This is a genomic window from Bradyrhizobium sp. SZCCT0231, from assembly GCF_018130245.1.
GTDB classification, from domain to species: domain Bacteria; phylum Pseudomonadota; class Alphaproteobacteria; order Rhizobiales; family Xanthobacteraceae; genus Bradyrhizobium; species Bradyrhizobium japonicum_F.
This window is the reverse complement of record NZ_JAFCKP010000023.1, coordinates 1-56,798: the sequence shown is the minus strand read 5'-3', so window position 1 is coordinate 56,798 and position 56,798 is coordinate 1. Positions and strand designations below refer to the sequence as shown.

The 56,798-nt window shown below is 65.2% G+C and carries 52 protein-coding genes and 1 pseudogene (1 of these 53 running past the window's edge); 26 read left to right on the top strand and 27 right to left on the bottom strand.

The window, feature by feature from the left end; translation table 11 throughout:
• Nucleotides 1-1,292, bottom strand: partial view of an FAD-dependent oxidoreductase gene (locus JQ566_RS31700; RefSeq protein WP_212379709.1) — the 5' portion only. Its footprint begins 337 nt before the window's first position; 1,292 of the gene's 1,629 nt are visible here — the first part of the coding sequence; its start codon is at nt 1,290-1,292; its stop codon lies off the left edge, out of view.
• A 110-nt stretch (nt 1,293-1,402) separates the two neighbouring features.
• Here JQ566_RS31700 and JQ566_RS31695 point away from each other — a divergent pair, with 110 nt between their 5' ends.
• From JQ566_RS31695 to JQ566_RS31685, 3 genes and pseudogenes are all read left to right on the top strand, one after another.
• The gene (locus JQ566_RS31695) at nt 1,403-1,945 is read left to right on the top strand and encodes a MarR family winged helix-turn-helix transcriptional regulator (protein WP_212379707.1); all 543 of its coding nucleotides are present in this window, start codon (nt 1,403-1,405) and stop codon (nt 1,943-1,945) included.
• Between the two features lie 85 nt (nt 1,946-2,030).
• The gene (locus JQ566_RS31690; RefSeq protein ID WP_212379746.1) at nt 2,031-2,750 is read left to right on the top strand and encodes a class I SAM-dependent methyltransferase; all 720 of its coding nucleotides are present in this window, start codon (nt 2,031-2,033) and stop codon (nt 2,748-2,750) included.
• Nucleotides 2,751-2,787: 37 nt separating this feature from the next.
• Nucleotides 2,788-2,952 (top strand): annotated as a pseudogene (locus JQ566_RS31685) (MarR family winged helix-turn-helix transcriptional regulator); the annotation flags it as partial.
• 90 nt (nt 2,953-3,042) lie between these two features.
• Here the strand turns inward: JQ566_RS31685 and JQ566_RS31680 are convergent.
• Complete coding sequence (locus JQ566_RS31680) at nt 3,043-3,801, bottom strand: hypothetical protein (RefSeq protein ID WP_212379705.1); 759 nt, start codon at nt 3,799-3,801, stop codon at nt 3,043-3,045.
• Nucleotides 3,802-4,058: 257 nt separating this feature from the next.
• Nucleotides 4,059-4,865, bottom strand: a complete 807-nt coding sequence (locus tag JQ566_RS31675; RefSeq protein WP_212379703.1) for an N-acyl homoserine lactonase family protein — start codon at nt 4,863-4,865, stop codon at nt 4,059-4,061.
• Between the two features lie 364 nt (nt 4,866-5,229).
• On the opposite strand from JQ566_RS31675, the gene JQ566_RS31670 reads away from it, so the two are divergent.
• The 6 genes from JQ566_RS31670 (at nt 5,230) to JQ566_RS31650 (ending at nt 12,435) form a co-directional block, all read left to right on the top strand.
• Nucleotides 5,230-6,777: a caspase family protein gene (locus tag JQ566_RS31670; protein WP_212379701.1), complete on the top strand. Its 1,548-nt coding sequence runs from the start codon at nt 5,230-5,232 to the stop codon at nt 6,775-6,777.
• A 144-nt stretch (nt 6,778-6,921) separates the two neighbouring features.
• Complete coding sequence (locus JQ566_RS31665; RefSeq protein WP_212379699.1) at nt 6,922-7,593, top strand: OmpA family protein; 672 nt, start codon at nt 6,922-6,924, stop codon at nt 7,591-7,593.
• Between the two features lie 158 nt (nt 7,594-7,751).
• A complete protein-coding gene (locus tag JQ566_RS31660; RefSeq protein ID WP_212379697.1) occupies nt 7,752-8,681 on the top strand; it encodes an RND family efflux transporter in 930 nt (309 codons plus the stop codon).
• Nucleotides 8,681-11,830, top strand: a complete 3,150-nt coding sequence (locus JQ566_RS31655; RefSeq protein WP_212379695.1) for an efflux RND transporter permease subunit — start codon at nt 8,681-8,683, stop codon at nt 11,828-11,830. Before JQ566_RS31660 ends, JQ566_RS31655 begins: the two co-directional genes overlap by 1 nt.
• A 30-nt stretch (nt 11,831-11,860) precedes the next feature.
• Nucleotides 11,861-12,199, top strand: a complete 339-nt coding sequence (locus JQ566_RS35060) for a DUF6883 domain-containing protein (protein ID WP_434057847.1) — start codon at nt 11,861-11,863, stop codon at nt 12,197-12,199.
• The gene (locus JQ566_RS31650; RefSeq protein ID WP_212379693.1) at nt 12,142-12,435 is read left to right on the top strand and encodes a DUF4926 domain-containing protein; all 294 of its coding nucleotides are present in this window, start codon (nt 12,142-12,144) and stop codon (nt 12,433-12,435) included. The genes JQ566_RS35060 and JQ566_RS31650 overlap by 58 nt, the downstream gene beginning before the upstream one ends.
• Before the next feature lie 8 nt (nt 12,436-12,443).
• On the opposite strand, the gene JQ566_RS31645 is transcribed toward JQ566_RS31650, so the two are convergent.
• Entirely contained in the window at nt 12,444-13,118 is a 675-nt protein-coding gene (locus tag JQ566_RS31645) for a Crp/Fnr family transcriptional regulator (protein ID WP_212379691.1), read from the bottom strand.
• Nucleotides 13,119-13,353: 235 nt separating this feature from the next.
• Here JQ566_RS31645 and JQ566_RS31640 point away from each other — a divergent pair, with 235 nt between their 5' ends.
• The 3 genes from JQ566_RS31640 (at nt 13,354) to JQ566_RS31630 (ending at nt 19,188) form a co-directional block, all read left to right on the top strand.
• Nucleotides 13,354-15,405 carry an AsmA family protein gene (locus JQ566_RS31640; protein ID WP_212379689.1) on the top strand — a complete coding sequence of 684 codons (2,052 nt, stop codon included), beginning with the start codon at nt 13,354-13,356 and terminating at the stop codon, nt 15,403-15,405.
• A gap of 241 nt (nt 15,406-15,646) precedes the next feature.
• Nucleotides 15,647-18,094: an adenylate/guanylate cyclase domain-containing protein gene (locus tag JQ566_RS31635; protein ID WP_212379687.1), complete on the top strand. Its 2,448-nt coding sequence runs from the start codon at nt 15,647-15,649 to the stop codon at nt 18,092-18,094.
• 266 nt (nt 18,095-18,360) lie between these two features.
• On the top strand, nt 18,361-19,188 hold the full coding sequence (locus JQ566_RS31630; RefSeq protein ID WP_249139918.1) for a hypothetical protein: 828 nt from the start codon (nt 18,361-18,363) through the stop codon (nt 19,186-19,188).
• 80 nt (nt 19,189-19,268) lie between these two features.
• Here JQ566_RS31630 and JQ566_RS31625 read toward each other — a convergent pair whose 3' ends face one another.
• The 4 genes from JQ566_RS31625 to JQ566_RS31610 all read right to left on the bottom strand — a co-directional run bounded on the left by JQ566_RS31625 (nt 19,269) and on the right by JQ566_RS31610 (nt 22,510).
• A complete protein-coding gene (locus JQ566_RS31625) occupies nt 19,269-19,673 on the bottom strand; it encodes a PIN domain-containing protein (protein ID WP_212379683.1) in 405 nt (134 codons plus the stop codon).
• The gene (locus JQ566_RS31620) at nt 19,670-19,900 is read right to left on the bottom strand and encodes an AbrB/MazE/SpoVT family DNA-binding domain-containing protein (protein ID WP_212379681.1); all 231 of its coding nucleotides are present in this window, start codon (nt 19,898-19,900) and stop codon (nt 19,670-19,672) included. The genes JQ566_RS31625 and JQ566_RS31620 overlap by 4 nt, the downstream gene beginning before the upstream one ends.
• A 74-nt stretch (nt 19,901-19,974) precedes the next feature.
• Entirely contained in the window at nt 19,975-21,267 is a 1,293-nt protein-coding gene (locus JQ566_RS31615; RefSeq protein WP_212379744.1) for a Spy/CpxP family protein refolding chaperone, read from the bottom strand.
• A gap of 169 nt (nt 21,268-21,436) precedes the next feature.
• On the bottom strand, nt 21,437-22,510 hold the full coding sequence (locus JQ566_RS31610) for a LysM peptidoglycan-binding domain-containing protein (protein WP_212379679.1): 1,074 nt from the start codon (nt 22,508-22,510) through the stop codon (nt 21,437-21,439).
• Between the two features lie 180 nt (nt 22,511-22,690).
• Here JQ566_RS31610 and JQ566_RS31605 point away from each other — a divergent pair, with 180 nt between their 5' ends.
• A complete protein-coding gene (locus JQ566_RS31605; RefSeq protein WP_212379677.1) occupies nt 22,691-23,383 on the top strand; it encodes a hypothetical protein in 693 nt (230 codons plus the stop codon).
• A 299-nt stretch (nt 23,384-23,682) separates the two neighbouring features.
• Here the strand turns inward: JQ566_RS31605 and JQ566_RS31600 are convergent, their stop codons facing one another.
• The gene (locus tag JQ566_RS31600) at nt 23,683-24,351 is read right to left on the bottom strand and encodes a hydrolase (RefSeq protein WP_212379675.1); all 669 of its coding nucleotides are present in this window, start codon (nt 24,349-24,351) and stop codon (nt 23,683-23,685) included.
• Between the two features lie 128 nt (nt 24,352-24,479).
• On the opposite strand from JQ566_RS31600, the gene JQ566_RS31595 reads away from it, so the two are divergent.
• Together JQ566_RS31595 and JQ566_RS31590 are read left to right on the top strand one after the other, a co-directional pair.
• Nucleotides 24,480-25,361 carry a LysR family transcriptional regulator gene (locus JQ566_RS31595; RefSeq protein WP_212379673.1) on the top strand — a complete coding sequence of 294 codons (882 nt, stop codon included), beginning with the start codon at nt 24,480-24,482 and terminating at the stop codon, nt 25,359-25,361.
• Between the two features lie 368 nt (nt 25,362-25,729).
• Nucleotides 25,730-26,089: a hypothetical protein gene (locus JQ566_RS31590; protein WP_212379671.1), complete on the top strand. Its 360-nt coding sequence runs from the start codon at nt 25,730-25,732 to the stop codon at nt 26,087-26,089.
• 30 nt (nt 26,090-26,119) lie between these two features.
• On the opposite strand, the gene JQ566_RS34910 is transcribed toward JQ566_RS31590, so the two are convergent.
• Nucleotides 26,120-26,242, bottom strand: a complete 123-nt coding sequence (locus JQ566_RS34910) for a hypothetical protein (RefSeq protein ID WP_256375944.1) — start codon at nt 26,240-26,242, stop codon at nt 26,120-26,122.
• A gap of 333 nt (nt 26,243-26,575) precedes the next feature.
• Between JQ566_RS34910 and JQ566_RS31585 the strand changes: the two genes are divergently transcribed.
• The 3 genes from JQ566_RS31585 to JQ566_RS31575 all read left to right on the top strand — a co-directional run bounded on the left by JQ566_RS31585 (nt 26,576) and on the right by JQ566_RS31575 (nt 29,046).
• Complete coding sequence (locus tag JQ566_RS31585; RefSeq protein ID WP_212379669.1) at nt 26,576-27,718, top strand: lactonase family protein; 1,143 nt, start codon at nt 26,576-26,578, stop codon at nt 27,716-27,718.
• A 72-nt stretch (nt 27,719-27,790) separates the two neighbouring features.
• Complete coding sequence (locus JQ566_RS31580; RefSeq protein WP_212379667.1) at nt 27,791-27,961, top strand: hypothetical protein; 171 nt, start codon at nt 27,791-27,793, stop codon at nt 27,959-27,961.
• 191 nt (nt 27,962-28,152) lie between these two features.
• The gene (locus tag JQ566_RS31575; RefSeq protein ID WP_212379665.1) at nt 28,153-29,046 is read left to right on the top strand and encodes an efflux RND transporter periplasmic adaptor subunit; all 894 of its coding nucleotides are present in this window, start codon (nt 28,153-28,155) and stop codon (nt 29,044-29,046) included.
• 39 nt (nt 29,047-29,085) lie between these two features.
• Here the strand turns inward: JQ566_RS31575 and JQ566_RS31570 are convergent, their stop codons facing one another.
• From JQ566_RS31570 to JQ566_RS31530, 9 genes are all read right to left on the bottom strand, one after another.
• Nucleotides 29,086-30,267 carry an IS4 family transposase gene (locus JQ566_RS31570; protein ID WP_283814390.1) on the bottom strand — a complete coding sequence of 394 codons (1,182 nt, stop codon included), beginning with the start codon at nt 30,265-30,267 and terminating at the stop codon, nt 29,086-29,088.
• A 259-nt stretch (nt 30,268-30,526) separates the two neighbouring features.
• A complete protein-coding gene (locus JQ566_RS31565) occupies nt 30,527-31,696 on the bottom strand; it encodes a Gfo/Idh/MocA family oxidoreductase (RefSeq protein WP_212379661.1) in 1,170 nt (389 codons plus the stop codon).
• A 43-nt stretch (nt 31,697-31,739) separates the two neighbouring features.
• A complete protein-coding gene (locus JQ566_RS31560; protein ID WP_036037541.1) occupies nt 31,740-32,054 on the bottom strand; it encodes a septal ring lytic transglycosylase RlpA family protein in 315 nt (104 codons plus the stop codon).
• Between the two features lie 104 nt (nt 32,055-32,158).
• Entirely contained in the window at nt 32,159-33,004 is an 846-nt protein-coding gene (locus tag JQ566_RS31555; RefSeq protein ID WP_212379659.1) for a CmcJ/NvfI family oxidoreductase, read from the bottom strand.
• A 384-nt stretch (nt 33,005-33,388) separates the two neighbouring features.
• Nucleotides 33,389-34,489: an LLM class flavin-dependent oxidoreductase gene (locus JQ566_RS31550; RefSeq protein WP_212379658.1), complete on the bottom strand. Its 1,101-nt coding sequence runs from the start codon at nt 34,487-34,489 to the stop codon at nt 33,389-33,391.
• Nucleotides 34,490-34,509: 20 nt separating this feature from the next.
• Nucleotides 34,510-35,682 (bottom strand): acyl-CoA dehydrogenase family protein, encoded by a 1,173-nt coding sequence (locus JQ566_RS31545; RefSeq protein ID WP_212379656.1) that lies wholly within the window; start codon nt 35,680-35,682, stop codon nt 34,510-34,512.
• Nucleotides 35,676-36,473, bottom strand: coding sequence for an ABC transporter ATP-binding protein (locus tag JQ566_RS31540; protein ID WP_212379654.1), 798 nt, complete (start codon nt 36,471-36,473; stop codon nt 35,676-35,678). The genes JQ566_RS31545 and JQ566_RS31540 overlap by 7 nt, the downstream gene beginning before the upstream one ends.
• Nucleotides 36,467-37,489 carry an ABC transporter permease gene (locus JQ566_RS31535; RefSeq protein ID WP_212379652.1) on the bottom strand — a complete coding sequence of 341 codons (1,023 nt, stop codon included), beginning with the start codon at nt 37,487-37,489 and terminating at the stop codon, nt 36,467-36,469. The genes JQ566_RS31540 and JQ566_RS31535 overlap by 7 nt, the downstream gene beginning before the upstream one ends.
• A complete protein-coding gene (locus tag JQ566_RS31530; protein WP_212379650.1) occupies nt 37,467-38,570 on the bottom strand; it encodes an ABC transporter substrate-binding protein in 1,104 nt (367 codons plus the stop codon). Before JQ566_RS31530 ends, JQ566_RS31535 begins: the two co-directional genes overlap by 23 nt.
• Nucleotides 38,571-39,045: 475 nt before the next feature.
• On the opposite strand from JQ566_RS31530, the gene JQ566_RS31525 reads away from it, so the two are divergent.
• On the top strand, nt 39,046-40,026 hold the full coding sequence (locus JQ566_RS31525) for an ABC transporter substrate-binding protein (protein ID WP_212379648.1): 981 nt from the start codon (nt 39,046-39,048) through the stop codon (nt 40,024-40,026).
• 123 nt (nt 40,027-40,149) lie between these two features.
• On the opposite strand, the gene JQ566_RS31520 is transcribed toward JQ566_RS31525, so the two are convergent.
• Nucleotides 40,150-40,587 carry a hypothetical protein gene (locus tag JQ566_RS31520; RefSeq protein WP_212379646.1) on the bottom strand — a complete coding sequence of 146 codons (438 nt, stop codon included), beginning with the start codon at nt 40,585-40,587 and terminating at the stop codon, nt 40,150-40,152.
• Between the two features lie 363 nt (nt 40,588-40,950).
• Between JQ566_RS31520 and glgC the strand changes: the two genes are divergently transcribed.
• The 3 genes from glgC (at nt 40,951) to JQ566_RS31505 (ending at nt 44,054) form a co-directional block, all read left to right on the top strand.
• Complete coding sequence (glgC, locus tag JQ566_RS31515) at nt 40,951-42,213, top strand: glucose-1-phosphate adenylyltransferase (protein ID WP_212379644.1); 1,263 nt, start codon at nt 40,951-40,953, stop codon at nt 42,211-42,213.
• Nucleotides 42,210-43,667 (top strand): glycogen synthase GlgA, encoded by a 1,458-nt coding sequence (gene glgA / locus JQ566_RS31510; RefSeq protein WP_212379642.1) that lies wholly within the window; start codon nt 42,210-42,212, stop codon nt 43,665-43,667. Before glgC ends, glgA begins: the two co-directional genes overlap by 4 nt.
• A gap of 126 nt (nt 43,668-43,793) precedes the next feature.
• The gene (locus JQ566_RS31505) at nt 43,794-44,054 is read left to right on the top strand and encodes a SemiSWEET transporter (protein WP_025037992.1); all 261 of its coding nucleotides are present in this window, start codon (nt 43,794-43,796) and stop codon (nt 44,052-44,054) included.
• A 41-nt stretch (nt 44,055-44,095) separates the two neighbouring features.
• Here the strand turns inward: JQ566_RS31505 and JQ566_RS31500 are convergent, their stop codons facing one another.
• Nucleotides 44,096-44,890, bottom strand: a complete 795-nt coding sequence (locus tag JQ566_RS31500; RefSeq protein ID WP_212379640.1) for a DODA-type extradiol aromatic ring-opening family dioxygenase — start codon at nt 44,888-44,890, stop codon at nt 44,096-44,098.
• Between the two features lie 156 nt (nt 44,891-45,046).
• On the opposite strand from JQ566_RS31500, the gene JQ566_RS31495 reads away from it, so the two are divergent.
• On the top strand, nt 45,047-45,226 hold the full coding sequence (locus JQ566_RS31495; RefSeq protein WP_027572935.1) for a hypothetical protein: 180 nt from the start codon (nt 45,047-45,049) through the stop codon (nt 45,224-45,226).
• 7 nt (nt 45,227-45,233) lie between these two features.
• Here JQ566_RS31495 and JQ566_RS31490 read toward each other — a convergent pair whose 3' ends face one another.
• Complete coding sequence (locus tag JQ566_RS31490; protein WP_212379638.1) at nt 45,234-46,703, bottom strand: carboxylesterase/lipase family protein; 1,470 nt, start codon at nt 46,701-46,703, stop codon at nt 45,234-45,236.
• Nucleotides 46,704-46,778: 75 nt separating this feature from the next.
• On the bottom strand, nt 46,779-46,988 hold the full coding sequence (locus JQ566_RS31485) for a hypothetical protein (protein WP_212379636.1): 210 nt from the start codon (nt 46,986-46,988) through the stop codon (nt 46,779-46,781).
• Nucleotides 46,989-47,216: 228 nt separating this feature from the next.
• Here JQ566_RS31485 and JQ566_RS31480 point away from each other — a divergent pair, with 228 nt between their 5' ends.
• The 3 genes from JQ566_RS31480 to JQ566_RS31470 all read left to right on the top strand — a co-directional run bounded on the left by JQ566_RS31480 (nt 47,217) and on the right by JQ566_RS31470 (nt 50,700).
• Nucleotides 47,217-49,904, top strand: coding sequence for a flavin-containing monooxygenase (locus JQ566_RS31480; protein WP_212379634.1), 2,688 nt, complete (start codon nt 47,217-47,219; stop codon nt 49,902-49,904).
• Between the two features lie 134 nt (nt 49,905-50,038).
• Nucleotides 50,039-50,311, top strand: coding sequence for a hypothetical protein (locus JQ566_RS31475; protein ID WP_212379632.1), 273 nt, complete (start codon nt 50,039-50,041; stop codon nt 50,309-50,311).
• Between the two features lie 83 nt (nt 50,312-50,394).
• Nucleotides 50,395-50,700 (top strand): hypothetical protein, encoded by a 306-nt coding sequence (locus JQ566_RS31470; protein WP_212379631.1) that lies wholly within the window; start codon nt 50,395-50,397, stop codon nt 50,698-50,700.
• A gap of 65 nt (nt 50,701-50,765) precedes the next feature.
• Here JQ566_RS31470 and JQ566_RS31465 read toward each other — a convergent pair whose 3' ends face one another.
• The 4 genes from JQ566_RS31465 to JQ566_RS31450 form a co-directional block, all read right to left on the bottom strand.
• Complete coding sequence (locus JQ566_RS31465) at nt 50,766-50,921, bottom strand: hypothetical protein (protein WP_164934324.1); 156 nt, start codon at nt 50,919-50,921, stop codon at nt 50,766-50,768.
• Between the two features lie 103 nt (nt 50,922-51,024).
• Complete coding sequence (locus tag JQ566_RS31460; protein ID WP_212379629.1) at nt 51,025-51,543, bottom strand: septal ring lytic transglycosylase RlpA family protein; 519 nt, start codon at nt 51,541-51,543, stop codon at nt 51,025-51,027.
• Nucleotides 51,544-51,778: 235 nt separating this feature from the next.
• Nucleotides 51,779-53,431, bottom strand: a complete 1,653-nt coding sequence (locus JQ566_RS31455; RefSeq protein ID WP_349643370.1) for an NAD-dependent malic enzyme — start codon at nt 53,429-53,431, stop codon at nt 51,779-51,781.
• A gap of 315 nt (nt 53,432-53,746) precedes the next feature.
• Complete coding sequence (locus tag JQ566_RS31450; protein WP_212379626.1) at nt 53,747-56,077, bottom strand: mechanosensitive ion channel domain-containing protein; 2,331 nt, start codon at nt 56,075-56,077, stop codon at nt 53,747-53,749.
• Nucleotides 56,078-56,798 lie beyond the last annotated feature (721 nt).

Here is a 56,798-nt window from a genome sequence, read left to right as displayed (position 1 = left end):
CCACCGTGCCACGTATCCGCATCGAGCGAGGACAGCGGCGAGTCGTAGCTGCAAGGCACCGACAGCCGGCCGCCATTGACCATGCGCTTGCCGAACTCCGTCTCCTTGGCCAGCGACAGCACCGCCTTGCGCAGCCGCGCCTCCTGATGCGAGTTCGGCGCCATGAAATCGGTCGAGCGCGTCGATTCGCGGATGTTCTCGTCGGCCGCTGCGCTGCGCTCGATGTGATAGCTTTCGAGCAGGCTCGCGGGCGATCTGCCGCGCAGCACGCGATCGAGCTTCCAGGACAGATTCTCCGCGTCTTCGAGCCCGGAATTGGCGCCGCGCGCGCCAAAAGGCGAAACCTGATGCGCGGAATCGCCGGCAAAGATCACGCGACCATGGATGAAGCGGTCCATCCGCCGGCACTGGAATTTGTACAGCGAGATCCACTCGAACTCGAACTTGTCGTGGCCCAGCATGCGCGCGATCCGCGGCCGCACGTTTTCCGGCTTCTTCTCGACGACCGGATCGGCGTAACGGTTGAGCTGGAGATCGATGCGCCAGACATCGTCGGGCTGCCGGTGCAAGAGCGCCGAACGCCCGGCATGGAACGGCGGATCGAACCAGAACCAGCGCTCGGTCGGAAACTCCGCGGTCATCTTGACGTCCGCGATCAGGAACTGGTCCTCGAACACCTGGCCCGCAAATTCCGCACCAACCATCTGCCGCAGCGAGGATCGCGCGCCGTCGCAGGCGATGACATATTGCGCATTGAGGCGATAGGCGCCCTCCGGCGTTTCGATCGTCAGCACGGCGGAATCGTTGCGCCGCTCCAGCGCCGTCACCTTGTTGCGCCAGCGCAGGTCGATCCCGGGCAGCTCGTCGATGCGATCGACCAGATAGGCCTCAGCGTAATACTGCTGGAGATTGATGAAAGCCGGCCGCTTGTGACCGTCTTCCGGCAGGAGATTGAACTGGTAGAGCTGCGACTCGCCGTGAAAGATGCGGCCGACACTCCACACCACACCCTTCTCGACCATGCGGTCGCCGACGCCGAGCCGGTCCCAATATTCCAGCGACCGCTTCGAGAAGCAGATCGCGCGCGAGCCCTCGCCGATGCGGTCGGCATCGTCCAGCAGCACGACGCGCTGGCCGCGCTGGGCAAGGTCGATCGCCAGCGACAGCCCGACCGGACCCGCGCCGACAATCACGACCGGATGCGCCGCGGGGCTCGGCCCGGGGCGGTCCTGATCCGGATGACGGCGATAGCCGAACTGGGTTTTGGCCTGATGCGTATTGGCCGGCGCCATACACTAACCTCGGCTCTGGTCAGAAGAGGACCGATCTGCTATATAGTCTCACGTGCAACTATTTTGGACCGGAGCCGGCCGGCCGTCAACTGGAATTCGGAGCGCTCTCCTTGGCGAGGACATCCAGCGACATCGCGCTGAAGACACGGCAGGCCGACCAGGCCTCAGCGCGGCCGAAGGCGCGGCTCGATCTGTTCAAGTTCGTTCCGTTCCGCCTCAACCGGCTGGCGGCGGAGGTGAGTTCCGCGCTCGCGGTGGAATATCAGGAACGGCATGGCCTCGACATTCCGGCCTGGCGCGTCATCGCCACACTCGGCTTCCGCGTTGATGCCTGTAGCGCGCAGTACATCGCGCAATGCACCCGCACGCACAAATCCACCATCAGCCGCGCGGTGACCACGCTGCTCAACGAGGACCTGATCGAGCGGGTCGAGAACGAAGCCGACCGCCGCGAATTCCGCCTGCAGCTGACGGAAAAGGGCCGCGCTCTCTATGAAGAGCTGTTCCCGCAATTGCTGCGGCGCGAGGACGAGATCCTCGCCTGCCTCTCCGCGCAGGAGCGCAAGCAGCTCTCAGTGCTCCTCGGCAAGATCGAGCAGAGTCTCGATCTGATCCAGACCAGCAAAGAGGCGGATGCGAAGCAGGCGTATTAGGAACTCATAGAGCCGCGGACGTCGGCTTTTGGGGGTCCGGTTGAGGAAGCTTGGTAGGGCCGTGACGGCACTGGCTTATATAGCGATGCTCCTTGTGGCGCTTACCGCAACTCGCGCCTACGCCGCTGACATAGGTCATCTGGCTCCCCCTGGAGTCGCTGCAAACGAGTTTCCCTCACCGCAGCGACCTGTTGCACGGATCGTCAGCCCACGCCGCGCCGCCGAAGAGCACCGCGATGCCCTCAATGAGGCCGGTCAAATCGCACGTATTCTCGAGCTGAAACCAGGCATGACAGTCGGCGACATTGGAGCAGGCGGTGGCTACCACACGGTCAGGCTCTCGCGCCTCGTCGGACCCGCCGGCTCTGTCGTTGCCCAGGACGTCACGCGGGATTACCTCATGGAACTCGCCAGGCGAACAGAACTTCTGAAGTTGACGAACGTGCAATTCGCGCTCGGCGAACCACACGACCCGCGTCTGCCCGCTTCCTCGCTGGATGCCGCAATCCTTGTGCATATGTATCACGAGATAGCCCAGCCCTATGCCTTCCTCTACAATCTCGCGCCCGCCTTGAAGCAGGGTGCGCGGGTCGGAATTGTCGATCTCGAGCTTCCGACGTCGAAGCACGGCACGCCAATTGCGCTCTTGCGCTGCGAATTGACTGCCGTCGGCTATCGCGAGGTCGCCACATATAAGCTCGCAGGGGACGGAGGATACCTGGCGGTATTCTCTCCTCCGGAGCTAGCGGCTCCAAAATCTCCCCGCGATATCGTTGCTTGTGGGGATCCTGCCGGTGCTCATTGACATCGCGCCCGCCGCCCGTCTCAACCCATCCTACGAACTCTACGAGGAGCTGTTCCCGCAATTGCTGCGGCGCGAGGACGAGATCCTGGCCTGCCTCTCGGCGCAGGAGCGCAAGCAGCTCTCGGCCCTGCTCGGCAAGATCGAGCGGAGCCTTGACCTGATCCAGACCAGCGAAGAGGCCGACGCCAAGCAGGCGTATTAGGGCGCGGGCTAGCAAACGGGCTGCGCTCAAGCGCTGAAGCGTGTGGCGACGAACGAGACCACAGAGCGCGCGGCCCTCAACGCTGTTCAATCAATTCACGCCATCATTCCGCGGCTCGTCGTCGATGGCTCGATCGGAGACCCGAGCCTGGACGTCACTGTCTTCCGGCGTGATCGAGACACTCGCCGCGCCGGTTTCCTCCTTCGCTGATATCGACGGTGATGGGGGTCGATCTTCGGCGCGGTTGCCGCGGAAACGGCGATGTAGTTTCTCACCCTGGTCGAAAATGATGTTGAGCAGCCATCCTGCGATCGGTCGCGCGATTGCACGAAACGGCCTGGCAATGATGAAACCGCCTTTGACATTCTCGATCGGGAAAGCCAATGCGTTGACCAGAGTGTCGGCGGTGACGTACCGATAATTTTCTGCCAGATGCTCGCTGTTCATCAGCATCTGGATGGCAGGCTTGTCGTTCTCACCGTCGACCAGGATCATCGATGAAAATTTGTCGTCCGAGCCGGTCAGTGCATTGGCCTCAGCCGTTGTGATGGGATGCAGGCGCACCACGCCAGCTTCAGTTTGCTGGCGGTAGTGCACGGCCAACGTAAGCTCGCCCATCTGCACAGCGGCGAGCAGCGTACTGAGATAATCGGCATTAGGCTCAGGCCTCTCGAAACTGACGCCCGGGACCATTTCGACGATATCGAGAATGCGGCCTAGATCAGCGGCAGCCGCGGCGCGGCCGGCGAGACTCGCGGCCAGGTCGGCAATTGCCCTGGAAGCTTTCGAGAAATGCCCGCTGGCGCCTTTCATGGCGTCGGCAGCAAGGTTTTTGAGTTTTGAAAGCACGCCGAACACCTTTGTGAATGTCAGGCACAACCTAGAAATGACGGATGAATACGTCAATCGGCTTGCACGATCGCGCATCCCGGGCCGATGCTTTACATCGCCCCGAGCGACGAAAGTCGCTACCCTCACTTGCCGAAACCTACTTCGCCGCCGTCACCACGAGGGACGGACCAGGTCAGGCACGGCCGCGACGGCGCGGAGTCGGCGTGAGGCCGGGAAGGCGGGTGACCACATTTGTCTCCAAAGTGACGATATCGTCATTTCGCAAACGACCGCGACGGCGGCAGATGCAGCGCCCAGGCGTCGACCTTGTCGCTGGCGCGCGGATAGATCTCCGTCACGATCGGATCATGCCCGGGAATGAACCTGTCAGGATGACCGGCGAGACGCTCGATCGTCTCCCAGCCCTGCGCCATGTCGCCGACATTGTAGACGATTGGGAACGGGCTCTTGCGCTGCAGATTGGCGTAGTAATGCGCGGCATCGGATGCCAGCACCACCGGGCCGCGCGCGGTCTCGACCTTCACCACTTGCAAGCCATCCGAATGGCCGCCGACACGGTGCACGGTGACGCCGGGAGCAACTTCGCCGTCGCCGGAATAGAAGGTGACGCGCTCGCCATAGACGTGGCGCACCATCTGCGTGACGTGCTCGACCGAGAACGGATGTCGCAACAGTCCGTTACACATGCAGCGCCCGGTCGCGTAAGCCATCTCGCGCTCCTGGAGGTGGAAGCGCGCACTCGGGAAGCGGTCGAGATTGCCGGCGTGGTCGTAGTGCAGATGCGTCACGATGACGTCGCGAATGGCTGTTGCCGCGACGCCGAAGCGCTCCAGCGCATCGACTGGATTGAGCGTCAGCTTGCGCGCCCGCGCGCTCGCCTCCTCGGCATTGAAGCCGGTGTCGACCAGGATGTCGCGGCCGTGCCCTCGAATCAGCCAGGCGAAATAATCGAGGTCCTGCGCCGCACTGTCATGCGGATCGGGCAGGAGGAAGTTCATGCTGGGGGTGCGCGGCGACATCGTCGCGTAGCGCAAGGCGTAGATTTCGTAGACGTTTCCCATGGTGTTGCTTTTCTGAGTTGGATCTTGTGGGACGATCGAGCAACACCAAGCCATCGCCGGCAGGAAAGGTCAAACGTGGGGCGGCGCGGCGGAGGCGGGGCTGCAATGTGAGACCAATCACATCTTCACCGCGATGGTTGCCCTAACGTGCCGCCGATAGGATCGAGGTACCGAGGACTGTCATGACAAACCCGTCTATTCCGCTCGCGGCACGCCCCCTACGTTGCAGGTCCATCGTCACGATAATGCCGAATCTCCAAGCGGTTGACGCCCCCCGTCCCCGGTTTGATAATGCAGGAAGCGTAAGTTAAGGTCGCCGCGGCGCAAGCTGGAACGGCGCCTTTTTGGCTGGACCGCGCTGATTATGAAAATTCGCTTCTTTTTTCTTCTCTCCTTGCTCGTCTCGCTTGTCCCGACTGCACCATCGCTTGCGGCCGGTGACCGCTTTGCGCTGGTCATCGGCAACGCCAAATATCCGGACGCGGATGCTCCGTTGAAGGAACCGATCAACGATGCGCGCGACATCGCCGACGAGCTCAGGCGGGACGGCTTTTCGGTCGAGGTCGGCGAGAACCTGACCGGCGACGGCATGCGCCGCGCCTTCGACAAGCTCTACGGCAAGATCAAGCCGGGATCGGTGGCGCTGGTGTTCTTCAGCGGTTTCGGCATCCAGTCGGCGCGCCAGAGCTACTTGCTGCCGGTCGATGCGCAGATCTGGACGGAATCCGACGTGCGCCGCGACGGTTTCAGCCTCGAGACAGTGCTCGGCGAGCTCAACACCCGCGGCGCCGGCGTCAAGATCGCGCTGGTCGACGCCTCCAGGCGCAACCCGTTCGAGCGTCGGTTCCGCAGCTTCTCAGCGGGACTGACCCCGGTTATCGCGCCCAACGGCACCCTGGTGATGTATTCGGCGGCGCTGGCTTCGGTGGTCTCGGACGCCGGCGGCGAGCACAGCCTGTTCGTGCAGGAACTGCTGAAGGAGATCCGCGTCCCCGACCTGATGGCCGAGGAGACGCTGAACCGCACCAAGATGGGCGTCACCCGTGCCTCGCGCGGCGAGCAGGTGCCGTGGATTTCCTCGTCATTGGCCGAAGATTTCTCGTTCATTCCGGGCGCCGGCGGATCGCGTCCGGCAACGACGCCGCCGCCTGCGCCTCCCGCTGCGCCGGCCGTCGTCGCCAACAACCCGCCGCCCGCACCACCCGCGCCGCCGACACCGCCTCCGCCACCGAAGCCGGCCGACACGGCTGCTGCGGCACCCGCTCCTGCTGCTCCACCTGCCCCTGCGCCTGCACCGGCCCCCACACCGAAGCCGCAGGTCGAGGCCGCGCTGCCCCCGCCACCACCGCAGGTGAAACCGATTGATCCCACTCCCGCGCCGAGCACGGACAGCGGGCCGAGCGCCGCCGTCCTGGCTGACGATCCCACGATCAAGAGCCTGACCGCCAAGATTGCCGCCAACCCGGACGACGTGAACGCGCTGTACCGGCGCGGCCAGGTCTATGCCAGCAAGGGCGCCTACAACCTCGCCATCAAGGATTTTGACGACACCCTCCGGATCAATTCGAAGGATGTCGAGGCGCTGAACAACCGCTGCTGGACCCGCACCGTGGTCGGCGACCTCCAGGGCGCGCTGAAGGATTGCAACGAGGCGCTGCGGCTGCGGCCGAACTTCGTCGATGCGCTCGACAGCCGCGGCCTCGTCAACCTCAAGTCGGGCGCGGTGAAGAATGCCATCGCCGATTTCGATGCGGCCCTGAAGATCAACCCACGCCTGACCTCCTCGCTCTATGGACGCGGCCTTGCCAAGCAACGCAACGGCTCGGCCCAGGAAGGAGCGCTGGACATCGCCAATGCCAAGGCGATGGATCCGAACATCGTTCAGGAATTCGCAAGCTACGGAGTGCGTTGATATTTTTTTGCGTTGAGGCCGTCCACGCCTCGAACCTTGAACAGCCCTGGGAACACTAATGGGCGGATGCCGCAACAGTCCTTTTCCGGGGCTTGTTGCTGGAATTTGGAAGCACGCGAGCTGGCTGCGCAGGAGGGACTGGCTATGAGATCGGCTGCAAAAGGGCTTACCGCGATTCTGTCCATCATCACCGTCGGCGCCGCGCTGTCATTGCCGACCTCGGCCGTATACGCGGGCGATGACGGCAACAGCAAGAACGTCACCGAGGACGAGATCGTCCGCGCGCTGGCGCCGGCGCCGAAGAAGCCCCTGACCCGCGGCCTCTCGATTGGCCCGCAGACCGAACCCGCGCCGAACGCGGCGGAGACCAAGCTGCTGCAGTCCGTGCGCGGCCGCTCGACGCGCTCGCTGTCCTCGACCGAGCGCGAGGAAATCGCTTCGGTCGCCAAGGACAAGCCGAACATCGATCTCGAAATCACGTTCGACTACAACTCCGCCAATATCAGCGCTAAATCGCTGTCATCGGTGCAGGCGCTCGGCCGTGCCTTGACCAGTCCCGACCTGAAGGGCTCGACCTTCGTGGTCGCGGGCCACACCGACGCCGCCGGCGGCGAAGCTTACAATCAGGACCTCTCGGAGCGTCGCGCGGATTCGATCAGGCGCTACCTCGTCGAGAAGTACAATATCTCCGCGACCGATCTCGTCACCGTCGGCTATGGCAAGAGCAAGCTCAAGAATCCGAGCCAGCCGCTGGCGGAGGTCAATCGCCGCGTGCAGGTCGTCAACATGGAAAACAAGACCACCGCATCGAAGTGAGCACGACGTAATCCTTTGCAGTGACAAGTCGTGATGTGGTGTAAGGTCTCGCTATCAAAGCGCGTCCCGCAGCCTTGCGGGACGCCGCTTTGTTTCAGGGAAACGCTCTGTTTGGGCCTCGCGCGGATGGCCGTGAGCCAGGTCAGGATGATCCGGCGATGAATTTGACTGAATATCTCAAGCCGGCCGGAACCGTCGCGTTCGTCGTCGTGCTCGGCGTCGGCTATTATCTGTTCGAGCATCGGAAGCTCCCCGAGCCGAAGGAGACGCCGAGCACCGCGCTCGTCATCGTGACGAAGTCGACCAATGCCTGCTTCTCCGACCTGGTGCGGGTGACCGGCTTCTTCGTGCCGCGCCGCGAGGCGGTGGTCGTTGCCGACCAGGAAGGCTCCAGGGTCACCGACCTCCTGGTCAGCGAAGGCACTGTGGTCACCGACAACCAGGAGCTGGCGCGCCTGACCGCGCCGCCGCAGATTCCGGGCCAGCCGCAGCGACCCGGCCCGCAAGGCCCGATCTCGCTGAAAGCACCCGCGCCGGGTCTCATCACCGAGGTCCGCACCGTCGCCGGCGCGCCGGCCTCGCCGCAGGCCGGTCCGATGTTCCGCATCGCGGTCAACAACGAGATCGAGCTCGATGCCCAGGTCCCGGCGGTGCACATGTCCAAGCTCAGTTCCGGCGCAACCGTGCGCATCAGCCGCGACGATGCGCCTGATTTGATCGGGCGGGTCCGGCTGGTTGCACCCGAGATCGATCGCACCACCCAGCTCGGGCGCGTCCGCATCAGCGTCACCAACAATCCTTCACTGAAGGTCGGCGTGTTCGCCCGCGCCTCGATCGACGCCAAGCGAAGCTGCGGCGTCTCGATCCCCAAGACCGCGATCGATCATCTCACGGTGCAGGTCGTCAAAGGCAACATCGTCGAGACACGCAAGGTGCGGGTCGGGCTGTCGTCCGACAGCGCGACGGAAATCCTGGAAGGGCTCGAGGTCGGCGAAATCGTCGTGGCCGACGCCGGCTCTTCGCTCCATGACGGCGACCAGATCAAGACCATGTTCGCCGATGAACTCGATCGCACGCGGGTACGCTGATGGCTCTCAATATCTCGGCATGGTCAATTCGTCATCCGCTGCCGTCTGTCGTCTTTTCGATCATCCTGCTGATTCTCGGCTGGACCTCCTTCACCAAGCTCGCGGTGACGCGGCTGCCGTCGGCCGACATTCCCGTGATCTCGGTTGCGGTCTCGCAGTTCGGCGCAGCACCGGCCGAGCTCGAATCCCAGGTCACCAAGACGGTTGAAGACGCGGTCTCCGGCGTCGAGGGCGTCAGGCACATCACCTCCTCGATCACCGACGGCCTGTCGGTCACCACGATTCAGTTCGCGCTCGAGACCAACACCGACCGCGCGCTCAACGACGTCAAGGACGCGGTGACGCGCGTGCGCTCCAACCTGCCGCAGAACGTCACCGAGCCGCTGATCCAGCGCGTCGACGTCATCGGCCTGCCGATCGTCACCTATGCCGCGATCTCGCCCGGCAAGACGCCGGAGCAGCTCTCCTATTTCGTCGACGACGTGGTCAAGCGCGCGCTGCAAGGCGTGCGCGGCGTCGCGCAGGTCGAGCGCATCGGCGGCGTCGAGCGCGAGATCCTGGTCTCGCTCGATCCCGATCGCTTGCAGGCCATGGGCCTGACTGCGGTCAATGTCAGCCAGAGCCTGCGCGGCACCAATGTCGACGTCGCCGGCGGCCGCGCCGAGATCGGCAAGAACGACCAGGCGATCCGCACGCTCGCCGGCGCCAAGACGCTGGGCGATCTCGCCGGCACCATGATCCCGCTGTTCGGCGGCGGCGAGGTCCGGCTCGACGATCTCGGCACCGTCACCGACACCATCGCCGACCGCCGCACCTTCGCCCGCTTCAATGGCGAGCCGGTGGTCGCGCTCGGCATCAAGCGTTCCAAGGGCGCCAGCGACGTGAAGGTGGCCGAAGCCGTGCAGAAGCGCATCGACGCGCTGAAAGCCGCCTATCCCGACGTCGACCTGAAGGTGATCGACACCTCGGTCGAATACACCAACGGCAATTACCACGCGGCGATCTCGACCCTGTTCGAAGGCGCCATCCTCGCCGTCATCATCGTGCTCCTGTTCCTGCGCGACCTGCGCGCGACCATCATCGCCGCGATCTCGCTGCCGCTATCGATCTTCCCGGCGTTCTGGGCGATGGACCTGCTCGGCTTCTCGCTGAACCTCGTCAGCTTTCTCGCCATCACGCTGTCGACAGGCATTCTCGTCGACGATGCCATCGTCGAGATCGAGAACATCGTCCGGCACATGAACATGGGCAAGTCGCCCTACCGTGCGGCGCTGGAGGCCGCCGACGAGATCGGCCTCGCGGTCATCGCGATCTCGCTGACCATCATCGCGATCTTCGCACCGGCGAGCTTCATGTCGGGGATTGCCGGACAGTTCTTCAAGCAGTTCGGTATCACCGTCTCGGTGCAGGTGTTCTTCTCGCTGCTCGCGGCCCGCTTCGTCACCCCGGTGCTGGCCGCCTACTTCCTCAAGCACAGTACGCATGAGGAGCCGCCGCCCGGCCGCATCTTGCGGTCCTATCATGGGATCGTGGCCTGGTCGGTGAAGCACTATTTCATCACGGTGCTGATCGGCCTCGGCGTCTTCGCCGCCTCGATCTGGAGCATCACGCTGCTGCCGCAGGGCTTCCTGCCGGCCCAGGACAGCGCCCGCTCGCTGCTTGCGCTCGAGCTGCCGCCGGGCACCCAGCTCGCCTACACCGAAAAGGTCACCGAGGACATCGTCGCGCGCCTGCGCAAGCGGCCCGAGGTCAAGAGCATCTTCGTCGACGGCGGACGCGTCCCGCCGGGAACCCAGGAAGTCCGGCGCGCCGCCCTGATCATCAACTACACGCCCAAGGACAGCCGCGACATCACCCAGCGCGAGCTCGAGTTCTCGATCAGCCAGGAGCTGGAGAACGTCCCCGATATCCGCTTCTGGTTCCTGGACGAGAACGGCCTGCGCGCGATCTCGCTGGTGGTGACCGGTGTCGACCCCAACATCGTCAACAACGTCGCGAGCGAGCTTGCGACGCAGATGAAGCGCATCCCTACCATCGCCAACGTGATCTCGGAGACCTCGCTGGAGCGCCCCGAGCTGCGCATCGAACCGCGCGCCGATCTCGCCGCACGGCTCGGCGTCTCCACCGAAAGCCTGTCGCAGACCATCCGTGTCGCCACCATCGGCGACGTCGGACCTGCGCTCGCCAAGTTCGACGTCGGCGACCGCCTGGTGCCGATCCGCGTGCAGCTCGAGGATGCCGCCCGCGGCAATCTGAAGACGCTGGAGCAGCTCCGCGTCCCGCTCGGCGAGCGCGGCGAGAAGGGCGGCGTGCCGCTCTCGGTCATCGCCGACGTCAAGCTCGACCAGGGGCCCACCAGCATCAACCGCTACGACCGCGAGCGACAGGCGACTGTCGCAGCCGACCTCGTCGGCTCCGCCGCGCTCGGCGATGCCACCAAGAAGATCTACGACCTGCCGGTCATGAAGACCCTGCCGAAGGGCGTGAAGGTCTCGCCCTCCGGCGACGCCGAAAGCCTGAACGAATTGTCGGACGGCTTCGCGACCGCCATCACGGCGGGACTGATGATGGTCTACGCCGTGCTGGTGCTGCTGTTCGGCACCTTCCTGCAGCCGATCACCATCCTGTTCTCGCTGCCGCTCTCGATCGGCGGCGCCATTGCGGCCCTGCTCGTCACCGGCAAGCAGCTCACCACGCCGGTGTGGATCGGCATCCTGATGCTGATGGGCATCGTCACCAAGAACGCGATCATGCTGGTGGAGTTCGCCATCGAATCGATTCACGCGGGCAAGCCGCGCGAGGAAGCCATGATCGACGCCGGCATGAAACGCGCCCGCCCGATCGTGATGACCACGATCGCGATGGCCGCGGGCATGATGCCGAGCGCGCTCGCAGTCGGCGCCGGCGGCGAGTTCCGCTCGCCGATGGCGCTCGCGGTGATCGGCGGCCTGATCTTCTCGACCATCCTGTCGCTGGTGTTCGTGCCCGCGATGTTCATGGTGATGGACGATTTCGGCGCCCTGATCTGGCGCTTCGCCAAGCGGCTGATCGTGCACAGCGAGGATGCCGAGACCACCGGGCATCATGGGTCGGCCCCGGCGGAGGCGGGACCAGCGTCGAAGAGCCTGGTACACCCCGCGGCGGAGTAAGGTTCGAGCGCAGGAGCCAAACTGGCTTACATGGCGATGCATTTACCTAATGGAGCCAATGCCATCGTCGACATTCGGAAGATTGAGGATTATTGCCTCAGTCCCTCGCATCCGCGAGGTCGACACAAGGCGAGGGTCTTCCGGGAGGCGCTCGATCTTCAACGTGGAGATGCCGTCTGGCTTCGCGAAGCCCTGCTTCAAGCCACACCTTCTGGTGATGCGTCCCAGATTGCGACAGATCGCTGGGGTAGCCACTGGCGGATGGATATCCTGCTCAGGCGACATCAGAAGCAGGCTGTGGTAAGAACAGCATGGATCATTCGGGCCGGCGACGACCGGCCGACATTCGTCACCTGTTGGGTGCTATGATGAGTGCAGCGAACAACAAGCAAGATTGGACGCCGCGAGCCCTGGACGTCGTCGCGTTGCTCGCAAACATTCCCGAGCACCGGTTAGCGCGAGGGAACGTCGGCACGATTGTCGAAGAGCTCGACGAAAAGACGGTGCTTGTCGAATTCAGCGACGATGATGGCCGTCCATATGCCGTCGCCCCGTGCCTACGATCCGAGTTGCTCACATTGCACTATGTGCCGGAAGCAGCCTAGCCGCCGACCTACTCGTTCCGCGCGATCGCCGTCAGCTTGGTCATGTTCCGCAGCAATATCCGGCCGCGCTGGAGATCGAGGATCGCGTCCTTGCGCCAGGCCTGGAGCTGGCGGTTGACGCTTTCGCGGGCGGCGCCGACGAAGACGCCGAGCTGCTCCTGCGAGATGTGGACCTCGGAACCGAAATCGGCGGCGAGCGCGCAGAGCCGCCGCGCCAGGCGAACCGGCAGCGGCTGCAGCATGGATTCTTCCATGCGCTCGCTCTGCCAGCGGATGCGCTGGCACAGCAGCGCGATGATCTTGATCGCGACCTTGGGCTCGCGCTCGAGGAAGCCGAGGAAATCTTCGCGCCGCAGCACGAACAATTCGCTGGCCTCGCCCGCGGTGGCGTCCGCCGTACGGTTCTGGCCGTCCAGCACCGCGACCTCGCCGAACAGGTCGCCCGACCCCATGAAATTCAGCGTCAGCCGGCTGCCGTCGGAGGCGCCGGTCTCGATGCGGACCTGGCCGCGGCGCACGCCGAACAGCGCATCCCCTGGATCGCCCTTCTGGAACAGCACCTCGCCGTTCCCCAAGTGCTGGGTGTGACAGAGATTGGACAGCCGCTGGAGCTCGTCTGCGCCGAGATCGGCGAACATCGGGTTCATCTTCAGGATGACCGCAAATTCGGCCTGCTTGCTCATTTCAATGTCCTTGTGAACGTCCCGGTCATTGTGGTGGCAAATCGCTGGAAACCATCAACTTCAGGATCGCGTAAAACCGCGTCGGAGAAGTGTGTCATAAGTCACATAACTTTGCAGCACCCCCTGACTATTTTTACGCGCTTGGAGCCGCTTCCCGTCCGGGGATAAACTCAAGGCGCAAAGGACGGGTCATCTGCCGGATTCGACGCCGGTTGTCCGTCGTTGGAAAGTCGACATGAGAGCATTGAAATTCGCCGGCGGGGCTTTGGCCGCCGTCATCATCGTGATCGCGCTCCTGCTGGTAGTCGGGATCCCCTCGGGCTTCCTGACCTCGGCGATCGCCTCGCGGGTCGAGAGTGCGACCGGCTATCGCCTGTCGATCGACGGCACCACCAAGATCAGCCTGTGGCCGACACTGAACGTCACCCTGAACGACCTCACGCTTGCCGACCCCAAGGACCGCAGCGGCATCACGCGCCTGACGGTCGACCGCGTGCAGGCCGACATGTCGCTCGCCAGCGTATGGTCGGGCCGCCCTGAGATCAGCGAGCTCGTCGTCACCCATCCCGTGCTCTACCAGCCGCTGCTGCGTGAGCGCCTGCCGAGCGCCGGCGCCTCGTCGAAGCCGCTCGCGCTCGATACCAATGGCGCCACGATCGACCGTATCACGGTCACCGACGGCGAAGTCGCGTTCTCGCGCCTGCGCGATCGTGTCGAGGGCCGCATCAGCGCCATCAACGCCGACGCGATCATGGGCCGCGACCGCAAGGTCAATATCACCGGCACCGCGCGCGTCGGCGAGCATCCGACCAAGTTCGACATCAAGGCAGCGGCGCCGGCCTCGGCTGCCGAACGGCCGACGGTTCCGGTGGATTTCGCCATCGACATGCCCAGCGTGCTGAAGTCCCAGCTCACCGGCCATGCCGAGATGCGGCTCAATGGCGATGTCGTGATGATCAACGGCGTGAATGGCAGGCTCGGCGACGGCGCATTCAACGGCTGGGCTTCCGTCGACATCGCGAGCAAGCCGCTGGTCAAGGTCGATCTCGACTTTCAGCGGCTCGCGATGCCGCTGGCGAAATCGCCGGACGGCGTGTCCGGGCAGCCCTGGAGCAATGCGCCGATCGACGTCTCCGGGCTCAACTATGTCGATGCGCAGGTGCGGATCTCCGCGAACGAGGCCGTGATCGGCGATGCGCGCATCGCGCCGCTTGCGCTCGACGCCAAGCTCGCCGGCGGCGTGCTGAAGGCCGGCACCGCCAATCTCGGCGCCTATGGCGGCCAGGTCTCGGGCGAGGTGATCCTGGATGCGACCACCGGCGCGCCGAGCTTTGCCATGCATTCCGATCTCGTCGGCGTCCGCGCGCTGCCGCTGCTCCAGGGCCTTGCCGAATTCGACCGCATCGACGGCAAGCTCCAGGCCAAGCTCGCCCTGCGCAGCGCCGGCAACAGCCAGCGCGCGCTGATGGCGAACATGCAAGGCACGGCCTTCGTCAATTTCCAGGACGGCGCCATCCGCGGCATCAATGTCGCGCAGATGATCCGATCGCTGACGACGAGCACGCTGTCCGGCTGGCAGGGAAACCAGGACCCCGGCCAGGAGCAGAGCACGGATCTGTCGCAGCTCTCGGCCTCCTTCCGCATCGACAAGGGCCAGGCGGTGACGACCGATCTCAACCTGATCGGGCCGCTGGTGCGCGTCACCGGCGCCGGCACCATCGCCCTCGACACCAAGATGATGGGCTTCCGCGTCGAGCCCAAGCTCGTGATGACGACCGAAGGCCAGGGCCGCGCTAACGAGCCGGTCGGCTTCGGCATCCCCGTGATGATCCAGGGCAGCTGGTCGCAGCCGCGGATCTACCCTGACATGGCCGGCATGCTGGACAATCCCGACGCCGCCTATGCCAAGCTGCGCGAGATGGGCAAGGGCCTGTTCGGCCCCGACGGCGCCGGGCTCGGCAACATTCTGGGCAGCCTCGGTCTCGGTGGTACCAACGCGCCGGGCAGCGGCAATGGAACCGGCAATGCCAGTCCGCAAGCCCAGCAACCGGGGCAGAACAACCTGCTCGGCGGCCCGCTGGGGGAGGCGATCGGCAATCTGATTCAGCAGGGACTCTCCAGCGGAACGGGTAGCGGCACTGGCACCGGCCGCAGCCGCAATCTGCCGGCAACGCCCTCCACACCGGCGCCGCAGGCCTCACCTGCTCCCGCTCTGGAGGACCCGCCGCTCGCGCAGCAGGACAGTCAGCCAATGAACGACGTGCTGCGGCAGCTCTTCAATCGATAACTTCACGCCAATCCGCTTACATTGGCCCTCCCGTCCGCTGCTTCCTCCGAACGGATGAGACTGCGGCAATTCACCACCCTTCTTCCTGCCCGGGAGTCCGCAGGGAGTAACCACGCCGGCCGGTCTGCCGGCCGCGCGACGGCCACATAACGGCTCCTTGGCCCAAATTGTGGTAGAACGGCCCCGGAAGGGCCTGTACGGCCCGTAGCGCCGGCGTCGATGACGGCGCGAGAGGATCGGGATGGCAGGAGCGAACGACAAGACACGATCTCTGCGGGAGGGCCTGTTCGCCAAATACGTCGTCTCCCTCGTCGGCCTCGTCGTGTTCGTGCTCGCCGTCAACGGCGCGATGGAGACCTGGATCTCCTACCGCGCCACAAGGGCGTCGCTGACCGACGGGCTCGAGGACAAGGCGCAGGCAGCCGCGCGGCGGATCGAGCAGTCGATTTCCGAGCTCGATCGCCAGATCAGCTGGGTGACGCGGGCGAGCCAGGACACGCTGGAGAAACGCCGCGCCGACTACGCCTCGCTGCTGCACCAGGTCTCGGTCGTCAACCAGCTGTTCCAGCTCAACGGCGAGGGCCGCGAGGTGCTGCGGGTCTCCAGGCAGTCGACCACGACCGGCAGCAGCGCTGACCTCTCCCGCGACGTGCGCTTCACCGACGCCGTCGCCCGCGGCGTCAGCTATGCGCCGGCCTGGTTCGCCGACCGGACGCCGTTGATGTCGATCTCGGTGGCGCATTCCGGCTTCAATGCCGGCGTCACTGTGGCCGAGATCGATCTCAGCTTCCTCTCCGACTTCCTGTCCGACGCCCAGGTCGGCAAGGCCGCCTTCGCCTATGTCGTCGATCCTCGCGGCCGGGTGCTGGCGACGTCATCGAAAGGGCCCGAAATCGGCAAGGACCTCTCCAAGCTGCCGCAGGTGGCGGCCGCGATTGCGCCCGGCCACGAAGCCGACACGTCGGGCACCGACTTCAACGGCCATGCGGTGATGAGCGCCGCGAGCATCGTGCCGAAGCTCGGCTGGAGCGTGCTGTTCGAGCAGCCGACCACGCAGGCCCTGATGCCGATCCGCGACCAGCTGGTGCGCATCGCGCTTCTGATCGGCATGGGCCTGATGGTCGCGATCCTGGCCGGCACGCTGCTCGCCCGCCGCATGATCATCCCGATCACGGCGCTGCGCGACGGCGCGCAACTGCTCGGCGAAGGCGATTTCAGCCACCGCATCGACGTGCACACCTCCGACGAGCTGGAAGACCTCGCCGGGCAGTTCAACCGCATGGCCGACCAGATCCAGGAGACCTATTCGAACCTGGAGACCAAGGTCGACGAGCGCACCCGCGATCTCGCGCAATCGATCCACGAGCTCAAGGTGCTCGAGGAGGTCGGCCGCGCGGTGGCCTCCTCGCTCGATCTCAACGCGGTGCTTGCGACGATCGCCGCCCGTGCGATCGAGATCACCCGCGCCGACGCGGTGCTGATCTACGGCTTCGACGCCGAGGCGCGCCGCTTCAACCTGGTCGAGGCCAACGGCATCGACAGATCCGCCGAGGGCGCGCATGCCACCATCGACGAAGGCGGGAACATCCTGAGCGATGCCGCCGATAGCGGCGAGCCGATCGCGCTTGCCGAGCTCGGCGAGGCCGCCGAGCAGCCGCTGCGCGAGGTCGCGCTCGCTGCCGGCTTCAACTCGGTGCTGGTGGTGCCGCTGATCGACCAGCAGGGCACGCTGGGCTCGCTCGTGGTGCTGCGCCGCGCCGGTGGCGCGTTCGCGCCCAGCATCATCGGATTGATGCGCACCTTCGCCAATCAGGCCGTGCTGGCGATGCGCAATGCGCGGCTGTTCACCGAGGTCGACCACAACAGCCACGCGCTGGAGGCCGCGAACGAGACCGTGCGAGCCCAGGCCGACAAGCTGCGCATGCAGACCGAGCAGCTCAAGGACTGGAACAAGTCGCTGGAGGAGCGCGTCAAGACCCAGCTCGGCGAGATCGAGCGCATCCGCAAGCTCGAGCGTTTCCTGGCGCCGCAGGTGGCGCAGCTGATCGCGTCCTCCGACAGCCCCGAGGGGCTGCTCACCAGCCAGCGCCGCGAGGTCACGGTCGTGTTCTGCGACCTGCGCGGCTTCACCGCGTTCACGGAAGCGACCGAGCCGGAAGAGGCGATGAACGTGCTGCGCGAATATCACGCGGCGCTCGGCAAGCTGATCTTCAAATATGAGGGCACGCTCGACAAATACGCCGGCGACGGCGTGATGATCCTGTTCAACGCGCCGATCCAGTTCGAGGACCACATCAAGCGCGCGGTGAAGATGGCGGTGGAGATGCGCGACACCATCGGCCCCTTGACCGAGCGCTGGCGCAACCGCGGGCACAGCCTCGGCTTCGGCATCGGCGTTGCGCTCGGCTATGCCACGCTCGGCCAGGTCGGCTTCGAGCAGCGGCTGGAATATGCCGCGATCGGCAGCGTCACCAACCTCGCCTCCCGCCTCTGCGGCGAGGCCAAGCCCAACCAGATCGTGGTCAGCCGCCGCGTCTACGGCATGGTCGAGCCGTGGGTCGAGGCCCGAGCCCTCGACGATCTCCAGCTCAAGGGCTTCAATCACCCCGTGCTGGCGATGGAGATTTTGAGCTGGCGCGGGGAGGTGGAGAACGTGGTGGATGCCGCGGTGGCGCGGCGAAGGGGGTAAGCGCCGTCGGACGTGACCACGGGCGCACGTTCCACACTCCGCTGTCATGCACGGCTTGACCGGGGCATCCAGTACGCTGCGGCCTATCCATTGATCACTACCGTCTCTGGAATACTGGATCGCCCGGTCTTCGCCGGGCGATGACACCTGAGAATGCGAACCACATCCCTCCTCCCCACGACCAACCATCGCCTCAACGGCGAGGCGATTTCGATGGGAGACGACCTGTGGCCTTCGTCCTGCCTTCGCGCGCGTATGATTTGCAGATGCTGGACCGGCCCGCGGATCGCGCGCGCGACCAGGGCTGGGTCTATGGGCTGCCGCCGGGCATCAGGAGCGAGCAATGGCCGCTCGATCCGGTCAGCGGCTATCCGCTGATGCACGGTTTTACGCTGCTGCTGCCGGAGGATTATCGCGTGCATGGCGATGACATCGTCGCGGTGTCGTTCTTTGCCACGGCGCCAGATCACAATGACGGCGGCGCGCCCGACGATCCTGAACTCCGCGAGGCGGTGATGGCGCGGCCATCGCATCCGCGGCTGTCGCGCATGACCGACATTCTCGACTACGAATATGCCGCATTGCTGCTGACGAGGGCCGAATATGACGGCGCATTCGCGACACCGCCGGCGCCGCTTGCGCTGGCGACGGCGGAGCGGCCGCGCTGGCTCGACGTCGGCGGCACCAGCGCCTTCTTCGAGGCCGCGCCGCCCTACGCAAGGAAGATGTTTGCTGCCCCGCCGCGCGCCGATCTCAGCGAGACGCGCGCGATCGCGCTGTCGCCGCGCGCGAGCGATCCCAACGCCGGCAAGGGGCCGCAAGACGAGTACACGCGCGAAAATCCGCCGACAGGCTATCAGCCTTACTACTATTTTGTCGGCGGCGTGCCGCGCGGTGACAATTTCCGCCTGCACGACTGGGCCAGGGATCACGCCCACAACCATCTCGGCGGCACCATGCGGCCGTGCCAGGCCGTGCCGGAGATGAGCCCGTTCTACATCGAGTTCGAGGAATATTTCGGCGGCTACAATTTCGGCGGCGGCAACGCGCAGCTCGACTTCAAGGACATGAAGTTCGACTGGGCGTGCGGGTGAGATCACAGAATCCGCGCAAGAGTCCAGACTTGGCGATGATCAGACTTGGCGATGATCAGACTTGGCGATGATATGAGCGTTCACGGCGTCCCGCCAAGAAACGGATTGACGATGGTAAGCCCGCCGATGCTGCGGCTGTGCTGAAGGTCTTCGCTATAAAGCGTATCGCATCCGGTTTCGATCGCGGACGCAACGATGAGGGCGTCGTAGAACGCTATGGAGTGATCGCGAGCGAGCGCGATCGCAGCCGCGTGCGTATCTGCCGTCAGAGGCGCGATGTCCGGAAAGCGAAACCGGATCGTCTGCACTGCTGCCTCGATGACGGGCCAGTCCTGCTGCTGCTTCTTGCGCAGCACGTTGGTGAACTCGTTCAGCACCTGCGCACTGATCACGCCACCTCCGGCAAGCGCATTCAACGCCGGTCCTCGTCGAATGTCGGTCGAATAGGCATAGATCAGGATATTGCTGTCGAAGAACGCGCTCACCGCTCGTTCGCCTCGTCCCGATCGAATTTGTAGCCGTCGGGCAGCGGAAACTGGAATTGCTCCACCTGCTTGAGAAACTCCGCCCGTTTGTCGACCTTCTCCACCGCAATCTCGCCCTTCGAGGCTTTGACCACGTTGAGTTCGTCACCAGGCGAGAGCTTCAAGGCTTCGACCAGCGCCTTCGGCAGGCGCACTGCAAGGCTGTTGCCCCATTTGGAGACCAGCACCAGCACTCTCCGTGATATACATTTCCTATGTATATCATAGAGGGGGCATCATGGCGTTTCAAGCTGCCGTCCCCTCACGCCCCCCGCTTCGGCCCGATCTGTTCAAACCCCGCCTTCTGCTCGTCGCTCAAATCCGCCTCGAAATCGTCGAGCGCATCAGTGACGCCGCCGACGGCTTCGAGCATCGTCTGCAGCCGCGTCTTCACGGCGGCGAGACGGGCCTGGGGGGTTGCGGCGGGGTCTGTCGGGCAGGCGCTGAGCGTCTGCATGGTGCGGAGGGTGGTGTCCTGGAGCACCTCGAGGCGGGCGCGGGCGATCTCGTCGAGGTGGAGCGTGGAGGCAATGTCGGCGGCGGGCCATTGCTGCTGGACGAGCTGCTCGTATTGGCGCTGCGCCTTTTCGTCATAGCGGGGATCGTAGTCGGGTTGGCAGGCCTTGGCCGCCTGCGCGTCCTTGCTCGTGTCCTTGCTCGTGTCCTTCATCCCATCCTTGGGCCGGTGGGACGCCAGCGCCGCGCGACGCTCATTGGCGAGAGCGTTGAGCCTGGCTTTCTGGTCGTCGTTGAGCAGGCCGACGAATTTCGAAAGCGGCGCTTCGATTGCGTCGATGGCCTTGATCATGGCCGCGATGCGCTCGCGCATCAGGCCAAGGCGCTCGGAGGCATTCGTGGGGGCCTGCGCCGGGCAGGCGGTGCGGATGGTGTCGCGCGCGGCAAGCCAGGCGGATGCGAGCTCGTCGAGCGCGGTGCGCTGCAGCTCGTTCGGTGCTACGGCGCTCGCGATGCGGTCGACCGGCAGGCCGCCGGTGTCGCTGGCCTCGCAGAGCGTCTCTGCGGACGGGATTTTTCGCGCGCGCCGGCCTTGCGGCACGGTGTAGGCGGCAAGCTCGGTGGCGGCGTAGGGCGTAAAGAGCGCGGCATAGATGTCGCCGTAGCCGTAGAGCGAGAGGCTGGTCGCATCGCCGAAGATGATTGCGGTGGTGAGATCGTCATGCGCAAACGGCCAGAACACCGGGCCGGTCCAGCCGTAGCTGCCGTCGGGATGGCGCCACCAGCCTTGCGGGCGGCGGCCGCCTTGCCAGCCCGCCAGCGCAGCTTGCGCCGTGAGGGCCGCACGCAGGACGTAAGGGTTGGATAGCAGGCCGCGCTCGGCCCCGCGCGGGTCTTGCGACCTCAGCGCAGCGGAGCGATAGCGGCCACCGCGCACGGCCATGCGGGAGTGGCGCAGCCGCGACAGGCCCATCATGTGGCCGACGGCGAAACGCGCAACCCCAAGCGGACCGCCACGCAATCCGAACTGCGCCTCGGCTTTCCCGGGCAGCAACACTGCCGCAATCACGAGAGCTGCGCCGGCCAAAGCCAAGCCCATGCGTCCCGACAAGATCGCGGACCTGACCGTCGATCTGGCCACGTCTTGGCCCTCCCTCCCGCACCAAGCGCGCAATGCGTCGCATCACGATGACGCGCGAGGGAACCGATTGTTCCGGAGAGACACAGGGCAAAGCGTCGCAATCGCCAGCGTCAATGCCAGCGCGCCGTCACTCCGCCTTTTGCGGCATCACGAAGGTCTGGCCCGGATAGATCAGATTGGGATTGCGGATCTTGTCGCGGTTGGCGTTGAAGATCACCCCGTAACGGGCGCCGTCGCCGTAAGCGAGCCGGCTGAGCGCCCACAGGCTGTCGCCCCGGGCAATGACCCGGCTGCCGCCTGCTTCCGCCGGTGCGGTGGTGAGCAGGTCGGCCGGCGAGGCCGATGCGACCGCCGTCGCCGCCGGAGCATGCGCCAAGGCCCTGGGCTTCGGCGCGCCGGTCAATTTCGGCCGGGCCGCTTGCCTGTCAGGCACCGCAGCCAGGCGCGGAGAGGCCGACGGCAGGGCGGCCACGACATCCGGCTTGTCGTCGGGCTTCTCGGCCTGCTTCGTCTCCTGCCTCGCTTCTTGCTTCGCGGCCGGTGCGGGCCGCGCGGGCGGCGGCGCCGCCTCGGCGATGGTCACCGGCATGGTCCGGCCGGACTCCGTCACCGTCCCGTCCGGTGCCTTGGCCCGGAGCGTCAGTTCATAAGAGCCGGCAGGCAGCTGCGGCGGGGTCATCACGAACTGGCCCGAGGCGTCCGCGACCACGGTATCGAGCGGCTTGCCGTCGCGCAGCAGCTCGACCCTTGCACCCGGCGTGGCGCGGCCCGCAATCACTGCCGCCTCGCCGTGCTCGTCGATGCGGGCGACGTCGAAACGGGGACCGGCATCCGCAACCGCCGGCGCCGGCTTGACCGGCGCGAGATCGCCGAGCGCGGCCACCTGCTTCTGGGTCTCGGCCAGCGCGCCCGGCTTCGGCTCGGAGGCCGGTGCAGGCGGCTCGCCGGCGGCAAGCTTCGGCTGTTCCGGCTTGAGCTCTGGTTTGGGCTCTTCGATTTTGGGCTCTTGGGGTTTGGGCTCCACCTTGAGCTCGACCTTGGCTTCAGCTTTGGGTTCGACCTTGGCCTCCGGCTTGGCGGCGACGACAGTCTTCGTCCCGTCCGGCAGCAGGCGGCGCAGCTCGGTCGGGCCGATCACCAGCGCGGTGCCGACCAGCGCGAGCAGACAGAAGGCAATGAAGGCCTTGGACGCGGTGATCATCTGAAAAGGACCTTGAGTGGCAAATCAACCGAGACCGGCAAAGTGCGCCGATTTGGCTGCGGCAGCAAGATGATCGATGGGATTATGCCTCTGTCCCGGCGCGTCCGGAATGAACCGGTGCCATGCCGCCGGCGTCCCATCATCGAGGCCGTATCGCGGCATTTCTTCAGGGAATTTCTCGTGACCGTCTTTTGCCGTCCTGCCCGATGGCTGGCGCTGGTGCTGACGCTGGCCGCTTCACCCGCATTGGCCGCCTCCGGTCCGCCGCCCGGCTTCACTCTCTCCGACGATGCCGATCTCGCCTTCACCTCGCCCGACGGCGCCACCAGGCTCGAGCAGTACATGAAGGATGGCGAGGATTTCGACATCAAGTGGCAGGTCTGGGCGCGACACGGCGAAAAGATGACCGAGCTGAAGCCCGAGCAGCGCTATCCGGCCGGCTTCCGTTTCACGGGCGACTCGCAATGGCTGGTGCGGATGCAGAAGACCGGCTCGGGCTCGCAGGACCTCTTTCTCTACCGTGCCGAGAAGGGCACCTTCGTCAGCGCGACCAAGAAGCCGCTCAGCGAGCTCGCCTGGGCCTATTTCCACAGCCGCACCGACACTGGGAAGATGAAGCTCGACGACCACATCTCGGCCAATCTCGTGAAAGGCACGGAAGAGGCCTATCGCGATCTCGGCGTGCGCTGGCCCAACAATCGCTACCTGGTGATCTCGCTGTCCGGCGAAATGGACAAGCATCCGAAGAACGTCGCCGTGAAAGGCCTCGCCGACTGGCGCTGCCGCTATGATCTCAAGACCGGGACCTTCGACGTGCCGGCGATGTTCGCCAAGAGGAACGCGGAAGCGCTGAGGTGGGAGATCAAGCGGTGAGTGCACCGGCTTCGGTGATTGGATCCACCTAGTCGTTCGAACCTCCCGGTTCACACAAGATCGTCGTCCCGGACAAGCGTCAGCGCAGCTCCGGGACCCATAACCACAAGCTCGCGTTGTTGCCACAGCTGGCAATCACGAATCTTCGCCAAACCACTCCCTGTGGCAATGGGTCCCGGATCGGCGCGCGCTAGTCTAACGGCGCGCTTGTCCGGGACGACAATGGGAGAGGCCGGCATATGCGAGCTCGCCCGCGAGGCTCGACAAGCGGTTTCGCGGCGCATCGCTCGCGGTTCTCGTCACCCCCGGTTGGATCGGCCTGCGGCGCTCGGCACGGGCGTGTTGAGCAGTTGCTGCTCCCACAGGAAGGCGATGCCGCTGCCGGCGGCGTGCTGCACGAGCAGCTCCGAAAGCTCGGCGGCATGCTCCGTCCGGGCCCAGTCGCGCTGCCACTCCGAAGCCACTGCCAGCCAGGTCATCATGTTCGCGCCGGCCGCGATCATGCGTTGGATGGCGACCTCGTGGGCCTCGACCGACGTGCCGCCGGACGCATCGGTGACAACCGTCACGTCCCAACCTTCGCCGAGCGCCTGGATCGTCGGCATCGCAACGCAAATCTCGGTCCATAGGCCGGCGATGATGAGCTGCTTGCGGCCGGTGGCCTTGACCGCGTCGACCACTTTTTTATCTTGCCAGGTGTTGATGAACGTCCGGTCGATCACCTCCTGGCCGGGGAAGACATCCGTGATCTGCGGGAAGATGAGACCGCCGCGCTCGGCGATCACGCTCGTCAGGATGGTAGGAACGCCGAATGCCTTCGCGGCCTTCGCCAGCGCCGTCGAATTGTTGACCACCATGTGCGGATCGTGGCTGTTCAGATTCGTAAGCTGGTAAGGCTGGTGGTCGATCAGTACGAGCACCGAATCTTCAGGGCGAAGAAGCGAAGCAAGCCCATTGCGAAAGCTCATGAATACATCCTCTGTTGTGGTGAGACATGCGCCGACTGCGGCGCCGTGCCCAGACACTTGTCATTCCTGTTCGTGATACGATAGCGCCCTATCCTGCCAAGCTGTGTCGCAAAATGGGGAACGCCGAGTTGGACATTGAAGACGTGATTACATTCGTCGAAGTCGCCGATGCCGGGGGCGTTTCGGCCGCCGCGCGCCGGCTCGGCGTCTCGAAGTCGATCGTCAGCCGGCGGCTGTTCCGGCTTGAAGCGGAGCTAGGTGTCCAGCTTCTTGCAAGAACCACCCGTGGCGCCGCGCTCACGGAAGCCGGGATCACGTTTCGAAACCATGCAGCCATAGTCCGCGCCGAGATCGACGCGGCCAAGGAAATCATCCGGCCCGCGGGCGATCTTCGCGGCCGTCTGAGAATTTCCGTGCCACTTAGTTTCGGTCCAACCCACTTCGCTCCCATACTCGCAGAGATGGCGCGACGTCACCCGCAGCTTCACATCCACACTGCCTATAGCGATCGCATCGTCGATATCATTGCCGAGGGATTCGATTGCGCCATTCGGGTTGGTTATCTTCAAGACTCGAACCTGATCGCAAGACGCGTCGGGCCGATCTACGGGAAGCTTGTCGCGAGCCCGGACTATATCGAGGCGCACGGTGCCCCGGAGACGCTGGACGAGCTCATCGCCCATGAAGCGCTGATGCAAGGCACCGAAACCTGGCAATTCATGGATGGCGACGAAATCGTCACCGTTCATCCGCGGGGGCGCTTCAAGGCCGACAACGGCACAGCTCTCGCCGTCGCCGCGGCAGCAGGGCTCGGCGTCGCTTGGCTTCCCGATTGCGTGATCCATGAATACCTGGCATCGGGCGCGCTTGTTCCGGTCATGACACACCACCCACCACCATCGGCAGGTGCATACGTCGTTCGCCCGCCGGGCCAGCATCCCTCACGGAAGGTACAGGCCCTTACTGAATTGTTGATCGAGCGTCTCGAAGAAAATCCGCCCCTTGCGTGAGCCGCCCCTGTCCGAACGGCGGAACGACGAGGCCCAGGGTCAGAAGTTGAGCTTGGCGGAGGGAACGCTGCCTCCCCGCACTGATCTTCATCCCTCGCCCATCCGCTGCCTCGAGCATGATCCGAAAAAGTGCGCAGCGGTTTTCCGGAAAGATCATGCTCAAACAATAACCTAAAGCGCGATGACGATTCATCCTAATCGCATCGCGCCTTGAAATTTTGGATCAAACCTCGGACCTCGGTGTTATCGCCTCGCTGAGACGGTCGGGAACTCCGGCCGGCGGGCACCAGTCAATTGCATCACGCGCACCGCTGGCGGGCTTTTCGGCCACGCTGTGGCGCGCGCGTGCGTGAAGCGAGCGAGGTGACATGGCGATCTTGGCTTTCAGAACGATCCCCCTCGTCGCGGTTGCGGCCGTCATCGGGCTCTCTGCGGAGGCCCGCGACGACGGGCGCTACGCAAACTCCCCCCTGAAGGGCTGGTTCGAGAGCCTGCACAGCAAGGGCGGCGGTCCCTGTTGTGCCGACGCCGACGGCACTGCGCTGGCCGACGTCGACTGGGAGACGCGGGACGGACATTACCGGGTGCGGCTGCTCGGCAACTGGATCGACGTGCCAGACGACACTGTGATCACCGAGCCCAACCGCGCCGGGCGCACCATGGTCTGGCCTTATTACGTCAACGGCCGCCCCATGATCCGCTGCTTCATGCCCGGCAGCATGACATGAACCCGGACGAGCTCCGCGGGATCGGGAAGCTCACATCGATCGTCGGGCCGCCCGCACTTCGGCGAATTCAGCGTCGGGGTGGCTGACGATGGTGGCGACCATGATGCCGCTGATGATCAGCGACCAGGCGGTGTCCCAATAGATCCAAAACACGAGCCAGCCTCCCTTTCCATCTCTCACGCCCGCCGCACTGGGCTAACGGCATGACGATGCCGCCGTTCCCGGCGCGAGGCCCGCCGCGATGGCGGGCAGCGAGGTGCTATTTTGCTTTGGTCGGCGGCGGCGCCCGATCGGTTTGGCGGTGTGGCGCTTTGCCACGACGTCCTCCTCGCGCCCGCCCCGCACGGCGGCAGTTAACTCGCCATCCCGCGACCGATGCGATTTCGGCATCGATCGATCCCGATTGGAATTTGGTGCGGCGGCGCGCCTCCCGCTATCCTCGCCCGCAAAACGACAATGCCGCGACCCGGCTTTCAGGAGGAGCCCATGTTGAGACCGATCCGACGCATCGCGTCGCGCGCGCCACGCGCTGCGATCGCCACCACCCTGTTCGCTTCTCTCATTCTCATTTCTGGAGTCCGTGCCGGCATGGCCGAAACCTTCGCCTATGTCGGCAACGCCGACAGCAACGACGTCAGCGTGTTCAGGATGACCGAGAGCGGCGAGATGACGCTCGTGCAGACGGCCGCCTTCAAGGGCGTCGAAAAGCCCGGCTCCTCGACGCCGCTCGCGATCACGCCCGACCGCCGCGTGATGATTGCCGGCATCCGTTCGCAGCCATACCTCGCGGTGAGCTTTGCGATCGATCCCAAGACGGGCCAGCTCAGCCATCTCGGCAACGGACCGCTCGCGGACAGCATGGCGCATATCGCCGTCGACCGCAGCGGCAAGTTCCTGTTCAGCGCCTCCTATGGCGGCAACAAGGTCGCGCTGAATCCGCTGCTTGCCAATGGCGTCGTCGCCGAGCCCAAGCAGGTGATCCCGACCGGGCTGAACGCCCACGCCTTCCTGCCCTCGCCCGACAACCGCTTCGTGTTCGCGACCAATCTCGGCTCCGACCAGATCCTGAGCTTCGCGTTCGATGCCGCGGCCGGTACGCTCACGCCGAGCGATCCGCCGGCCCACAAGGTGCCGGAGAAATCGGGGCCGCGACACTTCGTGTTTCACCCGGGCGGCAAGTTCGTCTACCTCCTCCATGAGCTGAACGGCGACGTCGCGGTATTCACCTACGAAGCCAGGAGCGGCGCGTGGGACGAGATCCAGCGCACCACTGCGCTGCCGGAAGGGTTTTCCGGAAAAGAGTCTGATAAGAAGGCTTGGGCCGCCGACATCCACATCACTCCGGACGGCCGCTTCCTCTACGCCTCCGAGCGCACCACCAACACGCTCACCGCCTACAAGGTCGATGGATCGAGCGGCAAGCTGACCACGATCGGCAGCGTGCCGACCGAGAAGCAGCCGCGCGGCTTCCAGATCGATCCAGGCGGGCGCTACCTCGCCGCGGTCGGCGAGCTCTCGGACGGCATGACGGTCTATGCCATCGACCAGAGCAGCGGCGCGCTGGCCAGGCTGAAATCCTACCCCACCGGCAAGAAGCCGAACTGGGTCGAATTCCTGAGCCTGCCGTGAGGAGCCGCGGCGACGGACCTACGTAAACATCCGTAATTTCGCAGGGATCGGCTTGGCGTCATATGTCCGGCCATGGATCGACAGATTGTCTTCAAATGCCCGCAGACCGGCCTGAACGTGCAGCATCGGCTTACCGACGAGCCGTCTGATCGCACCCACGTGTCCGTATCCTGTCCGGCCTGCACGCGGCTGCATCTGATCGATCGGGCCACCGGCAAGCTGCTGGGCGATCGGCGCAGCTGACGGTTAACGCCGACCTGCGGCCTGCGCCGTGACGTCTTCGCAGCGAACCTGTTCTCCAATCCCGCGACTCATCAAAGACTTGCCGCGACTGCCTAGCGGCGGCGCGGCGTCCTGTTTTGGGACGACGCCCCCGTAGTGCGGGCGGCGGCCATCTGCTATCGATTGGAGACATAGCCCCTGTGGAATTTCCGATGCGTCATTTGTCCCGTGCCGTTGTTCGAAACCTCTGTCCCGCAGCCGTCGCCGGCCTGCTCGTCCTCGGCCCCTGTCCGGCCGGCGCCGCCGATGACGACGCGCCCAAGGGGCCCGCGGTCACGGTGCTGAAAGTCGCGAAATCCTGCTTCTCCGACATCGTCGAAGCCACCGGCACGATCATCGCGCGGGAGGAAACCTCGGTGCGGCCCGAGCGTCCCGGCCTGAAGGTCACGGACGTGCTGGCGGAAGCGGGCGATACCACCACCGCCGGCCAGGTGCTGGCGCGGCTGGCGCTGCCCGAAGGCGGCACGCTTCAGGTCACCGCACCCGTGGCGGGCGTGATCGCGACCTCGACTGCGCAGATCGGCAACTTCGCCTCGGCCAAGGGCGAGGCGCTGTTCACGATCGTGGCGCGCAGCGAATACGATCTCGTCGGCCTCGTGGCCACCGCCGATGTGCGCAAGCTCGCAGTCAATCAGCAGGCCACCGTGCGGATCGCGGGCGCCGGCGACATCAGCGGCAAGGTGCGCCGCATCGGCCCGACCGTCGAGCCGAACATCCAGCAGGGCATGGTCTATATCGGCATCTCTTCGCAGAAGCGGCTGCTCCTGAACGCGAGCGGGCGGGCGCTGATCAAGACCGGGCAAAGCTGCAACGTCGCGGTGCCGCTGACCGCCGTGCAATATTCATCCGCCGGCACCGTGGTGCAGGTGATCCGCCGCAACCGCGTCGAGACCAAGCGCGTCGAGATCGGCTTGATGTCGGGCGGCAATATCGAGGTCCGCGACGGTCTGAACGAAGGCGATGTCATCGTCGCCCGCGCCGGCGCGTTGCTCCGCGAAGGCGATCCCGTGCGCCCGGCGATGGCGAGCGCGGAAGCGGCGAAGTAGGAGCGAGATGCTTCACCCTCCCCTGGAGGGCTACTGGATTCACACATCACTTCGGTCGTGAGGGTGGCGGATCATGAGGTTGGCACCGCGTTTTATGGCTTGGAACTCGAGCCAGCCCTGAAGCATGACGACCGGCCCTGGCTTGCCGTAATAGCCAGTCCATCCGCCCAGTCGCGCGCAGACCCAGGCTGCACGAGCCAGCGACCCTTTTGGATGAGGATTCTTCTGCCGCTCCGTCTTGCCTTCGAGCTCAGCACAGCAGGCTTCGAGCAGTGGAAGGTCCTCAGGTTCGAATGCATCGCTCAGAGGCCTCAGCGGTCCCGGACCGCCGTCGCGGGCGTGCACCAGTTGCTGGATACACACAGCCGCGATCAAGGTCGCGGTGATCAGCCGATTGCGGGGCGCTTGATCTTCGATTCGTACGCCTTCGATGTCGAAGCCGTCGGTCTTGAGGGTGCGGAACAGCTGTTCAATTGCCCAGCGTTGCCGGTAAAGGCCGACCACCTCCCAGGCTTGCGCCTCACTGGCTATCGCGTGTGTCGTCAGAAGCCGCCAGTGGATCGGCGCTTCGCCGAGCGGTGGGTTGATCTCGCGGACATCAATGACGTTCATGGCCACGCTTTCCGGCAGGCTGGTGCGCAGTCCATGCTTTGGTCGAGCCAGGCTTACCGGTAGGAAGCGAATCTCGAGCTGCGCGGTGCGCCGCCTGCGCCCGGGCTTGGCGGGCAATTCCAACTCGGCGCGCCCCATCGCATCCATTGCATCGGTCCGTGCAAACAGGGCCTCGCCGTCAGCAAGCGCGCGGTCATGGGCCGCACGCATCAGCAGTTCGATGCCTTCCGGACGCAATGCAAACGCTTCAAAGATATCGCTCTCGCGATCGGCAATCACCGTGACCGAAGCTGCGCCCGCGCACACCGAGGCCGCCTGATCGGCTCCTTCCAGCCACCGGAAGCTCTCTTTCTCTTCAATCGGGGCGGACCGCCGCGCTGCCCGCCGGCCGCTCTTGCGCTCCAGGAAGCAGCTGTCGATCAGCCCAAGGATCGCGCCATCCTGGGCATCCAGAGCCATTACGGCGTGCAGATACTCACCCCCACCGCCTTCCGAGCGCAGCACAGTCGTGTCCTGGATCGCCAGCACATGTCGTCCCAAGCAACGTTCGGCCGTCCGGCCGGCTGCCTCCACCAGCATCTCCTCACTGCTGAACGCCTCGTTACGCAAAAGCCGCGTCAGGCGAACCTCTCCCGCCCGATTGCCGCCCAATCGGCGGACCCGCAGTCTCCTGCCCCCAGAGGCGACAAGCCGCCCCAGAAGAAAGGCCCCCCTTTTTCCAGGCGACGGTCGCCAAACCGTCCCAGTCCGTGCTCCATGCCGTCCTCCTTGCCAAGGATCGACGACACGGAATCAGACATCCTCTCGGTCTTCAACCTCGATGTGTGAATGTCGTAGCCCTCCAGGGGAGGGTAAAGAGCAGCACTCCCTACAACACCACCCTTCTTCCCTCCTCCGCCGCCCAATACCCGGCGTAGTTCACCTTGATCGTCTCATAGGCCAGCGCGAGGTCCGACAGCGGCTGGCGCCCGGTCGCGACGCATTCCATGAAGTCCTGGATCTCCTGCAAGTAGCCGCGCGTCCATTCCTCCTCGAGGCAGACATATTGCCAGCCGGTCTTGCGGTCGACTTTCTCCGTGATGTAGACGCTGGCGAGCTTCTCCTCGCTGGTCTGATAGCTCATCAGATGCGTGTTCGGTGTGATGTTGGCGAACAGCGAGCCGCCGGAGGTATAGGTCTCGATCAGGTTGCGCACGCCGCCCATGATCATGTCGCCGGAGAACACGGTCGCCTTGGTGCCGTCGGAGAAGGTGGCGGTCAGCGTGCCCCAGTCCTCGACATCGATCGGGTTCGCCTTGATGTAAGTGCGCTCCTCGGGCTTGAGCCCCGCGGTGACGTTGCCGACATCGCAGGTGACGCTGGCGACGCGGATGCTCTCGCCGCGCGCCCTGGCTTCGACCTGTTTCAGATACAGCACGGCCGAAAGCGGATGACATCCCATGCGGATCAGCGAGCCGCCGCCGGTCGTCGCCCATTGCGCGGCATGCGCGGCGTGCGAGCCGGAATGGCTCTCCTCACCCTTCATGAACAGGATCTTGTCCTTCGTCGCCTTGATGATCTGCGCGGTCTTGGTCACCGCGGGCGCGTAGACCCAGTCCTCGGCATACATGAAGAGCTTGTCCGTCCGCTCGATCGCGGCGCGCGTCGCGTCCATCCCTTCGATCACGCGCTCGTACATCAGCGCCTTCGGCACGTGCTTGCCGATCGGCTGCGTGTCGCCCTCGCGGCCGAAATAGCCGGCGAAGGGTTTTTCGCAGATCACATGCTTGCCGGCCTGCATCGCGCCGACGATCATCCCGGCATGGAGATTGGGCGGGGTGCAGATGTCGATGACGTCGAGATCGGCGTCCGCAATCAGATCGGCAAAGCTGCGATAGACGCGCGGGATTCCGTGACGGCGAGCGAACGCGACGACGTGGTCGCCGCGCGCGGCGACTGCCGCGACCTCGACATCCACCCCATAGACGCGCCGGAACGCATACATGTGCAGCTCCGACACGAAGCCGCAGCCGACGAGACCCACCTTGATCCTAGCCATAGCGTCCCCCCGCTTTGGGCGGCACTATAGCGCGCTCAAAGGCCTAATCCACCGAGACGCGCACCACGCCCGCGCTCATCATGCCGAGCGCGCGGGCGGCGGGCACCGAGAGATCGACGATGCGGCCACGGATGAAGGGGCCGCGATCATTGACGCGGCACTGGATCGTGCGCCCGCTGTAGGACACCCTGAGCACGCTGCCGAACGGGCGTGTGCGGTGGGCGCAGGTCAGCTCGCCGCCTTTACCGGCTTTGCTGTATCCGTAATACGAAGCAAGCCCGCTTTCAGCGTGGGCAACAGAAAAGGCAAAAAGCAAAAAGCTGGCCAGAGATACCAATAGCGTCATCTGCGCTTGCACGGCACCGCTCCCGGTTGGCCCTGCCCGGCGCTGCAAACGTCGTTTTGTTCCCCCAAGTTCCGGGAACCCTGCCGGAAAATGTCCGGCAGGGCCATCACAGTTTGTTACTGCCGGTGGAACACCAGCGTGCGGACCTCGATGCTTTCGCGGGGCGCCGCGTCTACAGGCGTGGTCGGATCGACGAACGCGGTATGCGGCCCGAAGCGGGTGCGGCCGTCCGTTGCGGAATCGTAGCACTTCAGCAGCAGCGCCTCGTCCGGCGTCATCTCCGGGAAATAGAACCAGCGGTGGTTCGGATTGTACGTCACCGAATAGGTCTCGCCGCGACGGTTGGGATAGATCAGGTCGGAGGCGACGAGATCTTCGGGCGCCACCGTCGTGCCGTCGGCCATGGCGAGCGGTGAATCGCGCAAGGGACCGCGGATCGGCCGCCACAGATTGATCACCTGCACGCGCCCCTTCAGCAGCTCCTCCGCCTCGTCGGGCAGATGTTCGCGCACGCGGTTGGCGCCGGAGACCGCCGTCTGGTCGACATGAACGCGCGTCGCCGGCTGGCGCGGGCCGCCGTCACGGATATCCGGCGCACCTTCGACGCGCTTGCGCACGGTGTGATCGAAGATGACGACGCGGTCGGCCTTCAGCGTCGCACGCAGAAAGGCCTCGACGGCGGGATAATAGACCGCCCGCACCTCTTCCTCGTTGTAGAAATCCTTCACCTGGGTCGGATGACGCACCAGCGCAAAGCCTTCGCGATCGAGCGAGACGTTTTGCGCGATCAGCCGCGCATCGAAGATCGGCACCTGATGCGGCTCCGGCAGCGACGTGCTCTTGGGCTCGCCCGGCGGCGGATCGAAGGCGTAGGTGCGTGGCTTGCCCGAAATCGGCGCAAGATAGTTGAGTTCGGCGGTGACGAAGGGAAGCGATTCGATTTTTGTTTCTTGCAGGCCCATGGCCGGTCTCCCGATGTGGTCGTCGGATTGATTTTTGCGGGAGTGCACCGTGCCGCAAGAGGTGCGGTGCAAATAGCAATACGGCTGTTGTCGGCAGTGAGGAACGCAGAAGGAAGTCGTCGAGAAATGCGCGTGTTACGAAAACGCCATTCTCGTCTCACGGATGCTTGAGGAGTTCGTGAGGTCTCGTGCCCCGGACGCAGCGCAGCGCTTCCCTGGCGATGCGACGCATCGTCCAGTAGCGGTGCGCTGCTGAGCCGGGGCCCATCTAACGGAGAGCAATCTGTGCGGCCTGGGTCCCGGCCCGGCGGCGCAGCGTTGCACGCTGCACCTTATCCGGGACACGAGGGTGCTCCAGGAGGCTACACCCCCACATGAGGCGGATCATTCCGCGGCCTCGCCGCGAACGGCTTGGCGCTTGGCGACAAGCTCGCGCGTCAACGGGATCAGCTCACGGCCATATTCGATGGCGTCGATCAGCGGATCGAAGCCGCGGATCAGGAAATGGCTGATGCCGAGGTCGTAATAATCGCCGAAGACTTCCGCGACCTGCTCGGGCGTGCCGACCAGCGCCGTGGTATTGCTGTTGGCGCCGGTGAGCTTTGCGATCTCGGTCCAGAGCCGCTTGTCGATGCGGCTGCCCTGGTCGGCGAGCGCGAGCAGGCGCCGCGCGCCGGCGGTGGCATGACCGTCGGCGGGCTTGCGATAGCCGGTCTTGTCCTGCAGCGCGGTGGCGCGCGCCAGGATCTCCTCGGCCTTCTCCCAGGCCTGCTTTTCAGTCGGGGCGATGATCGGCCGCACCGAGAGACTGAAGCGCGGCGTTGGCCGCCCATGCCGGACCGCGGCGTTGTGGACGCGGGAGGTGATGTCACGCACCTGGGCGTAGGATTCGCCCCACAGCGCAAAGGTGTCGGCGTGCTTGCCGGCGACATCGATCGCCGCATCCGAGGCGCCGCCGAAATAGATCCGGATGCCTTCGGGACGATACGGCTTCACCTGCGAGAAGGCATTCTCGACCTGGTAGTACCTGCCCTTGTAGCTGAACGGCTTGTCGCTGGTCCATTCCAGCTTGAGCACATCGAGGAACTCGGAGGTGCGGTCATAGCGCTCGTCCTTGTCGTCGAGCGTATTGCCGTCCTGCCGGAGCTCGGTGGCATTGCCGCCGGTGATGACATGGAGGGCAACGCGACCGCGGGAGAACTGGTCGAGCACCGCGAACTGCCGCGCCAGCAGCGTCGGCGCGGTGAAGCCGGGCCGCTGCGCGATCAGCACGTTGAGGCGGCTGGTCGTGTTGAGCACGTGCTGGGCGACCTGGAGCGCATCCGGCGACGTCGAATGGAACGCCAGCAGCGCCCGGTCGAAGCCGGCATTCTCATGCGCCTTCGCCACCGTCTCGATGTGGGCCGGGTTGAGCACCGGCCCCTCGCGGACGATGGTCTCTGACGAATTGTTGTTGCTGATGAAGCCGATGAACTCGATCGACATGATCGTCTCCTTATTGACCTCTAGGGCCCGAGTGCGACGCGGCCGAGGCCGATGCGGGTGGAATCGTCCTGCGGCGTGTGCACGCGCCCGCACAGCACGTCGCGATAGTGCCGCTCCAGCGGGTTGGTGCGGGACAGGCCGTGATTGCCGGACAGCGACAGCGCGTCCTCGACCACGGCCACAGCGTTGTTGGTCACGGTCAGCTTGATCGCGTTGGACTCGCCCGCGGAGAGCTGGATGCCGTCGTCGAAGTCGCCGGCAAAGGACGCGATCAGCCGCGCATTGACCGCAAGCCGCGCCTCGATCGCACCCAGGATCTCCTGTGCGCGCGACAAGGTCGCGAGCGGCGCACCGAGGCTGGCGGGCACGCGCTGCTTCAGGAACGTGATCAGCCAGTCGCGCGCGGCACGCGCGACGCCGTCATAGATCGCGGCGACGAACACGGTGTGAGCAGTCGCCTGCGTGACGTCGAGCGTGCGCCAGTCAGCCGGCTTGCGTACGTCGATCTCGGCATCGAGCGGGATCACGACATCGTCGAAGATGACGTCATGGCTGCCGCTGGCGCGCAGGCCATGATGGTCCCAGGTCTCGACGATGCGCGTGCCCGGCAGGCCTGCCGGCACCAGGAACTGACCGACGCGCGGCTCGGCCTCGTCGGTCTGCGCCCAGACCAGGTACCATTTCAGGAGCGGCGATCCCGTCGAGTAGATCTTGTGGCCGGAGAGGCGCCAGCCGGTCTCGGTGCGCCGCGCGATCGTCGCCGGCAGTCCGCCGCGCGCCGGCGATCCGAGTTCGGGTTCGACGCGCAGCGCGTTGATGAGCGCAAGGCCTTCGACGCTCTCGCGCGCGAGCTTACGCGACAGCCGCGCCGGCCAGGTCGGGCTGCGCGCCATGACGAGATGGTTGATGTAATGCATCGACAGCACCAGCGCGGTGGACGGATCGGCCTTGCCGAGGATGCCGAGGACGCGCGCGGCGTATCGGGCGCCGGCACCGGCGCCGCCATGGGCCGCCGGCACCGTCAGCGACAACAGGCCCGCCGCGGACAGCTCACGAAAATTCTCGAACGGAAAGCTGCCGGTGCGGTCGTGCTCGGCCGCGCGCGCGGCAAAGCCTGTCGCAAGCGTCTCTGCGCGGGCGATATAGTCCGGCTCGTTGTGAGCCGTGCGGCCCTTGGCTGCGGAAGTCACCATGTGGCGTCCAGTCCCAACAGGCCAAGGATCTGGCGACGCAGATCAGCCAGATACGGATCGCCGCGGTGGCGCGGATAGGGCCGGTCGACGCGGATGTCGGCCTTCACGCGCGCGGGACGATCGCTGAACACGATGACGCGGTTGGCAAGCACCAGCGCTTCCTCCGCATCATGCGTCACCAGCAGCGTGGTAAATCCCTTGCGCTGCCACAACGAGACGAGCTCGGCCTGCATGGTGATGCGGGTCAGCGAGTCCAGCTTTCCCAGCGGCTCGTCGAGAATAAGGATCTTGGGATCGTTGACCAGCGCACGTGCGAGCGCGACGCGCTGCGCCATGCCGCCGGAGAGCTGATGCGGATAGGCATTGCGGAACGAGGACAGCCCGACGAGATCGAGCGCGTCATCGACGCGATGGCGCTGGCTCCTGAGAATGCCCTGGGCCTCGAGGCCCAGGGCGACGTTGTCCCAGACCGACCGCCAGGGAAACAGGGTCGGATCCTGGAACACGACGACGCGCGAGGGATGCGGGCTTCTGATGCGCGCCTCGTCCTCCCGCAGTCTCCCCGCCTTGGGCTTGTCGAGTCCGGCGACCAGCCGCAGCAAGGTCGACTTGCCGCAGCCGGACGGGCCGAGCAGCGCGACGAACTCGCCGGGCTCGACCGAGATGCTGACGTCGCTGAGCACCGGCAGCTCGATGCCGTCGATGTCGAAGGCGTGGCTGACCTGCTCGATGTCGAGCTCGGCGCCCGCGGCCGGATGCGTGACCGCTTCGGCAGGAGCTGTGGCTACCATTTGACGGTCCCCTTCTGCCAGACCAAGAGGCGATCGCGGATCGCAAACAGCAGCGTGATCGCGCCGGAGCAGAGCAGCGACATCACGATCAGCGCCGCATACATGTTGGCGTAGGCGGCCCAGCCCTGCGCCCATTGCAGGTACCAGCCGAGTCCCGCCTTGACGCCGATCATCTCGGCGACGACGAGCACGGCAAAGGACGAGCCGAGCCCCATGAACAGGCCAACGAAGACGTGCGGCAGCGCCGCGGGGATCGCGACCTTCAGCACCAGGAACGACGGCTTGGCGCCCAGCGTGCGCGCGACGTCGTAATAGGCGTTGCTGACGCTCGCGACGCCCGACCAGGTCAGCACCGTCACGGGAAAGCCCGTCGCCAGCGCGATCAGGAAGGTCGAGGCACTCCAACTCGACGGGAAGGTGAAGAACGCGATCGGCAGCCAGGCTGTCGCCGGCAGCGGGCCGATGAAGCGCAGCACCGGATGCACCCAATAGCCGACCGCGCGCGACCAGCCGATCGAGACGCCGGTCAGGAAACCGATCGTGGCGCCGATCAGATAGCCGCCGAGCTGGAGCTTGATCGAGGCGAAGACGCTGTCGAGCAGCTTCGGCAGATCGTCGGTATAGACCTCGATGATCGCCTGCGGCGGCGGAAAGAACGGCAGCGGCAGCCAGGCGAATTTTGCGGTCGCGACCTCCCACACCGTCAGGAACGCGCCGAGCGCGACCAGCCAGGGTGCACGCTTGTGCAACGCCTGTCCCGCCGATCCCAGATAGTCGGCACCGACGGTACCGAACAGCGCAATCGCGGCAATGACGAAGGCCGCGATGCCGAGCGAATGCGTGCGCGACCAGTCGCCGACATCCTGCCACCACAGGCAGGACAGGCCGAAGGCGATCCAGGCGAAGCTGGCGAGAACGCCGACACCGGATTCCCGGAGCCACGTCGCCAGCAGCGGCGCGCGCGAGGCGCGCGGCGCGCCGGAGGCGAGGCCGTCAGACAGCGAATACGTCGACATAGATGCGCTCCGCGAATTTGGCGGTGTCGGTGCTCTGCTTGAAGACCTGCACGCTCTTGAGATCGTCGGCATAGGCCTTGAGCTCGCGCTTCAAGATCTCGCCGACAGGATGATGATGGTGGGTGTGGTAGCGCACCATGCCCTCGATATCGGCGAGCGTCGCCGCCTTGGGCGCATAGGGCTGGAACGATTTTGCCGCGACCGCAGAGTTCTGCGCGGTGAACATCGCGGCATCGAGCAGCGCCTGGGTGATGGCACGCGCGACCTGCGGCTCCTCGCGCACCAGGCTGCCGCGCAGGCCGAGGATGCAGCAGCTCTTTTCGCGGTACTCACCGTCGAGGTTGGAGGCGACCTCCTTGTACTGGGTGTCCTTCAGCCAGAGATAGGCGAGCGGATCGGACGACAGGAACGCCTGCACCTCGCCCTTCTCGACGGCAACGTTGAGCAGGTTGCCGGGATAGGCGCGCCAGTCGACGTCTTTCACCGGATCGATGCCGAGCTTGGCGAGCTGGATCGAGAAGAAGTTCTTGTCGGGACCGGCGAGATCGCCGACCGCAACGATCTTGCCCTTGAGGTCGGCAAGCTTCGAGACGCCGGAATCGGTGCGCGACAGCACGCGCATGCAGCCGCCATGGGTGCCGGCGGCGATCTTGACGTCAAAGCCCTGTTCCAGCGGCTTCAGCCAGCGCAGCGCCATGCCGAGGCCGGCGTCGCTCTTGCCCGTCGCGATCGCTTCGAGCAGCTGGTCGGTCGAGCCGGAATAATTGACGAGCTCGACGTCCAGATTGTGCTTCTGGAAGAAACCGTGCTCGATGGCAACGGGCACCGGCGCGAGGCACACCGCTCCGGCGTTCCACGACAGTTTCAGCTTGCGCGGCGCGCCGGTGAGCGCGGGGGCGTCCGAGGCCGTGCGGCAGAGCGGAAACTCCGAGAGGTCAACGCCAGGCACGATGTCGCGCGGTGCGAAGGCCTGCGCTGCACCAAAGGCGCCAAGCGGCGCGGCGAACGCCGCAGCCAACCCCGCCTGGAGCAAATGACGCCGGTCAAGGCTCGATCCTCCGCGTTTGTTATCTTTGTCCATCAGCCCCGCTCCTGAGTTGGCACAGCTCCGCCGTTCGCGCAGCGCATTGCGTTGCGCATGTTCCGTACGGAGATGCGTTGAGAGAATATTCTTCGTCGGCGCTTCCCGCGCCGCGTTGATGCGATGCGCAAATCATGCGGCGTGCGAACCGCATCGTCAATGAAATGGAATTTCGAATGTGACGCGAAGCGAAGTCATTCTCTCCATCGGCGCGTGCGGGAACGATGAAAGGATTTTCGCTGTCGCGTCGTCATGCAAAGCGGATCGCGACTCTCTCGCTTGCTTCATCCGTACGCATCTTTCCGCTGCGCAAGCCGCGCGTTCTCGAAAGCCTCGCTTTGTTGAAACGTCCTTGCCGATCGCGCACGCAATACGGTTGGCCATTTCATTGACTGCGCATTGCGCGCTCATAGACTTGGTCGTCCCGCTGCATCATTCGCTTACGCATCGTGAGCCAAGCAACAAGACGGATCCAATGAGCATCAACTCCCAAGACCATTCCATCACCCGCCGGCTTGCGGCCTCGCTGCTGGCCGCCGCCATCACCTTGTCGACGGCGGCTGCATCGCTCGCCGCCGACACCGTCGTGCTGCGCGTCGGTGACCAGAAGGGCGGCAACCGATCGCTGCTCGAGATCTCCGGCTATGCGAAGGACCTGCCCTACAAGATCGAGTGGTCGGAATTCCCCGCGGCGGCGCCGATCCTGGAAGCGCTCAACGCCGGTGCGCTCGACGTCGGCTACACCGGCGATCTCTCGTTCCTCTCGGTCTATGCAGCGGGCGCGCCGATCAAGGCGATCGGCGGCACGCGTTCGGACGCGAAGACGCAAGCGATCCTGGTGCGCCAGGATTCGCCGATCAAGTCGGCCGCGGACCTCAAGGGCAAGCGTCTTGCCGGCACGCGCGGCGGCTGGGGCCAATTCCTGATCGACGCGACGCTGGAGAAGGCAGAGATCAAGCTGGAGGATGCGACTTTCGCGCCGCTCGGCCCGGTCGATGCCAAGATCGCGCTCGTCGCAGGCTCAATCGACGCCTGGGCGGTGTGGGAGCCCTATGTCTCGTTCGCGACGTTGAAAGACAAGGCCCGTGTGATCGCCAACGGCGAAGGGCTGACGCCGACCGTCACCTTCATCGTCGCCTCCGACAACGCCATTGCCACCAAGCGCGCGGCGGTGCAGGACCTCGTGCAGCGCTTGAACAAGGCGCGGCTGTGGTCGCTGGATCACCTTCCGGAATATGCCAAGAACACGGCCGAGCTGACCAAGTTGCCGGAAGACGTGCTGCTGTCGGCCTACACCGCGCAGCGCACCAGCCCGATCGTGATCGACGAGAAATTGGTCAAGGAGGTGCAGGAAGCCTCCGACCGCTCGACGCGCTACGGCATCCTGCCGAAGAAGCTCGACGTCAGCAAAGCCGTCGACCGCAGCTTCACGGCTGCAGCCGCGGGATCGAATTAGGCGGAGGCGGCCGAATGCACAGGCTTCGCCTTCAGCCCGGCCCATTGCATCTCGCCGCGATCGTGCTCATGCATGTTGCATGCATGAGCCTGATCGTGTGGCTCTCGTTCTAGCCGCGCGGTCTCACCAATATCTGCGGTAATAGTGCCGGTGATAGACGCGGTACGGCCGGTAATAGCCATAGCTGTAATACGGCCGATAGGGCCGATAGTATCGCGGATAGGCATAGGCCGGCCCGTAGCCATAGCCGTAATAGGCCGGGGCGTAACCGTAGCCGTAGCCCGGATATCCATAGCCGCCATAGTACGGTCCGCCGTAATAGCCGTAGCCGTAAGGGGCGCCGGCCGCGATGGCGCCGCCTATGATCGCACCGGCCGCGAGACCACCAAGGCCCCAGCCCCATCCACCGCCGCGCCAATGCACCTGCGCGACGTTGTCGCCGGCCGCAGCCTTCATCGCCGCGACGTTCGTCGGCATCGGGCCCGCCGTGGCCTGCCCGATTTGGCCCGCCATGACCGCGCCCGCCAGCGAACAGGCAATTGCCGTCTTCCAGATCCTCATCGTCGTACTCCCTGTCTGACCTTTCGCTTGGAAAAGGATCGCAGCGTCATGATCGGGCATCCTTGCGCCAAGTCAAAGCCTGGAATCTCAAAGCCTGGAATTTCAAAGCCTGGAATTTGCGTGCACCGCACAAGACGCATGCCTCCGTTCGATCAACCGGTGCCCGGCGAGGATTGACGACTTCGCCGCCTGTGACACCCGTGCGACGGCGCCTGAGGCCCGAACACCCGGCAAAGCATTAAGCTTCCGGTGCATTCGCAACCAACAACCACCTTCACGATTTACTATTCGTGCCGTTACTATCGGTTCCAATGTGCGCGGCCGGGAGGCTTCTCGCGAGCGCCAGGGTTGTGGGAGGATGACATGAGTGCCGCGAGACCCGAGCCGCTTGCCCGTCAGGCGCTGGCGTTCGTCCTGGCCGGAGGACGCGGCAGCCGCCTGCTGGAGCTGACCGACCGGCGCGCCAAGCCGGCAGTCTATTTCGGCGGCAAGTCCCGCATCATCGATTTCGCGCTGTCGAACGCGGTGAACTCGGGCATCCGCCGCATCGCGGTCGCAACCCAATACAAGGCGCATAGCCTGATCCGGCATCTCCAGATGGGCTGGAATTTCTTCCGTCCCGAACGCAACGAGAGTTTTGACATCCTCCCCGCCAGCCAGCGGGTCTCCGAGACCATGTGGTATGTCGGCACGGCCGACGCGGTGTATCAGAACATCGACATCATCGAATCCCACGCCTGCCGCTTCATCGTGGTGCTGGCCGGCGACCACATCTACAAAATGGACTACGAGGTGATGCTGCGCCAGCACGTCGAGAGCGGCGCCGACGTCACCGTCGGCTGCCTCGAGATGCCGCGGACGGAATCCTCGGGCTTCGGCATCATGCATATCGACGAGAACGGCTGGATCCAGCAATTCCTGGAGAAACCGAAAGATCCGCCGCCGATGCCGGGCAAGCCGGACGTCTCGCTCGCCAGCATGGGCATCTACGTGTTCGACGCGAAATTCCTGTTCGACCAGCTCAAGCGCGACGCGGAAGACCCGAACTCGAACCACGATTTCGGCAGGGACATCATCCCCTACATCGTCAAGAACGGCCGCGCGATGGCGCACCAGTACTCGACCTCCTGCGTCCGCTCCGGCAGCGACACCCGCGCCTATTGGCGCGACGTCGGCACGGTCGACGCCTATTGGGCCGCCAATATCGACCTCACCGACGTGGTGCCCGAGCTCGACCTGTTCGACCGCGCCTGGCCGATCTGGTCCTACGCGGAGATCACGCCGCCGGCGAAATTCGTCCACGACGAGGAGAGCCGGCGCGGTCAGGCGGTGAGCTCGCTGGTCTCGGGCGGCTGCATCATCTCCGGCGCCTCGCTGCGCCGCTCGCTGCTGTTCACCGGTGTGCGCATCAACTCCTACGCCAATGTCGAGAACGCCGTGATCATGCCCTATGTGAATGTCGGCCGCGGCGCTCACCTGAGGAACGTCGTGATCGACCGCGGCGTCGAGATTCCCGAGGGGCTCGTCGTCGGCGAGGATCCCGAGTTCGACGGGAAGCGCTTCCGCACCACCGAGCAGGGCATCTCGCTGATCACCCAGCCGATGATCGACAGGCTCAATACATGACGCCTGTTCGCGTCCTCGCAGTCGCTTCTGAAGTCTATCCCCTCGTCAAGACCGGCGGCCTTGCGGATGTCGCCGGTGCGCTGCCGGCTGCGCTGAAGGCGCATGGCGTCGAGATGCGCACCTTGATGCCCGGCTATCCCGACGTGATGCGCCTGGTGTCGGGCGCGGAGGAGCTCCGGCGCTGGCCTGAGTATTTCGGCGGTCCCGGGCGGCTGCTGGCGGGCTCGTATGACGGGCTCGATCTGTTCGTGCTGGACGTGCCGCATCTCTATGCGCGGCCGGGCAACCCCTATGTCACCGCCGAGGGCATCGACTGGCCGGACAACGGCGTGCGCTTTGCCGCGCTGTCGCGCGTGGCCGCGGATATCGGCCACGGCCTCGTGCCGGCCTTCGTGCCCGACATCGTGCACGCCCACGATTGGCAGGCGGGGCTCGCGCCGGCTTATCTGCACTACGACAACCGCCGGCGGCCCGGCACCGTGATGACCATTCACAACATGGCCTATCAGGGCAAGTTCGCCCCCGAGTTGATCGGATCGATCGGCCTGCCCTGGGACTCGTTCAACGTCCAGGCGCTGGAATATTTCGGCGGCATCAGCTTCTTGAAGGCCGGCCTGCGATTCGCCGATCGCATCACCACGGTATCGCCGACCTACGCGAAGGAAATCCAGAGCGACGAAGGCGGCATGGGGCTCGGCGGCCTGCTTCGTGAACGTTCGGGCGTGCTGAGCGGGATTCTCAACGGCATCGACATATCGGTGTGGAATCCGCAGGAAGATCCGCACATCGCCTACCGCTTCGGCGCCGAGGACCTGACGTTCCGCGCCGCGAACAAGGCGGTGCTGCAGCAGCAGTTCAACCTCGATTCCTCCGACGAAGCACCGCTGCTCGGCGTCATCAGCCGGCTGTCGTGGCAGAAGGGGCTCGATCTCCTGCTCGAGGCCATTCCGACCATCCTGCATGAAGGCATGCAGCTCGCACTGCTCGGCAGCGGCGAGCGCGATCTGCAGGATCGCTATCAGGCCGCGGCCCGCGCCAATCCCGGCCGGATCGGCGTCGTGATCGGTTATGACGAGATTCTGGCACATCTGATCCAGGCCGGCTCGGACGCGCTGATCGTGCCCTCGCGGTTCGAGCCGTGCGGCCTGACCCAGCTCTGCGCGCTGCGCTATGGCGCCGTGCCGATCGTCTCCCGCGTCGGCGGCCTCGAAGACACCATCGTCGACATCGGCGAGACCGACACGTCCGGCCACGATGCCACCGGATTCAAGTTCGGCCCCGTGACGGCGGATGCCCTCGCCGGCACGCTGCGCAAGGCCAACCTCGCCTTCCACGACAAGCTGACCTGGCGCCGGCTGCAACGCAGCGGCCTTGCGACCGACGTCTCCTGGCGCAACCGCGCCGGCGATTATGCCGCGCTCTATCGCAGCCTCATCGCGGCCCGCGGGGCGTAGCGTTTTCGAGCGAAGTGGGCACCGGTTGGCGTCAAGAAAACGCGTCAAAACAAGAATGGGAGCTTCGTTCCGATGAAATCGGAACGAAGCTCCAGGCATGGCCCGAATCCGTGCTACAGAGCGCGCATGGACCCGCTAATGATCAAGCTGATCGGCTTTGCCGCCGCCACCTGCACCACCGTCGCCTACGCGCCGCAGGCCATCAAGGTATGGAAGACCCGCTCCACCGGCGACATCTCGCTCGGCATGTTCCTGGTGATGGTGCTGGGCCTGGCGCTCTGGCTCATCTACGGCCTGCTCTCGGGCGATGGCCCCCTGATCGCCTCGAACGCCGTCACCATGCTGCTCGCCGGCGGCATCCTGGTGATGAAGCTGCGATACGGGTGAGGCTTTCTTCGCTTCTCCCCGCGTGCGGGGAGAGGCGAAGATCACCCAAACACATACGACGCCATCGCAACATTCGCGACCTCGTCGACGAAGACGCGGCGTCCGACATCCTTGCCCGCAGCACCGGCCGCCACCATCAGCGGCAGCAGATGGTCCTCGCGCGGATGCGCCAGGCGCGCGCTGGGCGCGTTCTCCCAGTCGACCAGCATGGCATTGCGCCGCGCCGCATCCGGGCTGCTGATCGCCTCGTTCAGATAGGCCTCGAAGTCGTATGAGACGGGCTTGGACTCCGGCCGGTTGAAGCCGCGCATGTTGTGATAGGTCAGCCCGCTGCCGACGATCAGAATGCCGTCGTCGCGCAAGGGTGCGATCGCCTCCCCGACCTTGATGTGTTCGGCCGCGTCATAGCTCGACTTCAACGAGAGCAGCACGATCGGCATGTCGGCGTTCGGATACATCAGGCCGAGCGGCACGAAGGTGCCGTGGTCAAAGCCATGGTTGGGATCTTCGCGGCAATCGAGGCCGGCATGCGTGAGCAGCGCCTTCACCTGCGCGGCGAGCTCGGGCCTGCCCGGCGCCGGATATTTGAGGTGATAGGTATGCTCGGGGAAACCGTAATAATCGTAGACCATCGGCGGATGCGACGAGGTCGACACGGTGAAGGCGTCGGCCTCCCAATGGCCGGTGATGACGAGCACGGCCTTCGGCCTCTCGGGCAGAAGCTGCGGCAGACGGCCGAACGCCTCGGCGGTCTTGGCATATTGCACCCGCCTGTCCTCCATGAAGGGCCAGGGGCCGCCGCCATGCGACAGGAAGAGGGTCGGAAATCGCGTCATGAGGCTGGTCTCGTTGACAACAGGCGCGTGCGAGCTGTCCGCACGAGCTGCGGTGAGCATAGGCAAAGCCGTATGGTTAGCAAGTCGTTAACGATTTGCCGCCCAGAATCCCCGGTGTGGCCGAAGCAGTCGGCCTGAAGACAAGTGAGACGTGAGATGAGGAAGTTTGCGCTGGGGGACGTCGTCAACAGTGACAAGGGCCGCCGCGGTGTCGTCCGCGCCGCCTTCAAGTCCAGGGAAGGCCAGCAGTTCTATGCCGTCGAGAAGGACGGTGCGATAGACTATCTGGAGGAAGACCGGCTGAGCCCGGCGCCGCGCGTCGAGCTCGCGGCTTAGATCCAACTCATTTCCTGCCCTCACCTGCGAGCCGATCGAGACGCTCCGCGAGGGGATCCTCTCCGCTCGCGATGCGATCGTTCGTGATCAGCAGCAGGCGATCGCCGCCCGCCGCGTCCCAGCGTGGCAGGTCGGGACCATTGGGATCGCCGCTCCTGGCGAAATTGATCCAGTAGGCGCGCATGCGGCTCGCGACCGCGCGATCGCGGCGCGACAAGATGCCTGCACCGGGCACGCCTTCCGCACCGAAGATGAACTGCAGCTCCCGCCCGTGGCCGACGTCCGGATTCGCGCGCCTGGCCTCCGGCACGTAGGCGAAGCGGTAGCGAAAGGTCGGTGCGCCGCTTGCCGCGTGCAGGCGGGCCAGCAGTCGCACCGGCTCCGAGAAGATCTTGTCGGTGTAGAACCTTGCCGCGAGATCCGAAGGTCTGGCGAGATCGGGATAAAGCTGGCGCAGTTCGTCGCTGGCAATGCCGGACGATGCAAGCTCCTCCTTGATATCGGACTCATTCTCCAAGCCCGTCTCGTCGTCGTTCGAGCCGATGATCAAGGGAATGCGGCTTTGATGTCCGGCCGCAAAGCCCGAGGCAAGGTCCTCGGTCACCAGGCGTCCATCCATCGTCGGCGCGAAGCCGCGTCGCGATTTCTCCAGCAGATGGCTTTCGGCGGCAAGCAGGCGTCGCGGCTCGGTTGCGCGCAAATCTGTCTTCGGTCCAAGCGCGGCCACGAACTGCCGGCCCACCGCCTCCGCCTCTTGCGCTGAACGCAGGCGCGCGCGGCCGGGCACCGATTGCAGAATGGCCTTCTGGAAGAGATCGCGCGCTTGCGCGGACAGCATCAGCACCGCGATCGATGTCGCGCCTGCATCGCTGCCGAACAAAGTGACGTTGCTCGGATCGCCGCCGAAGGCCGCGATATTGTCGTGCACCCAATTCAGCGCCGCGATCTGGTCCATCAGGCCGAAATTTCCGGCGCCGCCGCCCGCAAGCGCGGGGTGCATGAGCCAGCCGAGCGCGCCGAGGCGATAGTTCACGGTGACCGCGATGAGGCCCGCCTGCGCCAGCTTGGTGCCATCGAACAGCGGATCGTTCGCAGTGCCCGAGACGAAGGCGCCGCCATGGATGAACACCATCACCGGCAATGGGCCGTCGACCCCGAAAGGACGGAACACGTTCAGCGTCAGGCAATCCTCGCTCGCCTGCGGCAGCGCCGGCTGAAGGCACGGCGCACCGTAGTCGTAGGCGGTGCGCATCTCCGAACTTTCGGTCGTCGGCTGCGGCGGGTGCCAGCGCAGCGCGCCGACCGGCGGCGCCGCGTAGGGCAGTCCCTTGAAGGACGCCACCTCGCCTTCCACGGCGCCGAGCATCTGTCCCTCGCGCGTCAACGCGAATGGAAATTGTCCGACCGGCTGAGCCACGGCCGATCGTGCGCCACACAGGACTGCGGAAGCCGCAACAAGTGCAAGCAAGCACCGCATCTTCGAAGGGTCTCGATGGAGGGTCCCGGCAGGTTATGTCCAGAGCCGTCAGCGAAGCAAGCCTCGCGCCCGTGCCTAACCGCCTTTGCCCTTCAGCTCCGCCAGCGCGCGGCGAGCGATGATGCCGAGCTCGCCGAGGGTGGAGTGGCCGGACTGCGCCGCCTCGATCAGGCGCTCGGCGATGAACCTGCGGCTGTCGTGATCGCCGCCATGCGGCAGTTGCCGGCACGTCTCCTCGAGGACGACGTCCATGTTCGCTTTGGTGCGCTCACTCAACTCTGTCATGACGCCCAGGCTACGCGTGGCTTGTAGGCGCAAGCATACACAGAAGGATGCGGTCTGATTACCCCGGGCTATCACGGCCATTGTGCATCGCGGTGCGTGTGGTGCCGCAACATTCGCGCGGTCACGATGCCGCCGCAAACGACCACCGGGGATTGCACTTGCTGTAATGACAAGCTGAACCTGCGGCGATAGCCTGCCGGCAAAACAAAACACACGGGAGGAAATGCCATGTCTGACGCAATGGTTGCCACACGTGCCTCCGATGAGCGCGGAACCGCTCAGCAGGTCGATGTCGCCGTCGTCGGCGCCGGATTTTCCGGCCTCTATCTTCTCCATCGCCTGCGCAAGGCCGGCTTCTCAGCGGTCGGCCTCGAGGAGGCCGGCGATGTCGGCGGCACCTGGTACTGGAACCGCTATCCGGGCGCGCGCTGCGACATCCAGACCATCGACTATAGCTATACGTTCGATCCGGAGCTCGAGGCGGCGTGGACATGGTCGGAGAAATACGCGACCCAACCCGAGATCCTGCGCTACCTCGGCTTCGTCGCCGACCGCTATGATCTCAGGCGCGACATCCGCTTCAAGACCAACGTCGCCGAAGCCAGATGGGACGAAGCGTCGGAGCGCTGGCTCATCACCACCGACAATGGCGCGCCGGTCTCCTGCCGCCATTACATCATGGCCACCGGTTGCCTCTCCGCACCCAAGCCGCCGGAGATCGACGGCGTCAAGGACTTCGAGGGCGAGGTCTATTTCACCGGGCGCTGGCCGCATGACGGCGTCAACCTTGCGGGAAAACGCGTCGCCGTGATCGGCACGGGCTCGTCGGCGATCCAGTCGATCCCGCTGATCGCCGAGCAAGCCGCGCATCTGACCGTGTTCCAGCGCACGCCGAATTTCGCGCTGCCGGCGCATAACGGCCCGGCGCCGTCGGACCGCATGAGTCTGCTGCAGGGCGACCGCGCCGCCTATCGCGAGCAGGCGCGGCAGTCGATGGCCGGGGTGCCCTATCCGCAGCAGACGGTCGTGAGCTGGCAATTGAGCGATGCCGAGCGCCGCGAGCGGTTCGAACGTGCCTGGGCGGCGGGCGACCTCGTCCACATCCTGACGCAGTTGTGGGCCGACCAGGCCGTCGATGTCGACGGCAACAAGATCGTCCAGGACCTGATCCGCGAGAAGATCCGCGCCGCCGTCAGGGATCCCGAGACCGCCGCGGCACTCACGCCGCATGACCATCCCTTCGGCGCCAAGCGTCCCTGTCTCGACACCAACTATTACGCCACCTACAACCGGCCGAACGTCACGCTGGTCAATCTGCGGCAGGAGCCGATCAAGGCAATCACGGCGAGCGGCATCTCCACGAACGGCCGCAGCTTCGACCTCGACGTCATCGTGTTCGCAACCGGCTTCGACGCCATGACCGGTGCAATCCGTGCCGTGCATCCGATCACCGGTCGCGGCGGCAAGTCGCTCTCCGACGTCTGGGCGCAGGGACCGCAGACCTATCTCGGCCTCACGGTGGAAGGCTTTCCGAACTTCTTCATGGTCACCGGGCCCGGCAGCCCGTCGGTGCTGTCGAACATGGCGGTGTCGATCGAGCAGCATGTCGACTGGGTGGTGGACCGCCTTGCCGCATTGCGCGATGCCGGCTTCACCACGATGGAGCCGACCGAGACCGCGCAGGCCGGCTGGAACAGGCACATGGCCGACTGCTCGATGCTGACGCTGCACCGGCTCGCCAACACCTGGTACACGGGCGCCAACGTGCCCGGCAAGGTGCAGGGCCTGATGCCCTATACCGGCGGCGTCGGCCCTTATCGCAGCATCTGCGACGAGGTGGTCAGCCGCGGCATGCTCGGCTTCAGGCTCACCGGCCCTGATGGCGCCGCGCAGTGCAATGACGGCGAGGTGGTGCGCCTGCAGCCCGACGTGCGGCTGGTGCTGAACCTGCTCGCCTCGCTCAACCTGCCGCCGATCGAGTCGATGGGCGCGGAAGGCGCGCGCGCCTTCGTCAACGAGTTCAACAAGAGCCGGCCGGCAGGACGGCCGATCGGCGAGATCGTCGACGGCATCCTGCCCGGCGCCGACGGGCCGCTGCCCTACCGTGTCTTCAAGCCGGCAACGCCGGGACCACATCCGGTCGTGGTCTACTTCCACGGCGGCGGCTGGGTGCTCGGCGACGAGCAGTCGGACGAACCGTTCTGCCGCGACATGGTGCGGCGGACCGGCATGATGTTCGTCAGCGTCGGCTATCGCCACGCGCCGGAGCATCGCTTCCCGACCGCGGCGGAAGACGGCTATGCGGCCACGCGCTGGATCGCCGAGCACGCCGCCGAGCTCGGCGGCAAACCGGGCCCGGTGCTGGTTGCAGGCTGGAGCGCCGGCGGCAACATCGCCGCCGTCACCTGCCAGCTCGCGCGCGACCGCGGCGGGCCTGACATCGCCGGCCAGCTCCTGGTCTGCCCGGTCACCGACTGCAGCTTCGATCGGCCCTCCTACAACGAAAATGGGACCGCCTATTTCCTGACGCGCTCGCTGATGTACTGGTTCTGGGACCTCTACTGCTCACCGGCGGACCGCACCGATCCGCGCGTCTCGCCGCTGCGCGGCAAGGTCGAAAGGTTGCCGCCGGCCTTCGTCGTCACCTGCGAGTTCGATCCGCTGCGCGACGAAGGCATCGCCTATGCCGAAGCGATGCAGGCCGCAGGCGTCCCGGTCGAGCAGCTCAGGGCGCGCGGCCATTTCCACTCCTCCTTCACCATGGTCGACGTGGTGATCACGGGCGTGTCGGGCCGGGTGCAGATGGCCGGAGCCTTGCGGCGCTTCGCCGGACTGCCGCCGGAAATCAGCCGCGGCGACGAGAGCAGCCAAGGCCACGCCAGCCCGGGGCACAGGATCGCGGCGGCCGCGAGCTGACCAGGGACAAGGCAGCCGGGAACCAATTCCCGGCTGCCGCGTTGAGTGGCCGTGGCATTGAGATGCAGCGAGAGGTGTGTAGGCCCCGGCACGCGGATTTGTGTGCTGGGGCCGTCTTTTGCGTGAGGCAAGCGATGGGGGAGTTGGTCGGGGATTCAAAGGTCGATTTCGGCGCGCTCGCGGTGCTGCATAAATGGCCGTCGCTTGCTAACCAGCGAAGGCCGGACAGAGAGTCCTATCAGGTGAGCGAGGGCACGCTCGACGAGTGCATCTCGGCGTTCATGGAGAAGCCGGCGGCAACCCGGCACCTCTACGAGATTCGCACGGCGGCGCAGCCGCCGCTGGTCACGGAAGTCCTCTCGCCCGAACACGTCATCGAGCTCTCGCGCTTACGTGAATTCCTCTGACGGCGCTTCACGATCGCGCGCAGGAACATTCTTCCGGTGCTTCCCGTTATCAGGGATCGGAAGCAAAGACGCGAGCGCCTCACATGCTTGAAGCTGGCGTATCATCTCCCGTCGTGCCCTACGGCGCAGACCAGACCCTCTTCGTGGTGATCGATCGCCGCGACGAGGCGACCGAAATCCCTATCGAGCGCAGCGATCTTGAAGCCACCATCGGCGAGCTTGTCGCCGGCTGCTTCAACGATCCCATCAAGGTGATCTCATTCAACACGCTTGAGCACTGGATGAAGGACATCTCGACCGACGTCGTCGGTGAGATAAAGGCGCGCTGCGACATCTACGGCATAGAGCTCCCCGATTATCTCAGCGACTTCGTCGAGAGCCACAGCTGAGCGGGCGTTGTTTCAATTGCGCAGACAGGGAAGCAAGGGCGGATGCGCTTGCAGGTTCGCCAGAGCTATGCGCGGCGGTGCTTGCCGGCGATGACCTCGATCTCGCGGCGGCGTTCGCCCGCGAAGGTCAGGAGCTTCTCGATCGTCAGCGTATCCGTGATCCGTTTGGCGAGCCGCTCGGCGCGCGCGGCCTGATCTTCGAGATACTGGATCGTGTTCAAGCGCCGCCTCCCCCGAAAGCCCGGAATTGTGTGGGCAGCCATGGTGCTTGAGAAGCCGCTAACAGCCGGTTAAGCGCACCGCATCGGCGCGACTGGTCGCGCCCTATCGCACGACCTCGAGCCTGACATTGGTGATGCCCTTGTCGACCATGCCGAGCGCCTCGGCCGCGGAAGGCGAGATATCGACCACGCGCCCGCGAACAAAGGGCCCGCGATCGTTGACCCTGACGGTGACGAAGCGGCCGGAGGAGGTATCGGTGACGCGCAGCTTGGTGCCGAACGGCAGGGTGGGATGTGCCGCCGTCAACTCGTTCTTGTCGAACTTCTCGCCGCTCGCGGTTTCCGTATCCGAATAGAAGCTGGCGACGCCGTGCGAAGCCGTCCGCTTTGCGTCACGGTCCGGGGCGCGCGCCCGGCTGATCGGGCGTGGATGCAGCGCCGCCACCCTGTGCGGGCGCTCCACCGCGGCCTGCCGGCTGGTACCGGCGAGATCGGCCCTCTGGCGCCCGACCGGCGATTGCGCGCAGGCGGCGAGCGATGCTGCGAAGACGACGGCGAGCAGCAGCCGGCACGAGGTTGCGAGGGAAATCCGGGCAGTTTCGGCACGTGCAATGCGAGACATGGTACGCCCCTCCGAACGGGGCGGATTTTCGGTGGGCAATGAGGGCAGAACCTTGTCGGAACAAAAGCGGCTCTGGGGCCGCTGCCGTTTCGCATCGGCTGTGACGATTCCACCACAGTGTGGCGTGTTCCGAATCGGGACAGATGGCCCCCTAACCAGCGCGGGGGCAACGAAAATCAGGCGCTCCACCAGAACTTGGGGAGCGCCTGACCAGATCAACCGTCGGCCTGGTAGCTCAGTAGTGCGGCTCGTACATCTGGGATTGGACCAGGGCCTTCACGTCGTTGGGCGCGGGTCCGTCCGCGAGCCCGCGTTGGTAGGCGACGTCAGCAACGGCCGCCGCGATGCGGACCGAGACCTCGCGGATGCGCGGCAGTGCCGGGTAGAGGCTGCCCTGCGCGAGATCCTCCTTGCCGACGCAGTCGGCGAGCGTGTGGGCCGCCGCCATGAACATCTCATCGGTCACCAGGCGCGAGCCGCTGGCGATGACGCCGAGACCGACGCCGGGGAAGATGTAGGAGTTGTTGCCCTGGCGCGGCACGAAAGTGCGGCCGCTGAGCGTGACCGGATCGTACGGGCTGCCGCAGGCGAACAGCGCGCGGCCCTCGGTATAGCGATAGGCGTCCTCCGCCGAGCACTCGGCCTTCGAGGTCGGATTGGAGAGCGCGAACACGATCGGCTGCTGATTGAGCTCGGCCATCGTCTTGAGCACTTCGGGCGTGAAGGCGCCGCCGACCGCAGCGACGCCGATGATCGCCGTCGGCTTCAGCGTCTTGATCGCTGTGAGGAAATCGGCGATCGGCGCCTGGCCGGTGTGGGCATAGCGCAGCTTGTGACCGGACAGGCCGTCGCGGCCGCTGACGACCAGACCGCGGGAATCCACCAGCCAGTTGCGCCGGAGCGCGTCCGCCTCGGAAGCCCCTTCCGCCATCATGGCGGAGACCACGAGATCGGCGATGCCGGTCGCCGCCTCGCCCGCGCCGAGGAACAGGATGCGCTGGTCCCTGAGCTTGCCGCCGGAGATACGCAAGCCTGAGAACAGGCCGGCGAGCGCCACGGCCGCAGTGCCCTGGATGTCGTCGTTGAAGACGCAGGCTTCATCCCGGTACTTGTGCAGCAGCCTGAACGCCGAATGGTTGGCGAAATCCTCGAACTGGATCAGCACGCCCGGGAAGGTTTTTCGCGCGGCTTGCATGAATTCGTCGACGAAGCTGTCATAGGCCTCCCCGGTCAGCCGCCGCTCGCGCAGGCCGAGATAATAGGGGTCGTTCAACAGCTCTTCGTTATTGGTGCCGACATCGAGCACGATCGGCAGGCACGCTTCCGGATGCACGCCGGCACAGGCCGAATAGAGCGAGAGCTTGCCGACAGGGATACCCATGCCGTTGGCACCGAGGTCGCCAAGTCCCAAAATGCGCTCGCCATCGGTGACGACGATCAGCTTGGCCGGATAAGGCCAGTTCTTCAGAAGCTCCGCGATCTGGCCGCGATCGTGCGAGGAGATGAACATGCCGCGCGGCCGCTGGAAGATCAGGCCGTATTTCTGGCAGGCGAGCCCGACCGTCGGCGTGTAGATGATCGGCTGGATCTCGTCGATATTGTCGACGACGACGCGGAAGAACAACGCTTCGTTGCGGTCATGCAGCGCGTTCAGCGCGACATATTTTTCGAGGTCCGTCGGCAGCCCGCGCAGATTGGTGAGAACGCGCTGAGCTTGCGTCTCCATCGTCAGCACGCAGGGCGGCAACAGGCCGCGCAGGCCGAGCGTGGCGCGCTCCGCTTCCGTGAAGGCAGTGCCCTTGTTGAGCAAGGGGTCGCGCAGCAACGTCATGCCATGCGATTGATCGGACGATGTCGGCTGGGCAACGACCCGGGCAGGTCTATTCACGCATTCCCCCAAGGAGTTTTAATTGAACCGCAGGCATTGTCGGCCAGCGCTCCATCCAGATCAAGGACGGAGAGACCGAGGCACCGATTGTGATCTCGCACCGCAGCGAGGTTTCGCGAACGATGGCAGTTGCGCGCGAAAAAGGTTAACGGCGCCATTCCGGCTTGATGTCGGCCGCCTTCACGGCCGGCCACCGTTTCGCGGTCATGGCGTTCTGAAGGTCCTGGCGTTCTGAAAAGTGGCCATGTTCGCGAGCCTGAAGGCAGCGTGAACGCTGCCGGGTCGCCAGAGGCAGGCCGGGAATTTTGGGACTGCCTATCCAGCCACCCGCCGCGGCGTCAGATTGGCGGCGCCATCCGCCGGTGGCGCGATCTGCATCAAGATGGTCTGGGTGGCGGATGCGACCTCGATGCCGTGCTGCTGGAAGCGCAGCTTCATGCGCCGGTTGAATTCGCGCTGGACCGGCCATCGCCCGGCCTCGGTGCAGCGGATCTGGCCGACGATCGATACCATTGCACCGTCCACCTTGTCGACGCCCCACAGCTCGAGGTCGCCGCGGATCAGGGCGCGGAATTCCGGTTCGCGTCGCATCTCCTCGACGATGTCCTTGAGGATCTGGCCGGCGCGGTCGGTGTCTTCCTTGTAGGCGACGTTGACGCTGACCGAGGCGTTGCCGGCGCCGCGGCTGGCATTGGTGATGGTCGTGACTGCGCTGAACGGCACGATGTGCACGGCGCCGTCACCTGCGCGCAGGCGGATGGTGCGGATCGAGACGTTCTCGACGACGCCGGAGAGCCCTGACACGCTGACATTGTCGCCGACCTGGACCGTGTTCTCCAGCAGCAGGAACAGGCCGGTGATGAGGTCCTGCACCAGCTTTTGCGAGCCGAAGCCGATCGCGATGCCGACGATGCCGGCGCCGGCGAGCAGCGGCGCGACATTGACGCCGATCTCGCTCAGCGCGGTGAGGCCGACGACGGTTGCGATCAGGCAGAGCAGCGCCGTGCGCAGCATCGGCTGGAACGTGCGCAGACGCGCGGCACGGGCATAATGGCCGTCCCGGGACAGCGTATTGATCTGGCGATCCAGCAGCGCATTGCTGGCTTCCCAGATCGCGGCAGCGATGAACACGGCGAGGCCGATCGTCACCATGGCCGAGATCAGTCGGCTGCCGATCTGGCCGCCATAGAACCAGACGATCGCGTCGACGCCCCAGACTTCGAGCACGGCCACGAAACCGATGAAGGCGATCGCGCTGGATACGATCCTGCGCAAGAGCGGCAGATAGCGGTTGGCGCGGGTCTCGAGGCCGGGAAAGCGCTGGAGGATCTCCGGCTTGATGCGGAAGCCACGGTCGATCAGGCTCAGCGTCACCATGATGACGACACGCGTGACCAGCGCCACCGCGATGGTGCCGACGAAATATTGCAGCAGCAGCGAATAGCCGTTGCGGATGTTGAGGGCCCACACCGCCCACAGCGCAAGGTCGAGCGCGATGGCAAGATAATGCCAGCCGCCGGCGATGCGGTTACGCAAACGGGCCGCAATCCCCTGTCGCTCGGCCGGCGCGCGGATGGCATCGGCCACCTGGCGGCGGCATTGCAGGATGATGACGACGATGAAGAGGTGCACGACCAGCATCACCATGCGGAGCAGCGCCGCATAGCCGGCGCGGTGCAGCCCGAGCAGCAGTGCTACGTTGGCAAAGGCGATGCCGGAGACGCCGACGCCGACGATGCGGCGCGCCCAGATCTCGATATAGGCGGCGGTCTCCGCGCGCACCGGGAACAGGCCGAACGGCCCCGCCAGCGCCCGGACCATGCAGATGAGCCCGCGCGAGAACGCATAGGCGTTGACGACGGCGAGGATCACGAGACGGACGGTCGTGGGCTCGCCGATCGTCGTCCCGAGCAGCGCCGTGGCGAGGCCGACGAAGACGACCACCGGGAGCAGCTCGAGCACGAGGCGTCCGAGCACGAAGGGCAGCCGCGACAGGACCTGCCAGACCCGCGCAAGGCTGTGACGGCGCTTGTTCAACTCCGGTGCGGGAGTGACATCGGCCACCGATGACGGCGGGTCGCCTGTGGGCAGCACCTGTGCTGGCAGGTGCGCGGTTTGCGGCACGCGTCCTTCCAGGAACGCGACCGGACGGCGGATCAGGCGAAAGATCACCCCCTCGGCTGCAAGGGCGCACCCGAGCACCAGCCCCAGCTTCCAGGCGATCTCGATCAGGAGGTTGTAGGCCGCGGGATCGTTCGCGGTCCGCATGATCCAGTAATAGAACGCCGGAAAGTGCGTGAGTGTCCGCGCCATGGCGGCGATCTCGCCCGAGATCTCGCCGATCTCCTCCGACACCGTGAGCAAGAGCTGCGCACCGAGGCCGTCGGCCGAGAGCGGGATCGGCGATTTCGGCTCGGGCGCAGGTTGCTGCGGACCGGACGCGTTGGCGATCGCGCGGAGCGTATCGATCATCTGCGCGCGCTTCTTGTCGTCCTGAAGGGTGTCCAGCGCGCGCTTCGCCTCGTCAGGCGACAGCGAGGCAGCGTTGTTTGCCGCGGCTGGAGGCGGCGCGGCATGGGCCCCGGAGAGAGAGGAGATCGCGAGGAAGAGAGCGGCGAGGAATGCCGGGGCAAGCTTATGCGACACGAGGATTCCCTGGAAAAAATGCATGCACCGGCGGCGTCGGGAGCGTCACCGCCGAAGCAGATGCGTCATGTCGGATTGCCGCTATTCGCCCCGGCCCTGTGTCGGAAGTTGGCCTTTGAGGCGACATTCTCTTGGCATTTGCCGCAATGCAGGATCAGGAGCCGCGGCATCACCGAAGTGCTGTGATGTGCCAAAGACTTCTCGCGCCATTGCGGAACGACGGCGAGGAGAATGGGAACAGCAGAATGTCAAACCGGCTCGTTGCGGCAGCCCTCGCCACGGCCATCCGACACGATCGATGTGATGCAAATTACAGCGCCGGGAAGGTAGGGGCTTTGCCTCACTGATGCAGCCCGCTAAACCTTGACCCGGCGTGCCGTTCGCGGTTTCTGCCGCTATGCGATAGTCCGAACGAGCTCCATCGCACTTAGCGGCTGGATTTGCGGAGGTGGCGTCATAGACCTCCCCTTGCTCATGAAGTGGACATTGCGCGTCGCTTGTTTGCGACCGCCGCGAATGCTCCACCTAGGACACAAAACTGTCAAGCAAGATAACGATCTAAAAATCACATTTGAAGGCGCGAGTTCCCTGGAAGCAAGCAGTCGATGGAAGGCGCTTCCGCGAGAGTCGAGTAGAGAACGCGTAGGACCTCCTACCCTTGGTCAAGGGGAATAGGCGTCCTTGAATAGGGCAATATCGTAGCGCCGTGCTCGATGCAGTC

Coding starts and splice junctions, on each gene's coding strand:
- JQ566_RS31690 (WP_212379746.1), top strand. CDS start 2,031: ATGCTCCTTGTGGCGCTTACCGCAACTCGCGCCTACGCCGCTGACATA.
- JQ566_RS31675 (WP_212379703.1), bottom strand. CDS start 4,865: ATGGGAAACGTCTACGAAATCTACGCCTTGCGCTACGCGACGATGTCG.
- JQ566_RS31670 (WP_212379701.1), top strand. CDS start 5,230: ATGAAAATTCGCTTCTTTTTTCTTCTCTCCTTGCTCGTCTCGCTTGTC.
- JQ566_RS31665 (WP_212379699.1), top strand. CDS start 6,922: ATGAGATCGGCTGCAAAAGGGCTTACCGCGATTCTGTCCATCATCACC.
- JQ566_RS31660 (WP_212379697.1), top strand. CDS start 7,752: ATGAATTTGACTGAATATCTCAAGCCGGCCGGAACCGTCGCGTTCGTC.
- JQ566_RS31655 (WP_212379695.1), top strand. CDS start 8,681: ATGGCTCTCAATATCTCGGCATGGTCAATTCGTCATCCGCTGCCGTCT.
- JQ566_RS35060 (WP_434057847.1), top strand. CDS start 11,861: ATGGCGATGCATTTACCTAATGGAGCCAATGCCATCGTCGACATTCGG.
- JQ566_RS31650 (WP_212379693.1), top strand. CDS start 12,142: ATGGATCATTCGGGCCGGCGACGACCGGCCGACATTCGTCACCTGTTG.
- JQ566_RS31645 (WP_212379691.1), bottom strand. CDS start 13,118: ATGAGCAAGCAGGCCGAATTTGCGGTCATCCTGAAGATGAACCCGATG.
- JQ566_RS31640 (WP_212379689.1), top strand. CDS start 13,354: ATGAGAGCATTGAAATTCGCCGGCGGGGCTTTGGCCGCCGTCATCATC.
- JQ566_RS31635 (WP_212379687.1), top strand. CDS start 15,647: ATGGCAGGAGCGAACGACAAGACACGATCTCTGCGGGAGGGCCTGTTC.
- JQ566_RS31630 (WP_249139918.1), top strand. CDS start 18,361: ATGCTGGACCGGCCCGCGGATCGCGCGCGCGACCAGGGCTGGGTCTAT.
- JQ566_RS31615 (WP_212379744.1), bottom strand. CDS start 21,267: ATGGGCTTGGCTTTGGCCGGCGCAGCTCTCGTGATTGCGGCAGTGTTG.
- JQ566_RS31610 (WP_212379679.1), bottom strand. CDS start 22,510: ATGATCACCGCGTCCAAGGCCTTCATTGCCTTCTGTCTGCTCGCGCTG.
- JQ566_RS31600 (WP_212379675.1), bottom strand. CDS start 24,351: ATGAGCTTTCGCAATGGGCTTGCTTCGCTTCTTCGCCCTGAAGATTCG.
- JQ566_RS31590 (WP_212379671.1), top strand. CDS start 25,730: ATGGCGATCTTGGCTTTCAGAACGATCCCCCTCGTCGCGGTTGCGGCC.
- JQ566_RS31585 (WP_212379669.1), top strand. CDS start 26,576: ATGTTGAGACCGATCCGACGCATCGCGTCGCGCGCGCCACGCGCTGCG.
- JQ566_RS31580 (WP_212379667.1), top strand. CDS start 27,791: ATGGATCGACAGATTGTCTTCAAATGCCCGCAGACCGGCCTGAACGTG.
- JQ566_RS31575 (WP_212379665.1), top strand. CDS start 28,153: ATGCGTCATTTGTCCCGTGCCGTTGTTCGAAACCTCTGTCCCGCAGCC.
- JQ566_RS31565 (WP_212379661.1), bottom strand. CDS start 31,696: ATGGCTAGGATCAAGGTGGGTCTCGTCGGCTGCGGCTTCGTGTCGGAG.
- JQ566_RS31555 (WP_212379659.1), bottom strand. CDS start 33,004: ATGGGCCTGCAAGAAACAAAAATCGAATCGCTTCCCTTCGTCACCGCC.
- JQ566_RS31550 (WP_212379658.1), bottom strand. CDS start 34,489: ATGTCGATCGAGTTCATCGGCTTCATCAGCAACAACAATTCGTCAGAG.
- JQ566_RS31545 (WP_212379656.1), bottom strand. CDS start 35,682: ATGGTGACTTCCGCAGCCAAGGGCCGCACGGCTCACAACGAGCCGGAC.
- JQ566_RS31540 (WP_212379654.1), bottom strand. CDS start 36,473: ATGGTAGCCACAGCTCCTGCCGAAGCGGTCACGCATCCGGCCGCGGGC.
- JQ566_RS31535 (WP_212379652.1), bottom strand. CDS start 37,489: ATGTCGACGTATTCGCTGTCTGACGGCCTCGCCTCCGGCGCGCCGCGC.
- JQ566_RS31530 (WP_212379650.1), bottom strand. CDS start 38,570: ATGGACAAAGATAACAAACGCGGAGGATCGAGCCTTGACCGGCGTCAT.
- JQ566_RS31525 (WP_212379648.1), top strand. CDS start 39,046: ATGAGCATCAACTCCCAAGACCATTCCATCACCCGCCGGCTTGCGGCC.
- JQ566_RS31520 (WP_212379646.1), bottom strand. CDS start 40,587: ATGAGGATCTGGAAGACGGCAATTGCCTGTTCGCTGGCGGGCGCGGTC.
- glgC (WP_212379644.1), top strand. CDS start 40,951: ATGAGTGCCGCGAGACCCGAGCCGCTTGCCCGTCAGGCGCTGGCGTTC.
- glgA (WP_212379642.1), top strand. CDS start 42,210: ATGACGCCTGTTCGCGTCCTCGCAGTCGCTTCTGAAGTCTATCCCCTC.
- JQ566_RS31505 (WP_025037992.1), top strand. CDS start 43,794: ATGGACCCGCTAATGATCAAGCTGATCGGCTTTGCCGCCGCCACCTGC.
- JQ566_RS31500 (WP_212379640.1), bottom strand. CDS start 44,890: ATGACGCGATTTCCGACCCTCTTCCTGTCGCATGGCGGCGGCCCCTGG.
- JQ566_RS31495 (WP_027572935.1), top strand. CDS start 45,047: ATGAGGAAGTTTGCGCTGGGGGACGTCGTCAACAGTGACAAGGGCCGC.
- JQ566_RS31490 (WP_212379638.1), bottom strand. CDS start 46,703: ATGCGGTGCTTGCTTGCACTTGTTGCGGCTTCCGCAGTCCTGTGTGGC.
- JQ566_RS31485 (WP_212379636.1), bottom strand. CDS start 46,988: ATGACAGAGTTGAGTGAGCGCACCAAAGCGAACATGGACGTCGTCCTC.
- JQ566_RS31480 (WP_212379634.1), top strand. CDS start 47,217: ATGTCTGACGCAATGGTTGCCACACGTGCCTCCGATGAGCGCGGAACC.
- JQ566_RS31475 (WP_212379632.1), top strand. CDS start 50,039: ATGGGGGAGTTGGTCGGGGATTCAAAGGTCGATTTCGGCGCGCTCGCG.
- JQ566_RS31470 (WP_212379631.1), top strand. CDS start 50,395: ATGCTTGAAGCTGGCGTATCATCTCCCGTCGTGCCCTACGGCGCAGAC.
- JQ566_RS31460 (WP_212379629.1), bottom strand. CDS start 51,543: ATGTCTCGCATTGCACGTGCCGAAACTGCCCGGATTTCCCTCGCAACC.